Annotated in this window: 48 protein-coding genes, 1 pseudogene and 1 riboswitch (2 of these 50 cut by a window edge); of the genes and pseudogenes, 26 read left to right on the plus strand and 23 right to left on the minus strand. The window is 39.6% G+C overall.

The annotated features are described in order from the left end of the window. Positions 1–1,936 carry the beginning of an ATP-binding cassette domain-containing protein gene (locus tag RM541_RS06120; RefSeq protein ID WP_311499340.1) on the minus strand. It extends 2,555 nt beyond the left edge of the window, so the window shows 1,936 of its 4,491 coding nt (coding positions 1–1,936); the start codon lies at positions 1,934–1,936; its stop codon lies off the left edge, out of view. A 294-nt stretch (positions 1,937–2,230) separates the two neighbouring features. Between RM541_RS06120 and RM541_RS06125 the strand changes: the two are divergent. Continuing rightward, positions 2,231–3,117: pseudogene (locus tag RM541_RS06125) on the plus strand (dienelactone hydrolase family protein). 78 nt (positions 3,118–3,195) lie between these two features. Here RM541_RS06125 and RM541_RS06130 read toward each other — a convergent pair. Then, positions 3,196–3,708, minus strand: a complete 513-nt coding sequence (locus RM541_RS06130; RefSeq protein ID WP_311499341.1) for a fasciclin domain-containing protein — start codon at positions 3,706–3,708, stop codon at positions 3,196–3,198. A 351-nt stretch (positions 3,709–4,059) separates the two neighbouring features. Here RM541_RS06130 and RM541_RS06135 point away from each other — a divergent pair, with 351 nt between their 5' ends. Together RM541_RS06135 and RM541_RS06140 are read left to right on the plus strand one after the other, a co-directional pair. Continuing rightward, positions 4,060–4,383 (plus strand): hypothetical protein, encoded by a 324-nt coding sequence (locus RM541_RS06135; RefSeq protein ID WP_311499342.1) that lies wholly within the window; start codon positions 4,060–4,062, stop codon positions 4,381–4,383. 146 nt (positions 4,384–4,529) lie between these two features. Then, the gene (locus RM541_RS06140) at positions 4,530–5,063 is read left to right on the plus strand and encodes a hypothetical protein (protein ID WP_311499343.1); all 534 of its coding nucleotides are present in this window, start codon (positions 4,530–4,532) and stop codon (positions 5,061–5,063) included. 950 nt (positions 5,064–6,013) lie between these two features. Here the strand turns inward: RM541_RS06140 and RM541_RS06145 are convergent. Continuing rightward, on the minus strand, positions 6,014–6,544 hold the full coding sequence (locus RM541_RS06145) for a DUF4494 domain-containing protein (protein WP_311499344.1): 531 nt from the start codon (positions 6,542–6,544) through the stop codon (positions 6,014–6,016). Between the two features lie 448 nt (positions 6,545–6,992). On the opposite strand from RM541_RS06145, the gene RM541_RS06150 reads away from it, so the two are divergent. The 4 genes from RM541_RS06150 (at position 6,993) to RM541_RS06165 (ending at position 13,662) form a co-directional block, all read left to right on the plus strand. After that, positions 6,993–8,462, plus strand: coding sequence for a glycosyltransferase family 2 protein (locus tag RM541_RS06150; RefSeq protein ID WP_311499345.1), 1,470 nt, complete (start codon positions 6,993–6,995; stop codon positions 8,460–8,462). A gap of 710 nt (positions 8,463–9,172) precedes the next feature. Continuing rightward, positions 9,173–11,434: a catalase/peroxidase HPI gene (gene katG, locus RM541_RS06155; protein WP_311499346.1), complete on the plus strand. Its 2,262-nt coding sequence runs from the start codon at positions 9,173–9,175 to the stop codon at positions 11,432–11,434. Between the two features lie 402 nt (positions 11,435–11,836). Further along, positions 11,837–13,333 carry a GFO_1087 family putative carboxy terminal peptidase gene (locus RM541_RS06160; RefSeq protein WP_311499347.1) on the plus strand — a complete coding sequence of 499 codons (1,497 nt, stop codon included), beginning with the start codon at positions 11,837–11,839 and terminating at the stop codon, positions 13,331–13,333. A gap of 164 nt (positions 13,334–13,497) precedes the next feature. Beyond that, entirely contained in the window at positions 13,498–13,662 is a 165-nt protein-coding gene (locus RM541_RS06165) for a hypothetical protein (protein WP_311499348.1), read from the plus strand. Positions 13,663–13,687: 25 nt separating this feature from the next. Here the strand turns inward: RM541_RS06165 and RM541_RS06170 are convergent, their stop codons facing one another. The 9 genes from RM541_RS06170 to RM541_RS06210 all read right to left on the minus strand — a co-directional run bounded on the left by RM541_RS06170 (position 13,688) and on the right by RM541_RS06210 (position 22,519). Then, positions 13,688–14,776 carry a HesA/MoeB/ThiF family protein gene (locus RM541_RS06170; RefSeq protein WP_311499349.1) on the minus strand — a complete coding sequence of 363 codons (1,089 nt, stop codon included), beginning with the start codon at positions 14,774–14,776 and terminating at the stop codon, positions 13,688–13,690. Between the two features lies 1 nt (position 14,777). Beyond that, positions 14,778–15,887, minus strand: coding sequence for a 2-iminoacetate synthase ThiH (gene thiH / locus RM541_RS06175; protein ID WP_311499350.1), 1,110 nt, complete (start codon positions 15,885–15,887; stop codon positions 14,778–14,780). Next, on the minus strand, positions 15,880–16,659 hold the full coding sequence (locus tag RM541_RS06180) for a thiazole synthase (protein ID WP_311499351.1): 780 nt from the start codon (positions 16,657–16,659) through the stop codon (positions 15,880–15,882). Before RM541_RS06180 ends, thiH begins: the two co-directional genes overlap by 8 nt. After that, entirely contained in the window at positions 16,656–17,291 is a 636-nt protein-coding gene (gene thiE / locus RM541_RS06185) for a thiamine phosphate synthase (RefSeq protein ID WP_311499352.1), read from the minus strand. Before thiE ends, RM541_RS06180 begins: the two co-directional genes overlap by 4 nt. Next, positions 17,288–18,061 carry a hydroxymethylpyrimidine/phosphomethylpyrimidine kinase gene (locus RM541_RS06190; protein ID WP_311499353.1) on the minus strand — a complete coding sequence of 258 codons (774 nt, stop codon included), beginning with the start codon at positions 18,059–18,061 and terminating at the stop codon, positions 17,288–17,290. The genes thiE and RM541_RS06190 overlap by 4 nt, the downstream gene beginning before the upstream one ends. Further along, the gene (locus RM541_RS06195; protein WP_311499354.1) at positions 18,036–18,632 is read right to left on the minus strand and encodes a thiamine phosphate synthase; all 597 of its coding nucleotides are present in this window, start codon (positions 18,630–18,632) and stop codon (positions 18,036–18,038) included. Before RM541_RS06195 ends, RM541_RS06190 begins: the two co-directional genes overlap by 26 nt. A gap of 11 nt (positions 18,633–18,643) precedes the next feature. Continuing rightward, positions 18,644–20,500 (minus strand): phosphomethylpyrimidine synthase ThiC, encoded by a 1,857-nt coding sequence (thiC, locus tag RM541_RS06200; protein WP_311499355.1) that lies wholly within the window; start codon positions 20,498–20,500, stop codon positions 18,644–18,646. A 58-nt stretch (positions 20,501–20,558) separates the two neighbouring features. Beyond that, positions 20,559–20,762, minus strand: coding sequence for a sulfur carrier protein ThiS (gene thiS, locus RM541_RS06205; protein WP_311499356.1), 204 nt, complete (start codon positions 20,760–20,762; stop codon positions 20,559–20,561). A 98-nt stretch (positions 20,763–20,860) separates the two neighbouring features. Continuing rightward, a riboswitch (TPP riboswitch) is annotated at positions 20,861–20,960 on the minus strand. Positions 20,961–21,118: 158 nt separating this feature from the next. After that, on the minus strand, positions 21,119–22,519 hold the full coding sequence (locus RM541_RS06210; RefSeq protein WP_311499357.1) for an exonuclease domain-containing protein: 1,401 nt from the start codon (positions 22,517–22,519) through the stop codon (positions 21,119–21,121). 556 nt (positions 22,520–23,075) lie between these two features. Here RM541_RS06210 and RM541_RS06215 point away from each other — a divergent pair. The 8 genes from RM541_RS06215 (at position 23,076) to RM541_RS06250 (ending at position 31,423) form a co-directional block, all read left to right on the plus strand. Next, on the plus strand, positions 23,076–23,864 hold the full coding sequence (locus tag RM541_RS06215) for a PhzF family phenazine biosynthesis protein (RefSeq protein WP_311499358.1): 789 nt from the start codon (positions 23,076–23,078) through the stop codon (positions 23,862–23,864). 288 nt (positions 23,865–24,152) lie between these two features. After that, positions 24,153–25,154, plus strand: a complete 1,002-nt coding sequence (locus tag RM541_RS06220; protein ID WP_311499359.1) for a c-type cytochrome — start codon at positions 24,153–24,155, stop codon at positions 25,152–25,154. Between the two features lie 158 nt (positions 25,155–25,312). Continuing rightward, a complete protein-coding gene (locus RM541_RS06225) occupies positions 25,313–27,052 on the plus strand; it encodes a mechanosensitive ion channel family protein (RefSeq protein ID WP_311499360.1) in 1,740 nt (579 codons plus the stop codon). Positions 27,053–27,523: 471 nt separating this feature from the next. Beyond that, positions 27,524–28,603, plus strand: a complete 1,080-nt coding sequence (locus RM541_RS06230; RefSeq protein WP_311499361.1) for an endonuclease/exonuclease/phosphatase family protein — start codon at positions 27,524–27,526, stop codon at positions 28,601–28,603. Between the two features lie 97 nt (positions 28,604–28,700). Continuing rightward, positions 28,701–30,029 (plus strand): exodeoxyribonuclease VII large subunit, encoded by a 1,329-nt coding sequence (xseA, locus tag RM541_RS06235; RefSeq protein WP_311499362.1) that lies wholly within the window; start codon positions 28,701–28,703, stop codon positions 30,027–30,029. Then, a complete protein-coding gene (gene xseB / locus RM541_RS06240; protein ID WP_311495894.1) occupies positions 30,022–30,240 on the plus strand; it encodes an exodeoxyribonuclease VII small subunit in 219 nt (72 codons plus the stop codon). Before xseA ends, xseB begins: the two co-directional genes overlap by 8 nt. Positions 30,241–30,273: 33 nt before the next feature. Further along, positions 30,274–31,050, plus strand: a complete 777-nt coding sequence (locus tag RM541_RS06245; RefSeq protein ID WP_311499363.1) for a HipA family kinase — start codon at positions 30,274–30,276, stop codon at positions 31,048–31,050. Further along, positions 31,040–31,423, plus strand: a complete 384-nt coding sequence (locus RM541_RS06250; protein ID WP_311495896.1) for a DUF3037 domain-containing protein — start codon at positions 31,040–31,042, stop codon at positions 31,421–31,423. The genes RM541_RS06245 and RM541_RS06250 overlap by 11 nt, the downstream gene beginning before the upstream one ends. A gap of 319 nt (positions 31,424–31,742) precedes the next feature. On the opposite strand, the gene RM541_RS06255 is transcribed toward RM541_RS06250, so the two are convergent. Next, on the minus strand, positions 31,743–32,429 hold the full coding sequence (locus RM541_RS06255; RefSeq protein ID WP_311499364.1) for an arylesterase: 687 nt from the start codon (positions 32,427–32,429) through the stop codon (positions 31,743–31,745). 63 nt (positions 32,430–32,492) lie between these two features. Between RM541_RS06255 and RM541_RS06260 the strand changes: the two genes are divergently transcribed. Together RM541_RS06260 and RM541_RS06265 are read left to right on the plus strand one after the other, a co-directional pair. After that, positions 32,493–33,179, plus strand: coding sequence for an ABC transporter ATP-binding protein (locus RM541_RS06260; protein WP_311499365.1), 687 nt, complete (start codon positions 32,493–32,495; stop codon positions 33,177–33,179). Further along, a complete protein-coding gene (locus tag RM541_RS06265) occupies positions 33,176–35,734 on the plus strand; it encodes an ABC transporter permease (RefSeq protein WP_311499366.1) in 2,559 nt (852 codons plus the stop codon). The genes RM541_RS06260 and RM541_RS06265 overlap by 4 nt, the downstream gene beginning before the upstream one ends. Before the next feature lie 281 nt (positions 35,735–36,015). On the opposite strand, the gene wrbA is transcribed toward RM541_RS06265, so the two are convergent. After that, positions 36,016–36,627, minus strand: a complete 612-nt coding sequence (gene wrbA, locus RM541_RS06270; RefSeq protein WP_311499367.1) for an NAD(P)H:quinone oxidoreductase — start codon at positions 36,625–36,627, stop codon at positions 36,016–36,018. A 327-nt stretch (positions 36,628–36,954) separates the two neighbouring features. Here wrbA and RM541_RS06275 point away from each other — a divergent pair, with 327 nt between their 5' ends. After that, positions 36,955–37,521 (plus strand): hypothetical protein, encoded by a 567-nt coding sequence (locus tag RM541_RS06275; RefSeq protein WP_311499368.1) that lies wholly within the window; start codon positions 36,955–36,957, stop codon positions 37,519–37,521. Further along, positions 37,509–37,937 carry a hypothetical protein gene (locus tag RM541_RS06280; RefSeq protein ID WP_311499369.1) on the plus strand — a complete coding sequence of 143 codons (429 nt, stop codon included), beginning with the start codon at positions 37,509–37,511 and terminating at the stop codon, positions 37,935–37,937. Before RM541_RS06275 ends, RM541_RS06280 begins: the two co-directional genes overlap by 13 nt. Here RM541_RS06280 and RM541_RS06285 read toward each other — a convergent pair. From RM541_RS06285 to RM541_RS06300, 4 genes are all read right to left on the minus strand, one after another. Then, positions 37,934–39,019, minus strand: coding sequence for an acyl-CoA dehydrogenase family protein (locus RM541_RS06285; protein ID WP_311499370.1), 1,086 nt, complete (start codon positions 39,017–39,019; stop codon positions 37,934–37,936). The two genes, RM541_RS06280 and RM541_RS06285, sit on opposite strands and share 4 nt — an antisense overlap. 173 nt (positions 39,020–39,192) lie before the next feature. Beyond that, positions 39,193–40,926: a 2-succinyl-5-enolpyruvyl-6-hydroxy-3-cyclohexene-1-carboxylic-acid synthase gene (gene menD, locus RM541_RS06290; RefSeq protein WP_311499371.1), complete on the minus strand. Its 1,734-nt coding sequence runs from the start codon at positions 40,924–40,926 to the stop codon at positions 39,193–39,195. 133 nt (positions 40,927–41,059) lie between these two features. Further along, entirely contained in the window at positions 41,060–42,223 is a 1,164-nt protein-coding gene (locus tag RM541_RS06295) for a chorismate-binding protein (RefSeq protein WP_311499372.1), read from the minus strand. Continuing rightward, the gene (locus RM541_RS06300) at positions 42,224–42,643 is read right to left on the minus strand and encodes a PaaI family thioesterase (RefSeq protein WP_311499373.1); all 420 of its coding nucleotides are present in this window, start codon (positions 42,641–42,643) and stop codon (positions 42,224–42,226) included. A 48-nt stretch (positions 42,644–42,691) separates the two neighbouring features. On the opposite strand from RM541_RS06300, the gene RM541_RS06305 reads away from it, so the two are divergent. The 3 genes from RM541_RS06305 (at position 42,692) to RM541_RS06315 (ending at position 46,134) form a co-directional block, all read left to right on the plus strand. After that, complete coding sequence (locus RM541_RS06305; RefSeq protein WP_311499374.1) at positions 42,692–43,327, plus strand: alpha/beta hydrolase; 636 nt, start codon at positions 42,692–42,694, stop codon at positions 43,325–43,327. Between the two features lie 58 nt (positions 43,328–43,385). Continuing rightward, a complete protein-coding gene (locus RM541_RS06310) occupies positions 43,386–44,666 on the plus strand; it encodes an Nramp family divalent metal transporter (RefSeq protein ID WP_311499375.1) in 1,281 nt (426 codons plus the stop codon). A 265-nt stretch (positions 44,667–44,931) separates the two neighbouring features. Next, positions 44,932–46,134, plus strand: coding sequence for a porin (locus RM541_RS06315; RefSeq protein ID WP_311499376.1), 1,203 nt, complete (start codon positions 44,932–44,934; stop codon positions 46,132–46,134). Positions 46,135–46,237: 103 nt separating this feature from the next. Here RM541_RS06315 and RM541_RS06320 read toward each other — a convergent pair whose 3' ends face one another. From RM541_RS06320 to dnaK, 5 genes are all read right to left on the minus strand, one after another. Then, positions 46,238–48,103 carry a cytochrome-c peroxidase gene (locus tag RM541_RS06320; protein ID WP_311499377.1) on the minus strand — a complete coding sequence of 622 codons (1,866 nt, stop codon included), beginning with the start codon at positions 48,101–48,103 and terminating at the stop codon, positions 46,238–46,240. An 85-nt stretch (positions 48,104–48,188) separates the two neighbouring features. Then, positions 48,189–49,751 (minus strand): PhoX family protein, encoded by a 1,563-nt coding sequence (locus RM541_RS06325; RefSeq protein WP_311499378.1) that lies wholly within the window; start codon positions 49,749–49,751, stop codon positions 48,189–48,191. Between the two features lie 235 nt (positions 49,752–49,986). Continuing rightward, entirely contained in the window at positions 49,987–50,379 is a 393-nt protein-coding gene (locus tag RM541_RS06330; RefSeq protein WP_311499379.1) for a hypothetical protein, read from the minus strand. Between the two features lie 116 nt (positions 50,380–50,495). Beyond that, positions 50,496–51,095, minus strand: a complete 600-nt coding sequence (locus tag RM541_RS06335; RefSeq protein ID WP_311499380.1) for a hypothetical protein — start codon at positions 51,093–51,095, stop codon at positions 50,496–50,498. Between the two features lie 132 nt (positions 51,096–51,227). Continuing rightward, on the minus strand, positions 51,228–53,162 hold the full coding sequence (gene dnaK / locus RM541_RS06340; protein ID WP_311499381.1) for a molecular chaperone DnaK: 1,935 nt from the start codon (positions 53,160–53,162) through the stop codon (positions 51,228–51,230). Between the two features lie 706 nt (positions 53,163–53,868). Here dnaK and RM541_RS06345 point away from each other — a divergent pair. The 4 genes from RM541_RS06345 to panB form a co-directional block, all read left to right on the plus strand. After that, positions 53,869–55,302 carry an L-serine ammonia-lyase gene (locus RM541_RS06345; RefSeq protein ID WP_311499382.1) on the plus strand — a complete coding sequence of 478 codons (1,434 nt, stop codon included), beginning with the start codon at positions 53,869–53,871 and terminating at the stop codon, positions 55,300–55,302. 137 nt (positions 55,303–55,439) lie between these two features. Next, the gene (locus tag RM541_RS06350) at positions 55,440–56,120 is read left to right on the plus strand and encodes a CPBP family glutamic-type intramembrane protease (protein WP_311499383.1); all 681 of its coding nucleotides are present in this window, start codon (positions 55,440–55,442) and stop codon (positions 56,118–56,120) included. 146 nt (positions 56,121–56,266) lie between these two features. Beyond that, on the plus strand, positions 56,267–57,268 hold the full coding sequence (locus RM541_RS06355) for an alcohol dehydrogenase (protein ID WP_311499384.1): 1,002 nt from the start codon (positions 56,267–56,269) through the stop codon (positions 57,266–57,268). A 341-nt stretch (positions 57,269–57,609) separates the two neighbouring features. Next, positions 57,610–57,671: the 5' portion of a 3-methyl-2-oxobutanoate hydroxymethyltransferase gene (gene panB, locus RM541_RS06360; RefSeq protein ID WP_311495474.1), read on the plus strand. It continues 757 nt past the right edge of the window; 62 of the gene's 819 nt are visible here — the first part of the coding sequence; its start codon is at positions 57,610–57,612; its stop codon lies off the right edge, out of view.

Genomic DNA, 57,671 nt, shown 5'->3' on the forward strand with positions numbered 1-57,671 from the left:
GTTGTCCCAGTTTTATATATCCCAGCCCCAGCTTCAGCATCAAAGACAGAATTTCAGTAATCTTCTTCTCTTCGCTAAAGAAAACATAAGCTTCGGAAATACTAAGGTTATAGATCCCGGCAATATTTTTTGTGTTCCAATGCACTTGCAATACCTCAGGTTTAAAACGTTTGCCATTACACCTGGGACATACCTGATTAATTGTCCCCATCACATTCATAGAAAGGGTGATCACCCCTGCCCCTTCGCAAGTTTCACACCTTCCGCTCTTGTTATTAAAAGAGAAGGCTCCTTTGGCTAAATTCAGGGATTTTGCTTCCGGGGATTTGGCCAACAGGTCACGTATTTTATCAGCCAAACCGGTATAGGTGGCAGGGTTGCTCCTCGGAGTTTTGCCAATGGGTTGATCTGATACCGTAAGCAGTTTTAGATCTTCTTTTTCTATATATTCTGAAAGCTTTTTCAGGATTTGAGACGTTTTCCTGCTCACTACCGTCAGGGCTTCTTTTTGAAGCTGAAATGATGCTGCTGTCTTCCGTTCAGGTTCCTTAGCAGACCGAAAATTGCCATTTTGCAGCTCGTTTAAGGTGGGAGTAGATAGCTCTTCATTATTCAGAAATTCACTGATGGGTCCGTTAAAAACAACCTCCCCTCCGTGCGCTCCCGCTGCGGGGCCTAATTCAATGATCCAATCTGCAGATCTTATAAAGTTTAAATCGTGCTCTACTACCATCACTGTATTTCCACGGCTTATCAGGCGATTGAGAATATGATGTAAATAGTGCTGGTAATCTTCAGATAAGCCGATGGATGGTTCATCAAAGACATAAAGAATCCCTTGCAGGTTACTGTTCACCTGTCTGATCAGTTTTATACGCTGTGCATTCCCGGAAGAGATTTCAATACTTGGTGTACTTAGCCTGTAATCCTCCATTCCCAGCCGAATTAGGTCGAATAATTGCACAGAAATTTTATCTACCAACGCCTGCTCACCGGCTGTAAGAGCCTGATTATTCAGCCTTTCATATAATTCGTTTAAGGACAGATCCATCCACTCCTGAAAGTTTAATTCTTTCCATTTAAATTTCAGGTGTTCCGGTTTGATTCGTGCGCCTTTGCAACTTGGGCAAATACTGGAACTTGCAAACTTTAAAATGTTTGGATTACGATCTCTTCTAAGAATGTCATTCATTATAGGCATTATGCCTTTATAAAAACCTTCTTCCCGGGGCTTGGCTTTAAAACCTTTCCATCTCAGCCGGGACTCTATAGTATGCTTTCCGTAAAAAACCTTAATGCGGTCACTTCCGTTTAAAACTACCTCCTTTTGTTCTTCAGATAATTCCTTCCAGGGGACGTCCACATTAAAACCATGTTCCCCACATACTTTGTTTAATTCATCCACCGTGATCTGGGAATAGACAATATAACCATTCGGCAAAGTAGTGGTGATCGCACCTTCTCTTAGTGTTTTATTTTCATCACCAATTAATTTTTCAAGATCGATGTATTCCGCCTCCCCCATTCCACGACAGCGCTCACAGGCTCCTCTTGGATGATTAAAAGAAAATAGTGATTTGCTCATAGTTTCTGCGCCGGCATAGCGGGCAAACAACACCCTGAAGACCGCAGTAAGTTCAGAGAGTGTTCCAAAAGTAGCATTTATTGACTGGAAGCGTTTTGACTGCTCTACTTTGATCACCGGCGGTAGCCCTTCGATATCATCCACTTCAGCCGTGGGAATTAATTGTGCATTTTGCTGGTTATATGCAGGAAGGCTCTCTAAAAAATAGCGGTAACCTTCATTTGCAATCACATCCATGGCCAGGGACGATTTTCCGGAACCCGATAATCCGGTAACGACGATCAATTGATTTTCAGGTAATTTTAAGTCTATATTTTTGAGGTTATTCTGGTGGGCATTAGTGATGCGCATAAAGGCTTTATTTTTTCTCTTTCAGAAAAATAAATATAAGTAGATATTAAGGCTTACAATAGGTTTTTCAGGAAAACAAAGCATAATATTCATCTCTCCTGAAATTAGATCATTTCATTGATTTTTAACAGAGTATAATGTGCTTCTAATGAACTTATATCTTGCTATAACACTTTTAAAATTTGAACATTTATAAAGAACCCCTTATTCACACAATTATTAATAATTCAAAAATAAAGTAATTAGTTAGGTACTAAATATTCATATCTTGTTGATCGCTAAATAATTACCCTCATGAAGAAACTTAAGAAAGAAAATATCAGTCAGGAAGTATTTGAACTGTATGATGATTACGCCCACAATGAGCTCAACAGACGCCAGTTTGTTGAGAAACTTTCATTGTATGCCGTTGGCGGACTGACGGTAGGATCTCTGCTAAGTTTTATGTCTCCAGATTATATAACCACACTCCGGTTAGCAAAGACGATCCGCGTCTGGACTCAGGATATATTCAGTATGATTCTCCCAGGGGTGGCGGAAGTATTAAGTCGCTGTTATCCGCTCCAAAAGACAAGTCAGGAAAATTGCCTGGAGTAATTGTCGTGCATGAGAACCGTGGATTAAACCCCTATATTGAAGATGTTGGCAGGCAGACGGCTTTGGATGGGTTTATTAGCATTGCACCTGATGCGCTATCGCCGCTTGGCGGCTATCCGGGAAACGATGATGCCGGCCGGGAATTGCAAAAACAACGCGATCGCAACGACATGCTTGAAGATTTTACAGCTGCCTTTGATTATCTTAAAAATCACAAGGATTGCAACGGCAAAATTGGCGTGGTTGGATTCTGTTTTGGTGGATGGATATCAAACATGATGGCGGCGCGGGTGCCGGAATTAAAAGCAGCAGTGCCATTTTATGGCGGACAGCCAACTTCCGAAGAAACCGCGCAGATTAATGCTCCTCTGTTGATTCATTATGCCGAACTTGATACACGGGTTAACGAGGGCTGGCCCGATTATGAAAAGGCTCTAAAAGCGAATAATGTAGACTATACTGTTCATTTTTATGAAGGCGTAAACCATGGTTTTCATAACACAACAACCCCCCGATATGATAAAGCTGCTGCTGAGCTCGCCTGGCAACGTACTGTGGCATTTTTTAAGGAGCAACTGGTTTAACGATTAATAATTGCAAAAAATAAGGCGCAAAAAAGCCCAGAATAAACCGGGCTCTGTTACTACATCAAAAGACATAATTTATTCTGGCATTACTACTGTGTCTATCACGTGAATAACACCATTGCTTGCCATTACATCTGTAGCAACAATTTCGCTGTAATTTCCTTTTCCGTCCATTAGCCAAATTTTTTCATTTTTTTGCATTACAGTCAATACTTGACCATTTAATGCTTCTAATTCAACCTTTCCGTTACCGTCTTTTAAAGCGCCAACAACATCTTTAGCTGATAATTTCCCCGATACCACGTGATACTTCAGAATATTAGCTAATGCTTCCTGATTGTTCGGTTCTAATAATGATGCTAAGGTGTTAGAATCAATTTTATTAAAAGCGCTGTTGGTTGGTGCAAACACAGTAAATGGTCCATCACCTTGTAAAGCACTCACCAAATCGGCGGCTTTTAAAGCGGATACTAAAGTTGAAAAATCTTCATTGCCAACAGCTACATCTACAATTGTTTCCTGTGCAGTAGCACGTTGAGAGAAAGCCACAGTCATTGCTATGGTCAAAATAAGAATTAACTTTTTCATAATTTTTGAATTTTAAATAATTGTTTATCAAATATATACTAGAATACTTTTTGTTTAACCTATTTAACTTATTATTAAACAAAGTTTAAGTTAGGATTGTCAATTCTGTTATCGTTTGATTTCATTACGGCTGTAGACTTCGTTCCTGGCTTCGAAATTTTGTGATCGATAATCGTCAATTTTGAAGAACGATCGTAAAGCTATTATCTGTTTACTCTGAACGTCCTACCACGAACGCCAGGACTTATTTGTTATGAATAATTGCCATTATAAAGACCTCACTTTTTCTGAAACCTGAAACCTTTTGATTTAAACTGGAATAGGACACCTTTTTTATTAACCTTTTCAACTATGAAGGAAGTCAGAATAAGAAGGACTTTTAGTCAAAAAAAAGAGCATGGCCAAATAGATATTAGTGATGTTCGTGTGCTGGTAAACGAAGGTGAATTCAGGAACACAAAAATTTTGAAAGAAGAGACCGTAAAAATAATGGCCACTAATCAGCTGGACGAAGATGTAAAGAAGCGTATGTGGCTACCCATCAAAGGTCAGGTGGGCTTCGGAATCGCTTATTGTCGTATGTACATTTTAAGCCCATTACCCGTTTCAGTTACTCGGCGGCGCAAGACTACTGTTCGTAACAATTCATTGCAGATTTTACAACAAATATTGTAATTCCAATCTTCAGAATTTACCCACACCAATTTATTCATAATTACTTGTAGATCAAATAATTAATACAAACAAATAGGGGAAAACCCCTATATTTTTCTGAAGAATTAAGAGTTATATTTAAGGACAACTAACCAAACATATTACAAATGAAAAAGATAGTAATTTTTAAGACGATCTGTCTTCTTATGCTGCTACCTTTAAGTAGTTGTAGTGAGGACGATAGTCCCCGTATTCAGGAGGAATTCCTGAGTGCACGGGTCAATGGGGAGAATTTCAATGTTGATAAGGAAAATGGGGTTCTGAGCGCTAAAAAGCAATTATCCTCTTATGGAACTATTAATTTGCTTGTACGGTGTGAAACTCACGAAGGCAAGAACATAGAATTCCTCGTTCTTTATTATTATGGTGAAGACAATTATGCTATAGGAAACAGGTCTTCTCTAACATCAGGGGATTTTATGAACAGTAACTGGTGTAAATACTCCGAAGCCAGCACCGGTCAATTTTGGAGTACCGCAAATGATTCGTTTTTTACGGGTAGCTTATTAAATTATGTGGAAATCACAGAGGATGACGGATCCTATATTGCAGGAAATTTTTCTTTTGAAGGTCATGATTCTTCTGGGAGCAGCTTCAGAGAAATTTCTGAAGGTAATTTCAGACTAAAAATTACACCTTAACTTATGGTAGTGGAACTGCTCCAAAATGTCAATTTTTGACCTTTTATGGTTTTTAATCTCATTTCTTTTATTCAAAAGGCATTCAGAAGAACTAAAAGTATAAAGGATCTGTTGTTATGCTGAATTTATCTCAGGATTCCACATACTAATTTAGAATATGGCACTCTAAAATGACAATTTTCGGCTTCGAGTATTTGTTCAGACTAAGAAAGACTGATCTGGGTTTATTACAAAATAGAGAACTCCTGAAAATGTCAATTTTCGACCTTACAATTCAAGTTTTCGTATTAAAAGAAGATTCTACTCCTGAGAAGAAGTTGTGGAAAGTTAAAGCCTTTTGTGAAGAATATGGACAACTTTAAAATCTTAAACATCTCCTGATATTTCCTGTTAATGATAAAAATTCGTACGAAGAAGAGGGCTCGCTGCATCTCCTGTCAATCCTTAAAATAAAAAATTTAAACCAATTATAATCAGATCTTTAAAAATATATAATTCATACTGCACCTTTGAAATTCTTCCACGAAATTCAATCTTATTTTCCACTTTTGTAGGAAAATTGTAAGCATCTTTGGTGTCAAATTTGTTTCCCTTACTTTGGATTTAAAACCCGGTAATCATGGAAGCAAAAAGAAAGAAATTCAAAAAGAATGAATTTTACCAAACTTATGTGGCCCAGATAAACTGGGACTGGCTCCTTTCAAAAGCTCAGTTGATCTTTGGAATTATTTTTATGGCTGGCTTAATTTGTTTTGTACTGTGGTTCACAAGTTGACGGTTAAAATTTAAATAACAATACCAAGCCTGGCACTGTAAAACCTGTACCCCATATATCATCATCCTTTTCAGTGCCCTGCTTCTGCCTTAAACAACTTCTAAATAAAATACACCTCTCTTATTGAAAGGTGTATTTTAAAAATGCCTATTACTTCAATAAAAAGGTAACAATGCTATTTGCCGTGGTCTTCCTCCTCTACCACTTCAGCATTGGGCGATTCTGTGGTTTCAGAAGTTTCCAGGACGTTAAATTTCTCAAGTTGCTCTTCTTCACCTGTAAAATATGGAAATACATCCAAAATAGGAGATTCTGTAATAGAAGGAATTGTATAATCACCCATAGTAGTTTCCATAGCAACGACAGTATTTTCAAAAGCCTCTTTTACATCATTGGCCTGCACAAGAAGATATATATTTGTTTTTCTTTCCTTCCCACTTTCCTCATCCAGAGCTATCAGAGAAACTTTTGATTTAAACCAACGATCAGAATTTTCAAAGGGATGAACCTCTGCAAAGTTTGCAACTTTTATGTTCATAATCCTGAATTCCTCGCTCGTATAAGCCATCATCTCTTCAGTAATCCGGGATTCTGCTTCCGTATAAGATACCGCGTCCAACAGGTAAGTATCTGTCGCCATTTTTTGTTCTCCGGAATCATGTGTTTTTCTGTATTTCACCTTACATTCATACCAGGTTGCGCTCATGTTATATTTTTTTGGGAGGCAAAAGTATGATTTATAACATGCTTGGTTTTACAATTCGACTATTAGATATTCACAACTTTTATTCTTCAGTTCTAACCTTCTGAACAGAAATTGTTTAGTTTGAAAAAAATTATCTCCTGATAACTTCTCTGCTGAGAGAGGAACTTTCCTAATCTTCCTGATTTATATATCTATTATTGATATTACTTCTGAAACTCTCCTGATGAAACTGACTGGACTGGTTTTACTGTGGATTAAATCCACAATTATTTCAGTTTTACCATATTATTTTCCACATCATTTTGCATCAAAGCCCTGATTTGCAAAGGTATTTGTACACGGTATAGAAATTGGTTCTGCTCTTACGGAAAAAATGATGAACTACTTATGGCTGCTAAATAAAAGCGGAACACATAAGTAGCTATGAAACAGATAAGAAAATAAAAAAATGATAACACGAGACCTTAGATTAACACCTTCAGCTTCGGCTAAAAAATTAGAAATTAACCATCATACACAACAAAAGTCCAGTACTTCATCTGAAACTAACAGCAAGGAAGAAGTTTCAGATAATTACCGCAAAGCGATCTTTACCAAGCGACATCTTTTCACTCTGGCAGGTACGTTTTTACTCTTAATTGGAGGAGCTTTTTCAGTTTATATGTTGCAGCCGCAATTTGAGGAAATGAACTTAAGCAGAATGAATACGATTGGCGGAATGATCCTGCTAATCGTTGGAAGCTTCCTGTTAATATTCAGGATGAGTTTTTTAGCATACATTGCTAAATTGTTTTTTCAGTATAAGCCTGTAAATTCTGTTACAGATGAAGAATTACCAACCTGTACGGTTATTGTTCCTGCTTATAATGAAGGTAAGCAAGTATATGCAACTTTACTGAGCCTGACTAACAGTGACTTCCCGGCAGAAAAATTACAATTAATTGCTATAGATGATGGTAGCAAGGATGATACCTGGGAATGGATGAAAAAGGCAAAAGAGCAATTGGGAGACCGTGTATCAATTTATCAGCAGCCTCACAACCAGGGAAAAAGACACGCCTTATACCGTGGATTTAATTTAGCCACCGGTAATGTTTTCGTTACTGTGGATAGTGATTCTATTGTAGAAAAAGATACTCTGCGTAACCTGGTATCTCCTTTTGTTACCAATAAAGATTGTGGTGCTGTTGCAGGAAACGTTCGCGTTCTAAACAACGAAAAAGCAATTATACCACGAATGCTGAACGTGAGTTTTGTTTTTAGCTTTGAATTTATAAGATCTGCACAAAGCGTCCTGGGATCTGTATTATGTACTCCCGGTGCGTTGGCGGCCTATCGCAATACGGCGGTGATGAATTGCCTGCCGGAATGGATTAATCAAACTTTTATGGGACAACCTACAGATATTGGTGAAGATCGTGCCATGACTAATATGATCCTGAAACAAGGATATCATGTGTTGTTTCAACGTAACGCTTATGTTCTTACCAACATTCCTGAAAAATTTAGCAGCTTACACAAAATGTTTACCCGCTGGGAGAGAAGTAATGTTCGTGAAAACCTGATGATGTCCAAATTTGCATTTAAACCATTTAGAAACGGATCAAAATCTGGTACCCGCCTTTTACTTGTGAATCAATGGATGCATATGTTAACAGCCTATCCACTGTTCCTGATTATGATCGTTTTATTGGTATCGCATCCCATTTTGTTTATTAGCTCTACACTTTTAAGTATTTTAATATTTTCAAGTCTTCCGGTTTTCTTTTATGCTAAAAAATATAATATTTCGGAAGCTTTCTGGGCATATTCATATAGTATTTTCTATACCTTCGGGTTGTTCTGGATAACTCCTTACGCTATGGCCACTGCGAATAGACGAGGTTGGTTAACCCGTGAATTACCGCAAAAAAAATAAATTGAATTAATTCACTGTAAGCTTATGAAGCATTAAGAAGAAATCATTTTTTTTCCAGAGAAACCTCGGAATTCAAATATCGATTTTTGAATAAAAAAAGTTACCGATACATTTTCGGTAACTTTTTTTATTTGGCAGAATGCCGGCTTGTTTATTCTGAAGCATCAAAAAACTGGAAGTCGAATTGAACTTTTGAAGAAGTTGTAGTTCCTGAATATATGTAGAAAAGGTTGGTTTTAAAATTTGGCAATTATCGACCTTCATTGCTCGGTTTGGTTAATAAAAACGGTTATTAAAAAAAAGTGAAGTTTAAAACGATCTGAATGTTCAGTTTTCGTAGTTCCCCTTCCGCATTTGAAAAAATTCTTCTGATCTATAACAACTAGCTAAAAGACAGCTATAAAATTTGGCAATTATCGACCTGATCTGATATTCGACAGAAATTGTGTTCTGAAAGGAATAAACATTATAGATCAGTAAAAATTCTAATTCCTTAGCTTTAGCTCTTCTTCAGCATTACATAAAATTTTCAGTGAAAAATACCGGGGAAAAGAACATCCTGGTATTTCTCTATATTCTTTCCAACTTATTTTTTATATTACTACAATAGTTTTTCACTTATTTTTCATAGATTATTTATATCGATTTATGAAATCGATAGCTAAATTTTATAGTAATTTTATTCTGTTAATATTTTAAAACCATCCAACATGGAAAACAACGAACATCGAAATTCTCCAGGCACTCACAAAGCCTGGGAAGTAAACGACTCCAGCAGATGTCCCTTTTTGGGCGGAGCACTTGATAAAACCGCCGGTAGTGGTACCACAAACCGCGACTGGTGGCCAAATATGTTAAATCTACGCATCCTGAGACAGCATTCGAATCTATCTGACCCTATGGAAGAAGATTTTAATTATGCTGAAGAATTTAAAAGTCTTGATCTTGCCGCAGTTAAAAAAGACCTTCATGATCTTATGACAGACTCCCAGGACTGGTGGCCGGCAGATTACGGCCATTACGGCGGATTATTTATCCGTATGGCCTGGCATAGTGCCGGTACTTACCGTATTGGTGACGGTCGTGGTGGCGCAGGAACAGCAGGGCAGCGATTTGCTCCTTTAAATAGTTGGCCAGATAATGCCAATCTCGATAAAGCCCGATTACTCCTTTGGCCTATAAAAAGAAAATATGGTAAAAAAATCTCTTGGGCAGATCTACTTATCCTTACCGGAAATGTTGCCCTTGAATCTATGGGTCTCAAACCTTTTGGATTTGCAGGTGGCCGGGAAGACATCTGGGAAGCTGAAGAAGATGTTTATTGGGGATCTGAGGGAGAATGGCTTGGAAATGAAGAGCGTTATGCCGATGATAACAACCTGGAACAACCTCTGGGAGCCTCACACATGGGGTTAATTTATGTAAACCCTGAAGGACCTAACGGAAATCCCGATCCTCTGGGATCTGCAAAGGACATCCGTGAAACTTTTGGTCGTATGGCCATGAACGACTATGAAACAGTAGCGCTTATCGCCGGTGGCCATACCTTCGGAAAAACACACGGAGCCGCCGATGCTAATGAGTATGTAGGAGCAGAACCGGCCGGTGCGCCTATTGAAGAAATGGGGCTGGGCTGGAAGAATTCATTTGGTACAGGAAACGCAGGTAGCACGATTACCAGTGGAATCGAAGGAGCCTGGACAAATACACCTACAAAATGGAGCAACGGTTTCTTTGACAACTTATTTGGTTATGAATGGGAATCTCACAAAGGTCCCGGCGGTGCATTTCAATGGAAGCCTAAAAACGGAGGTGGTGAAGGTACTGTTCCGGACGCTCATGATCCCGATAAGAAGCACGCACCTTTTATGCTAACATCAGATATTGCTTTAAAAGAAGACCCGGCCTACGGTAAAATTTCCAAGCACTTTCACGAAAATCCGGATGAATTTGCTGAAGCTTTTTCCAAAGCATGGTATAAGCTAACACATCGTGATATGGGGCCAAAATCCAGATACCTTGGACCTGAAGTACCCTCAGAAGATATGTTGTGGCAGGATCCAATTCCAAAAGTGGACCATAAACTAATAGATAAGAGTGACGTTAAAAAACTAAAGAAAAAGATTCTTGAATCAGGATTGTCTGTTTCAGAACTTGTCACGACCGCATGGGCATCTGCTTCAACTTACCGTAGCTCCGATAAAAGGGGTGGTGCCAACGGTGCACGAATCCGTTTAGAGCCGCAAAGGCACTGGGAAGCAAATAATCCTGCTCAATTACAGAAAGTAATAAACAAACTTGAAGAGATTCAGCAAGATTTTAACAATTCTCAGTCAGGTAATAAAAAAGTTTCCCTTGCAGATCTTATTGTGCTTGGAGGCTGTGTAGCAATAAAGAAAGCAGCTAAGGATGCAGGATTTGATATAGGAGTTCCTTTTGCGCCGGGACGTATGGATGCTTCGGAAGAGCAAACAGATGCTGAATTATTTGATCCTCTGGAGCCAATCGGGGATGGATTCAGAAATTATATGAAAAAGAGAAATAGTCTTTCTGCTTCAGCTGAAGAATTATTGGTAGACAGAGCGCAGCTGTTGTCGCTTACTGCACCAGAAATGACTGTTTTAGTTGGCGGTATGCGTGCATTAAATGCTAATTTTGATGGTTCAAAACACGGAGTGTTTACAGAACGCCCCGGGCAGCTTACCAACGATTTTTTCGTTAACCTGCTGGATATGAATACGACCTGGAAAGCAACATCAGATGCTCAGGACATTTTTGAAGGCCGGGACCGCGCTACAGGCGAAGTAAAATGGACCGGAACCAGGGTTGACCTTATTTTTGGCTCAAATTCTGAACTACGTGCACTTTCTGAAGTTTACGCTTACGACGATGCACAGGAGAAGTTCATTCAGGAATTTGTAAAAGCCTGGGATAAAGTGATGAACCTGGATCGCTTTGATCTTCGTGATTAGAAGTATATCTGAAGCTATATAGGATTTTTATAAAAAGGTGGTTTTACAAAAAGCCACCTTTTTTACTTTAGTAAAGTCAAATTTTTAGCATAAAAGCTATACTTCCTAATGGGAAAAGAAACGGCAGTACGAAAACTGGCATTTTAGGAGGTACACCAAAAATGGCAAATATCGTGCATCAGTATACTTCCCTCCTGCTGTCACCTTTTCAAACCTAAACTTGTACCGAAGTGATACCTAAAAATTGATCAGATCTAAAAATAAAAGAAAACAGTAATCAGGAGAACCTGTATTATAAAAATTCCGTTACATTTTGGCACAATTGCTGCTCAATAATTGACAAATCAACTTAGCAAAAGCAAAATTGGCATTTTATTGCTCTCGTTATTCTGAAATATACCTATGAAAATCAATAACTTAAATATTTTTATCGCTCTTTTTGTAATACTACTCACCTCCTGTTCTAAAGATGATGAAGTATTAGAGGAAGGTTTAACAGATATTGATCCTAAAGCTGAAGGGATAACCGAACCTGGTGAAATCGAGGTCGAGGAGTTCGTTTGGAAGGGCTTAAATGACATTTACTTATATAAAGAAGATATTTCTGAATTAAGTGATGATTATTTTTCTTCAAATATTGAAAAATCTGAATATCTCGAAACTTTTGGTTCTCCCGAAGAATTGTTTGGAGAATTAAAATCTTCCAGGGACAGGTTCAGTTTTATTACCTCTGATTATAATGAACTGGAAGACAGTTTTAACGGAATTACCAGCAGTACTGCCGGAATGAATTTTGGACTGGGACGTATAAGTGGATCAAACAATATCTTTGGTTTTCTACAATACGTCGTCCCCGGAACTTCTGCTGCAGACGCCGGCCTCACCCGTGGGATCGTATTCACTGAAATAAATGGAGAGAGAATGACGCTGGATAATTTTCAGGATTTGATGGACGTTGATTCCTTTGATATTAAAACTGCCAAAATTGAGAACGGATCCATTATACCAACTGGAGAAACCGTTACTCTTAGTAACTCCTCCTACACTTCCAATCCTGTACAGGTTGTAAAAACTCTGGATGTTGAAGGAAAAAAGGTGGGATACCTTATGTACAACAGCTTTATTGGAGATTTTGACGACGAACTTAATGATGCCTTTGCACAATTTAAAGGTTCAGGAATTACAGATCTCGTACTGGATCTTCGCTACAACGGGGGAGGTTCTGTAGAATCTGCAATAGATCTTGCCAGTATGATTACCGGCCAGTTCGAAGGAGAAATTTTTATGAAAGAGCAATGGAATAAGGACTATCAGGAACATTTTGAAAGAAACAATGCTGAAGGTCTTATAAATCGTTTTGACGGAAAAATTAGAACCGGGGAAGCCCTAAACAGCCTCAACCTTAACCGGGTGTACGTACTTACCACTAACAGTACTGCTTCAGCCAGCGAGCTGGTGATTAATGGGCTGAAGCCTTATATAAATGTGGTGCAAATTGGAGAGAGTACCACGGGAAAATTTCAGGCGTCGGTGACCCTTTATGATAGCCCGAATTTTCAAAAAGAAGGCGCCAGTGAAAATCATACCTATGCTTTGCAGCCATTAGTATTTAAGTCGGCTAATGCCGCAGGATATTCAGATTATGAAAATGGTTTAGTTCCGGAAATAGAATATACTGAAGAGGTTGATAATCTCGGTACTTTGGGAGATCCGTCTGAACCTATGCTTGAGGCAGCGTTAAATCACCTTCTTGGAAAAGCTCAGGTTGCCCATAAACAACAAAACGATAATATCGAAAAAGTAGGTGAAAGCGGGATGTTTAAAGCCGGATATCAAAAAATGTATCTGGACGCCGTGCCGGAAGTTCTACTGAAAAGAGCTGAAGAGAAAAATCAGTAATTACCGGTAAAAAAATTCCCCCGGCTGTAAGAACCAGGGAAAAGCTGTTTTACAATTGTGCGGGGCTTTCATTTTTTGTACTCAGATTTTTATGCTACTCATTAAAACTGTAATTTAAAAACAGGTCCGGAAGGACAAAAATTGCCAATTAAACACTAACAGCAATGTTTTATACTAATTTTGGATGGGGTGCTGGATTTGCAATAATTATGGGATTAGTCCTGCTTTTTGTAATTATCTATACCATCATAAAAGTTCGAAAGCAGGCTCATAAAGCCGAAGCTTCAGAAAAAAGGAAGAAAGAACGTTCTGCAAAAAATTTAGATTAGAATCCTCTGGTAGTCAAATTGCCGATCACTTTTCGGCACTTACGTTATTCCCGGTTGTTCTAAAAGCTTCTGCCATGCCCTTCTCTAAATTAAAAAAACTTTTATTCGGAAAGAAATCCTGCAATATAGAAATAGCTTTTATACTCCGCATTCCTGAAGCACAATAAACAAGTAAATTATCTTCTGAAGTTAATTCGCTGTATCTTTTTTGCAACTCCGGAAGAGGAATGTGCAAACCCCCAATATGAGATATGGCGCGTTCTTCAGGATTTCTTACATCGAGCAATACATAAGCTTCCGGAGCTTTTAAATATTCCTGAAAAGAAAGAGATTTGACAGCTGTAGTTTCGCAGGAAAAGTTAATTTCTTCCAGGTTACTGATTTTAACGTCAGGATTTTTTGAGAACGACAGGATCTGAAACTGCATTTCAAGAGCATCAAAAAGGAGTAACTTCCCTGATAATACATTTCCAATCCCTAAGATCATTTTTAGCACTTCATTCGCCTGCAGGTTTCCGATGATTCCGGGTAAAATTCCCAGCACGCCGACTTCGCTGCAGGAGGGCATTTCTTCAGCAGCACCGGACTCCGGAAAAAGGCATCTGTAAGTAGGGCCATCGTGATAATTAAAAACCGAAACCTGTCCGTCAAACTTAAAAATAGAGCCAAATATCAAAGGCCTGCCTGCAAGTACGGCGGCATCATTCGCCAGGTATTTGGTGGTAAAATTATCACTTCCTTCTACAATAATATCGTAGCCGGAAAATAAATCGAGTGCATTTTTTGCCGATAATCTTTTCTTATAAGTTACTATTTCTATTGAAGAATTCATCTCCTGAAGCCGGTTTTTGGCAACGATAACTTTTGGCTCTCCTACATTTTTTTCTGAGAAAAGAATCTGCCTCTGTAGATTCGAAACATCTACAACATCATCATCTATAATTCCGATTTTCCCGACTCCGGCGGCAGTAAGATATTGCAAAGCCGGACAGCCAAGTCCGCCGGCGCCTATCACCAAAACCTTTGCCTGCTTTAGTTTTAGTTGTCCTGCTTCGCCAATCTCTTCCAGAAGTATGTGCCGCAGGTAACGCTGCTTTTCTTTTTCTGTCACCATGTTACCAGCTTTTCTCCCAGTCTTTCCAGATAGGTTCTATCCCGGTTTCCTGAAGCATTTTTGCGATAATCTCTGTACTTCTTTCATCGGAAATCTCAAATTGCTCCAAAGATTGTGGATCTACGACATAGCCGCCGGGATTTGTTTTTGATTCCGCACTCATCGAGGTAATTCCCAGGTGAACGATATTATTTCTGAAAATCACATTTTCGCGGGTAGAAATAGACAATTCCACCTCTTCATCCAGTAATCTGTATGCACAAATAACCTGAAGCAAATCTGGATCTGTCATTTCCACTTTAGGTTCTAGCCCGCCGCTAAAAGGCCGCAATCGCGGAAAAGAAATGGAATATCTTGTTTTCCAGTAGGTCTTTTGCAGGTATTTAAGATGTAAAGCAGTGAAAAAGCTATCCGCTCTCCAGTCTTCAAGCCCGAACAGCGCACCAATTCCAATCTTATGGATTCCTGCTCTTCCCAGCCGGTCTGCGGTTTCCAGCCGATAATCAAAATTCGATTTCTTCCCTTTTGGGTGATGGATTTTATATGTTTCGCGGTGATACGTTTCCTGGTAAACGAGTGTGGCATAAAGTCCGTTTTCAATCAATTTTTCATACTCATCCTGATCCAGTGGCTGAATTTCAATGGAAATATTGGAGAAATAAGGTCTCAATAGTTTAACCGCATTACACATATAATCTACGCCCACGGTTTTATTGGCCTCACCTGTTACCAGTAGAATATGATCGTATCCTTTTGACTTTAAAAATTCGGCTTCCTTTATTATTTCAGCATCGCTTAAGGTTTTCCTCGGAATTTTATTCGTCATACTAAACCCGCAATAGGTACAAATATTCTGGCATTCATTGCTGAGGTACATGGGAGCGTACATTTGCATTGTATTACCAAAACGCTTTTTAGTAATCGTCTTGCTCTGTTGCGCCATTTCTTCCAGGAAAGGACGTGCGGCAGGAGATATGAGGGCTTTGAAGTCTTCAAGGTTTCTATTGCTGGTCTGCAGCGCGGCACGTACATCGGCTTCAGTCTTGGAAAAAATGCTTTGCAGCACCTCATCCCAGGAATAGTTGCTTAAAGTATCTTTGAAACTAATCATAAAGGAATTGTGTTAAGGGACTACTAGCTTCGGCTTGTTGTCTTTGTGGTGCAAGTTTCGCATTGTAGGCCATTCTTCCGGCCTGTACAGCGAGTTTAAAGGCTTTTGCTATTTCCACCGGATTAGGGGAAACGGCAATTGCCGTATTTACCAGCACGGCATCGGCGCCTATTTCCATCGCCTGGGCAGCGTGGGATGGGCTTCCGATTCCCGCATCTACGATAACCGGCACATTGCTCTGTTCAATAATGATCTCCAGGAAATCCTGTGTTTTTAAGCCTTTATTGCTACCAATTGGTGCTCCCAACGGCATCACGCACTGCGCTCCCACCTCTTCAAGTCTTTTGCACAAAACCGGATCGGCATGGATGTATGGCATTACCACAAAACCCAGCTTTACCAGTTCTTCACAGGCTTTTAAAGTCTCTACAGGGTCTGGAAGTAAATATTTTGGATCTGGATGAATTTCCACTTTCACCCAGTTTGTTTCCAGGGCTTCCCTTGCCATTTGAGCAGCAAATACAGCTTCTTTGGCATTCCGAACACCCGAGGTGTTAGGGAGAAGGTTAATGTTGGGATCATTTAAGGCGGCGATCATTTGATTGTCATCATTCCCCGGTTCTACTCTTTTTAATGCCACGGTAACAAGTTCACTTTCTGAAGCCAAAACCGCCTGCTGCATAACTTCTGAAGAACTGAATTTTCCTGTTCCCGTAAACAAGCGGGAAGAAAAAGTTTTGTCTGCTATTTTTAATGGATCTGTTTTGCTCATAATTGTTTTTCTGAAAATTGATAGTGTATTTCTCGAAAGATCATTTCAGGCTGCGGATGGGTGGTGAGCCATCCGGAAATAGCCACGCCGTGTACTCCGCTTTCTGCCAAAGCGGGAAGATCTTCCGGAGTGATCCCGCCAATGGCAATTACGGGTATAAATTTTCCGTTAGCACGAAGACTGCTTAGCAGCTTCCGGTAACCTTGTGCTCCCAAAATTGGGCTGAGTTTTGCCTTGGTTGTAGTAAAGCGGAAGGGACCAAGGCCAATATAATCTACCTCTTTTTCGCAAAGACCTTCGCAGTCTTCCAGTGTGTTTGCTGTTCCGCCAATAATTTTTTTTGGTCCTAATAGCTTTCTTGTTTCCAGCGGACAACTGTCCTCCTTTCCCAGATGAACACCGTCGGCATTAACTGATTTTGCCACTTCAGGAAAGTCGTTAATTATCAATTTAACCTGAAATTCATTGCAGATTTTCTTTGCTGCTTTTGCTGTTTCCTGGACCGTCTCAAAAGGTTCGTTTTTAAGGCGCAACTGAACCCAATCTACTCCTGCGGCACATACATTCTGTATGTTCTCCAGGTGTTCTTCAGGAGTTTCTCCCTGTGATATATAATGTAAGTGTGAAATCATGTGTTGTGGTATCCTAATAATGATTGATTTGATGCTAATAATTTTTCGACGTAATCTTTTGCTTTTCGTGCAGCTTTTGGTAGGGAATTGCCCAGCGCTAAATGTGCTGCAAGAGCTGAGGATAAAACGCATCCGCTGCCGTGCTTTTCCGAACAATCGGTTCTGCCGGGGTTAAAGCTGATACACGTTCCATCTATGGTAAACAATTCATCCAGGCCGATATTTGCCATTCTGTGGCCTCCTTTTAAATATAGGTTTGTTTTACTGCTTATTTTCCTAATCGTCTCTTCCATAGTTAATTCGGAATAAAAAATCTGCATTTCATCATAGTTCGGAGTGACAAGGAATATTTTGTCCAGAATTGAGTCGAGATCCTGCTGAAATTCCTGAGGATCCTGAAATGAAAATCCGCTACTGGATTTTAAAACCGGATCCCAAATAATCCTGATGCTACTGTTCTTCTCAAACAGTCTGTCAATCAGATTATTTAAAACCTGAAGGTTCTCTATAATTCCGATTTTCACCACCTCTACCGGAAAGCTTTCCAGTAAAAGTTCCAGTTGCTGAAGGATAATGGCTTCAGCAGTCCAGTGGCAGGATTCGAATTTTTCATCATTCTGAATGGTATTCGCAGTGTTCACCGCCAGTCCGTAGCCCCCCAAATTTTCAAAGGTTTTAATATCAGCCAGTAAACCTGCCCCACCTGAAGGATCAAATCCCGCAATGCTTAAAACAAAAGCTCTGTTATTGGTAGACATTTTTGTATTCATTATAGATTTCAGTAAATGCCTGATTCTTGTTTTCCGCGAGCCATACAGCTCCCAGTACTGCTACTCCGGCATATCCCATTTCTTTTGCCTTCGAAATTTTATCTGCTTCAACTCCGCCCAAAGCGATCACTTTAAATGGCAAATTTCCCACATTAAAAGCCTTCCCGCTATATCCTTTTTTTGATACAGAAGTAAAAACCGGACTTAAAAAAACATAATCAAATAATGAAGCTTCAGATTTCAAATTTTCCGCCTCATGAAAAGAGGAACTCACCGTAAAACCCTTCATTTGAAATTGCTCAACATATTCCGGTAAATACTCTTTTTTGCTTCGGAAGCTTTCCTTTAGATGAATTCCTTTTACCGGAAAAACTTCAGCTAAATGAAGATGCTGATGCAGCACCATTTTTTGAAGTTGTTTTTCTTCAAAATCTGACAACCATAGCTTCAGTTCTTCTTCGGTCATTTTTGGTTTACGAACATGTAAAAGGGGCAGCCCATTCTTAAAAAAATGAATGAGCTGTTCTCTTTCAGCAGCCATATTTTCTTCCGAAGTGAAAAGAATCAGCATCTCATTTCGGATTACAGGTAAACTTCGCTTCCTTTTGCTTTAAATTCTTCCGATTTTTTCTTCATCCCTTCCTCGATCGCCTCGTGCGTGTCCATTCCGTTTTCTTCAGCAAAATTCCGTACGTCCTGGGTAATTTTCATAGAACAGAAATTGGGTCCGCACATCGAACAGAAGTGGGCTACTTTGGCATTTTCAGAAGGTAAAGTCTCATCGTGGTAAGACCTCGCAGTATCGGGATCAAGCGCCAGGTTAAATTGATCTTCCCACCGGAATTCGAATCGGGCTTTACTCAGAGCATCATCCCTGTGTTGTGCGCCGGGATGACCTTTCGCTAAATCTGCAGCGTGGGCAGCGATCTTATAGGTGATCACGCCTTCTTTTACGTCGTCCCTGTTTGGTAATCCCAAATGCTCTTTTGGCGTCACATAACATAACATTGCGCAACCAAACCAACCAATCATTGCCGCGCCAATCCCACTGGTGATGTGGTCGTAACCGGGAGCGATATCTGTGGTCAACGGTCCAAGCGTGTAAAAAGGCGCTTCTCCACAAACCTCTAGTTGCTTATCCATATTTTCCTTGATCATGTGCATTGGGATGTGCCCGGGACCTTCGATGATACACTGTACGTCGTGCTTCCAGGCGATTTTGGTAAGCTCGCCTAAAGTTTCGAGTTCTGCGAACTGGGCGTAGTCATTGGCATCTGCAATACTTCCGGGACGCAGACCATCTCCAAGGGAGAAAGAAACATCATAAGCTTTCATGATCTCGCAGATTTCCTCAAAGTGCGTGTACAGGAAGCTTTCTTTGTGATGCGCCAGACACCATTTTGCCATAATCGAACCTCCACGGGAAACCAGTCCTGTTACCCTTTTCGCGGTGTGCGGAACATACGCTAACCGTACTCCGGCGTGAATGGTGAAATAATCCACTCCCTGCTCTGCCTGCTCTATAAGCGTATCGCGGAAAATTTCCCAGGTAAGATCTTCGGCTTTTCCGTTTACTTTTTCCAGCGCCTGGTAAATAGGCACGGTCCCTATGGGTACCGGAGAATTTCTAAGGATCCATTCCCGGGTTTCGTGAATATTTTTTCCGGTGGAAAGGTCCATGATCGTATCTGCTCCCCAACGGCACGCCCAGACAGCTTTTTCCACTTCTTCTTCAATTGAAGAGGTTACTGCGGAATTCCCAATATTGGCATTGATCTTCACCAGGAAGTTTCGGCCAATGATCATAGGCTCATTTTCGGGATGGTTAATGTTGGAAGGAATAATGGCTCTTCCGCGGGCGACCTCATCCCTTACAAATTCCGGAGTAATTACTTTGGGAATACTGGCTCCAAAGCCGTTTCCGGGATGTTGTTCAGAGATTTGTTTGATCTCTTCCAGTTTCTGATTTTCACGAATTGCAATGTATTCCATTTCTGGTGTGATAATGCCTTTCCGGGCGTAGTGCATTTGGGTTACATTCTGCCCCGGCTTTGCCTTAAGCGGCTTCCGGTTTCTTTTAAACCGCAGTTCATCCAGTTTCTCATTTTCCTCCCTTTCGCGCCCGTAAGCTGAAGAAAGCCCGGAGAGTTGCTCTACATCTTCGCGGGCGGCAATCCAGCTGTTACGGATAGGCTGTAAACCCTTGCGCACATCTATTTCTACCGATGGATCTGTGTACGGTCCGCTGGTATCGTAGACCAAAACAGGGTCGTTCTTCTCTACTTTTCCGTTGAATTTATCGACCGTGTCATCGAGGGATATTTTTCGCATCGGGACTTTAATATCCGGATGAATTTTTCCGCTAACATAAATCTTTTCGGAGTTGGGAAAAGGTGCGCGGCTAATGGTTTGCTGCTTTGGAGTCTGGTCCTGTTTCATAATTACTTCTCTTTTGTGTTGGTTAATCTGCTTCTGGAAATTCTTCAGAAGTAAAATTTCAACCGCCCTGTGTAGCTCTGATAATGAGTACATTTTCACCTTCGGCTAATTCACGTTTGGTCCAGTCGCTTTTAGAAATAATCTGATTGTTGACAGCCACAGCAATTCCTTTTTCAGAAATAGCAAGTTGCGTCAGGAGATCCTGAAGACTGGAAGATGAATTAAAGGTATGGGCGGTGTTGTTTACGTTTACAGTTATCATTTTGTTGATATTTAATAGCTGTAAACTGCAGGGGAAATCCCTAAAGAAAAAGTAAATACAAGCCGAAATTCCTCCAAAACGGAATTATGGCATAAAAATATGTAAATAACACTTTTCCCTTCGCGGGTATTAACCGGATCAGGTTCAAAGGGTTTTATCTCAGCCAATTGCTACCAATCAGCACCCCTAAAGTTTACGTTTTCAAATGTAACGGAATTTTTTATTGGTAAGCAAATGTCTTTCAATTTCTTTTTTTAAAATCTGTATAAAAAATACTTTTTAAAAGAAGAAAAATAGTTGGGCTGGCAGGAAAAAAGCGCCCGGAAGAGCAGAAAATCTATGCATAAACCAGACTTCTACTCTGCCAAAAGCAGGTTATCAAAACGCAACAAATTCTCTGTTCCTTTTTTCCGTAGGTAGCTGCTTATAATCTGGTGGGTATGAAATGTGGATTCCTGAAGTTTAAGAAAGGGCTCGTAATCTTCAAAATTCTGAATTTGAACGTCTGCGTCCACAAATCCGTAGCCGTGATAGCGGCCTTCTTTAACAAGAACAAAAGCCTGCTCATCTTTATGTCTCCCCTCTTCCTTAATTACATATGTTTCCTTTTCATTTTTAAGAGAAGTAATGGCAGTTTCAACTTTTGCATTATAGTCTTCAACAAATTCAGATCCATCACAAACGCCCTCACAATTCTTTATACGGTAGTGAGAACATTGGCTTACATTGGATTGAAGCGTGCAATATTTGGGACATAGATTAAAAGTCTCACAAAGCTTTTCCAGCATTTCCTGGGCCAGGGCACGATTATAAAAAGTGGCTGCAGAATCCTGAATTTGCTTCGTTCTTCCTATCGCAAGCTGAATAATTCCCCGCTGATTTCTATAATTAATGATTTGGTAAGTATATGTGGGACGCTTTTGTGCACGGTTAAACTTCGGATATTTTTTCCTGATATAATCAGATTCCAGAAGCAGCGCCAGCAGTTCGTTTCCGGTAGTTTCAAAATCTATATAAGAGGTTTCCTGCCCAAGCTGATATTCTTTTGTTTTCTTGTCATAAAAATGTGACCAAACCCGTTTTTTAATATTTTTTGCTTTTCCGGCGTAGATAATCGCATGATTTTTATCCTTAAACAGGTAAATACCAGGAGTCTCCGGCAGCTCATCAATTTGCTCTGCAGAAATGTGCGGAGGTAAAGTGGCGTGCTTGGAATGCGGATGTAAAAAAGAAGACAACACCTCTCCGCCTTCATCCAGATCAAGTAACCTTTGAAACAAAATCACAGTGGCGTCAGTATCCCCTTCAGCTCTGTGCCTGTTAGTAAGCGGAATATTAATCGAACTGCACAATTTGCCCAGGCTGTAGGAAAAAAGTCCGGGGATGAGTTTTCGGGATAAGCGCACGGTACATAGTTTCTTTCTGGAATAGTTTCTGCCGAGCGCCTTAAATTCATTCCGAAGAACATTATAATCAAAATTCACATTATGAGCCACAAAAACAGCATCGCGCGTAAATTCTTCAATTTCATCTGCTACTTCATGGAACTTTGGCGCATCCTCCAGCAGTTCGTTATCAATACCCGTGAGCGAAGTAATATAATTTGGAATAAGCTTTTCAGGATTAATAAGTGTGGTGTATTTATCCAAAATTTCTGCGCCCTGCAACAACACAATACAAATTTCGGTTAACCGGTTATCGCTTATACCACCGCCAGTGGTCTCTACATCTATTACAGCAAATTTTTTATCTTTCATCAAAACAAATATACAAAATTTAGGAATATTTCCTACACTTGGAATATTTCCAATATTTTTAAAAAAAATAGTACTACTGAAATGCCAAATTTGAAGGTAAACCCGAAAAACATAAGCTGAAATTTGCCAATTATCGACTTCTTTCTGAAATCGGTTCGAAAACTTCAGGAAAACTGAAGTATTTTTATTTATAAATCTTTCAGAAAGTAGGATTTGTTGATTTTATGGACTTCTTTGACCATTTCTAAAGAAAATGTGGCTCACAGAAGCCAGAAAAGGTCGATAATTGCCATTTTAAGGCTTCAACTTTAAGAATTTTAGGGAAGAAAAAACCTGTTATTCTTCAGTTTAAAAGACTGGGTCCAAATTTGTCAATTATCGACCTGCAGTTTCAGCAATAATAACTAAAAAATCAGAAAAAACTGAAGTTTCTCTTGTAATGCATTGCTGAATAAGGACATTACTAAAAATAAACAATTGCGGGAGCAGCTTTAATTCAGAAGTGATTAAAAGCATATTTTTCAGAAAACATTTTTAACTTTACATAAAAAGCAAAATGCAATTACACCTTTACCAGATAGACGCTTTTACAGACGAACTTTTCTCCGGAAATCCCGCCTGTGTTGTACCTTTATCTGAATGGCTGGCTGATGATTTACTGCTGAAAATAGCAAAGGAAAATGCAGTTGCAGAAACCGCTTTTTTTGTAGACAATGGTTTAAGAATTCAATTGCGATGGTTTACTCCTGAAGCTGAAATTGATCTTTGCGGCCACGCCACCCTTGCCACCGCACATGCGCTTAAGGAAATTCGTGGCTATTCCAGAAAAACCATACTTTTTGAAACAAAAAGCGGAGAACTTGAAGTGGAAACAGCAAATTCTGAATATACATTGAATTTCCCTTCCCGTAAACCTTCCACTACTCCCTTACCTTCGCTGTTGCAGGAATCGATAAACATACAGCCACAGGAGGTGTTGAAAGCGAGAGATTTTGTTCTGGTTTACAATTCTGAAGAAGATATTAAAAACCTGGAAATTGACAGGTTAAAATTTGATAAACTAGAACTCGGCTCAGGCGGAGTTATTTTTACTGCACCGGGCAAAAATTGCGATTTTGTATCCAGGTTCTTTACACCGGGTGCTTCGGTTTTTGAAGATCCAGTTACAGGATCTGCTCATTGTTCCTTAATTCCCTACTGGAGTGAAAAACTTGATAAAATAGAAATGAATGCTCACCAAATTTCTGAACGGGGAGGTAAACTCTTCTGCAAATACAATGGAGATCGTGTGGCCATTAGCGGAAATGCACGAACTTATTCCATTGGGAAATTATATACTAAATGATGATTTTACAATAGCTGGGCATAATATCTTCTTCAAACACCTCTATCCTATTCATACTCCCCGGGTTTACCATTTTCACTCCACGAAAAATTCGATATGATATTTAATACAGCAAGCTTTCTTGAAGTAAGGCATTGTTCAGGAGAAACAACATCAATAAATTTAGCTTCATCCAGTTAATTTAAAAAAAACTATAAAAATTTAATTATTGTAACTATTTAATTATTAACTTGTTATATAGCAATAATTTACTGTCCACCCCACTTCAGTAACATAATCTTTTTAGTTATGAAGTTTAATTTTAAGAAAACCCTGGGTTATGGATTTGTCACAATCGCTCTGGTTCTTACCGGGTTGTTTGCTTACATGGCTTATTTTCTTCCTAACGTGGATGCCGCTCCTTACGTAGAAATTGATAAAACTCCGGAACGTGTCCAGCGTGGAAAGTATTTAGCAAATAACGTGGCAGTATGTATGGACTGTCATTCTTCAAGAGACTGGAGCCGCTTCTCAGCTCCCCTTGCAGCTGGCACTTTAGGAAAGGGAGGTGAATATTTTGGCCCTGAAATGGGCTTTCCAGGAAAATTTTATTCAAGAAACTTAACTCCTACTAACCTCGGAGATTGGACAGATGGTGAGATCTTTAGGGCCATTACTACGGGAGTGGACAGGCACGGCAAAGCATTATTTCCCGTAATGCCGTACCGGAATTATGCAAAATTGGACAAAGAGGATGTTTATGACATCATTGCCTATTTGCGTTCCCTCCCTCCTATAGAAAATGAAATACCAAATTCCAAAGCAGATTTCCCTATGAGCCTGTTGATCAATACCATCCCTAAAAACCCGCAATCTTCACAACGACCTAATTCTTTCAACAAGATTGCATATGGTGAATATCTGGTAAATGCTGCAAGTTGTATTGAATGTCACACCCAGGTCAAGAATGGGGAACTTATATCTGAGTTGGCTTTTTCAGGAGGACGTGAGTTTAGTATGCCAAATGGAATTTTACGTTCTGCAAATATTACCCCGGACAAAAAGACCGGAATTGGAAATTGGGACGAAAATTTTTTTGTAAAACGTTTCAAGGCCTACTCCCATTCCGATAAGCTCCCAAAGGTAGGCAAAGATGAATTTAATACGCTTATGCCCTGGTCGATGTACGCTGGGATGGAGACTAAAGATTTAGAAGCCATGTATGCATTTCTTCGCACGTTAGATCCTATAGAAAGCCAAATCGTTTTATTTTCAGAAAGAAAAGCAGTTACAGGGGAATTTGTAAAATAGAATTCAGGATTCTTATTTGTACAAAGAATTTCTGAATATGTTTTTATTTTCATTTTTGGATTGAAAAGACATTAAGACTTATCTTAGTCGGCATGTTTTCTAGTCCCAATTTTCTGTACAAAAAAGTTTTTCTGGTGTGTTTAATCACCAGCCTGATTTTGATCATACCTTTTGAAGGAAAATCACAAATTTTTCCCGGTACCCAAACTGAAAATCAGGAAGCTGTCACGGCAGAATGGCCCACAGACCCTTTAGGCAGGCGAACTCCGCGGGGAACTGTGAGCGGATTTATAAACGCAGTTTCTGAAAGGGATTATTCCCTGGCCAGCGAATACCTTAACCTGGAGGAAATTCCCGGTGAACAGGAAGGTAAAAGACTTGCAGCCACTCTTCAAACATTGTTAGATCGTGGTGGAAATATTATGCCGTACTCATGGATTAGTGATGAAAATAGCGGTAAAGAAGATCAAAATTTACCATCTGAAGTAGACGAGGTGGGTACGGTTACAGTGGGGGGCGATGAAATAAAGCTGTATGTTGAAGCAACAGAAGGACCTAAAGGTGGCCCAATCTGGTTATTTGCTTCTGAAACAATGGAGACTATTGCTAAGGCTACTATTGAAGATCCACTGCTCCTGGAAAGAATTATGCCTGCTTTTCTACATGACAATCTTTGGGGAGGCGTCCCAATTGGTCAATGGATTGCAGCCCTACTCCTGGTTATCCTGTCTTATCTAATCTCCTGGAGTATTGTTTTTTCTATTAGGTTCATTATTCGATTATCCTGGAAAAAAGCACGAACAGAACCCACTTCTGATGTTATTAAAGCTTTGGCGCTACCTGTCCGGCTTTATCTTGCAGTCCTTCTTTTTGTGATTATCTCCCAGAATATAGGAATTTCAATTATTCTGAGGCAGAAGTTTAGTGGAATAACATTAATTATTGCAATACTTGCATTTTTAATTCTTCTGTGGAGTCTTGCAGAGATCATAGGCTCCTTTAGCAAACGACAGATGAGCCACCGGGGCAGTGTTTCTGGTGTTTCGGTTGTTCTTTTCCTGCAGCGGGTAGCCAAAGTAGCCATTGTCATCTTTGGGGTAATAGCCATTTTAGGATCTTTGGGGGTGGATGTCACCACAGGATTAGCTGCCCTTGGAATTGGAGGTATAGCTTTGGCCTTAGGTGCGCAAAAAACAATCGAAAATTTCGTAGGAAGCGTTACTGTTATTAGCGACCAGCCTGTGCGGGTTGGTGATTTTTGTAAAGTAGGCAATACTATAGGAACTGTGGAAAGAATAGGAATGCGCTCCACCCGAATTCGTACGCTTGCCAGAACGGTGGTGACTATCCCAAATGGACAATTTTCTTCAGAAAATATCGAAAACTATGCGCATCGTGACCAATTTTGGTTTCAAACCCTGTTGAGCTTAAGATATGAAACAACTCCGGACCAGATTAGGTATCTCCTGGTAGAATTACGTTCAGTACTTTATGCTCATCCTATGGTTTCTCCAGAACCAGCACGTGTGCGATTTGTAGAATTGGGAGCTGACTCTCTGAATATTGAAGTTTTTGCTTATATAACCGTAAAAGTTTATGATGACTTTCTCGAGGTAAGAGAAGATTTACTTTTGCAACTTATGGATGTTGTGGAACAAAGTGGTACCGGTTTTGCCTTTCCTTCTCAAACTATCTATTTTGCCAAAGATCAGGGATTATCTCAGGAAAAATCCAGAACGGCTGAAGAGAAAGTCAGGAAATGGAAAGAGAATGGCGAACTTCAAATTCCAAAATTTGATCCCGAGCATATTACCGAACTTAAAGACCAGAGTCCCTATCCTCCAGAAGGTTCTGCGACAAGAAAAAATCACGGAACAGGAAAAATTCCCGGACTTTAAGTGAATTACTGCCTAATATCTTATCGTTAATTCTTCGTTGAATATTTCTCCCCGGGTAGGGAATGAACCTTAAAAAATGTTTAATTACCTCCCTTTTCCCCGGGTCTTTCGTTAAATCTAAATCAATTAAGACTTCCTTTAAATCAATGGCTTTGCTACTTTCTATCTTGCGCAGCTAATTTTAAAATTTTTCCAGTATAAGATGAATGGTTTATAGGCCACAGATTCCCACAGGAACGAAGAAGAAAAAGAAATCGAGAATTTCCCAAGAATACCTTTGTGAAGTTTTTAATTTTATTCTAATTTCATAAAATATTAAATCTGTTTCTCATACTTCTCTAATATTTAATTTGAAAAATAAAAGTATGAAAACTGACATTCTTTTGTATGGCCTCAAATCATTCTGATTTTAGGTACTTCTGAATAAAAACAAACAGTATATTTGATGTTTTTTTATATGCTCAAAGTAATATGACTTTCTCTGAAATAGCAGCCATTTTCTTTGGTACCCTGGCGCTAGTACCAACAATTGCTTCCCTTACAACCTTTGATCAATGGTGGATTAGGGGTTTCGATTTTCCCCGGTTACAGATTAGCGTATTCATCCTGGCGGTTATTATTTACTCGCTGTTTATTTATTCCTTTGAAGATACCTGGCAGTTAATTATCACTGCCCTTTTGATACTAAGTTTCATTTATCAGGCTATTAAAATTTTTCCATACACTGTTTTTGCTAAAAAACAGGTCATGAAATCTTTACCGAATGATGAAAAAAACCTCATTTCGATCCTTGTAAGCAATGTACTTACAAGTAATAAAAAGTACAACTTATTAATTTCCCACGTTCATAATTTAGAACCGGATATTGTACTTACTCTGGAGACAGATAAAGTTTGGCAAAAAGAGCTGCAGATTTTAGAAAAGGATTACCCCCATACAGTTAAAATTCCGCAGGATAATCTCTACGGAATGCATCTCTATTCTAAACTGGAACTTGAAGATATTCAGGTGAAATATATAATTTCCAAAGAAATTCCTTCTATACATGCATGGGTAAAATTGAGGAGCGGAAAAAAAGTAAAAATTCATTGTTTACATCCTAAACCTCCGAGCCCTTCTGAAGATCCTGATTCTACAAATCGTGATGCCGAACTTTTGCTGGTTGGTAGAGAAGTGAAGGAAAACGATCAAACCACACTGGTTTTTGGTGATCTTAACGATGTAGCATGGTCAAGGACAACCCGTCTTTTCCAAAACCTTAGCGGATTATTGGATCCACGAATAGGAAGAGGTTTTTTCAATACTTTTCATACCGGTTATCCTATCTTTCGCTGGCCCCTGGACCACGTTTTTCACACTTCAGATTTTTCTTTAGTAGCTATCAAAAGACTCAAAAGCGTGGGCTCTGATCATTTCCCGATATTCATTCGGCTTAATTACGAATCCTTTGCTGAAAATATTCAGGAAAAACCTGAAAGAGCAGACGAGGAAGAACAGGAATGGGCAGATGAAAAAATTGAGAAAGCAAATCCCATGGTACGGAATCTATAATTCCTTCTAAAATTTAAGTAACATTTTTACAGTCGGTTATTTTCAGCAGAATTTTCTAAAAATTTGATACCTTTAAAAAGCTAACTTCAGCTTAAAAATGTCTGAAAAGAAAATATTTTCCTTATCCAGTCTTACTAGGTCCATTGAAAAAGTGATCAACACCCAGTGCAGTAAAGTGGTGTGGATAAAAGCAGAAATCGTTAAACTTAATCATTACCCCAAAAGTGGTCACTGCTACCCCACCCTGGTTGAAAAAAAGAACGGAAAAGTGATCGCCGAACTTCGTGGAAATATCTGGGCATCACATTTTGAAACAATTAATGCCAAGTTTAAATCTGTACTTAAGGAAGAACTTAAAAACGATATGACCGTTGTCATCCAGGGTTCTGTTACTTATCATCCAGTCCACGGAATCGCTTTAAACATCATCGATATTGATCCAGAATTTACCCTCGGCGAACTTGCCAGGGAAAAAGCGGAAACTATCGACAAACTCAAAGCAGAGAACATTTTTGCTGAAAACAAAAAAACAAGCCTTCCTGTACTGCCTAAAACTATTGCGGTAATCTCTATACAAACCAGTAAAGGTTATCAGGATTTCCTGAATGTTATTGAAAAGAATCCCTGGGGCTATCAGTTTCATCATCTTCTTTTTCCGGCCATTTTACAGGGAGAGCGGTCTATAAAGATGATTATCGATCAACTGGAAAATATAAAGAGCCATAACAAAGTGTTTGATGCCGTGGCAATTATTCGTGGCGGTGGCGGCGAAATTGGTTTAAGCTCGTTCGATAATTACCTGCTGGCAAGAAAAATAGCCACTTTTCCCCTGCCGGTTTTGACGGGAATAGGTCATGCTACCAATGAGACAGTGAGTGAACTGGTAAGCTACCAAAGCTTTATTACTCCAACTAAAATTGCAGAATTTCTGCTTCAGAAGTACCATGATTTTGCAATGCCGTTAAAGGATGCGGAACAAAAAATCAAGAATCACACTACCTGGCTATTTAAAGATCATAAGAACAACATAAAAGAAACTGCCCGGCTTTTCTCTTCCTTTGCTCAACGCGCACTTGATCATTCCAAAGCAGATTTGAAACAGTATGTATTTCAGCTTGAAAATCTTTCCCGACGCAATATCAGTGAAGAGCGAAGTGAGTTACTCCAGGCGAAAAAAGCGATAATTTCGCTAGCTCAAAAGCCAATTAAAGAAGAGCGAAAAAACCTCAATTTTGCTGAAGAAAAAATTAGAATGTTATCACCGGAGAATATTCTGAAAAGAGGCTTCAGCATCGCCCGCCAAAACGGAAAAATTATCCGTAAAGCTGAAGAACTCCAGCCAGAAATCTTGCTTGAGACGCAGTTGTATTCCGGAGAAATCCACAGCCGAATAGAAACACTAAATAAAGAACCTGATAATGACTGAAGATATAGATTATACCAGTGCCAATAGCGAGTTACAGGAAATTGTTTCAGAAATGGAAAATTCTGAAATTAGTATAGATGAACTGGACATTAAAATAAAACGAGCTTCAGAACTTCTGAAAATTTGTAAAGACAAGCTCTTCAAAACTGAAAAGAGCGTTCAGGAGGTTTTGGAAGAGATAAAAAATTATTCCATTGGTGAGGCTAAATAAGTTTCTAAATTTGTCCACCTTCAGAAATAACAAATGAAACCCGAATTAAGAACGGTTACCGTTACAAGATATATCACTCCTTTGCGCGAAGGCGGCTCATTACCTGCCCTTGCTGAAGCGGACGATGATTTTAAATATGTGCTGAAGTTTAAAGGTGCGGGCCACGGAGTAAAAGCTTTAATAGCCGAATTGCTGGGAGGGGAAATTGCCAGAGCACTTGGTTTTAAAGTTCCGGAGCTGGTATTTGCAAATTTACACGAAGCTTTTGGAAGAACTGAAGGAGACGAAGAAATTCAGGATCTTCTAAAGGCAAGTCAGGGACTAAATCTTGCACTTCATTTTCTTTCCGGAGCTATAAATTTTGATCCTGTTGTCACCAAAGTAGATCCATTGCTGGCTTCAAAGATTGTATGGATGGATGCGTTTATTACCAATGTGGATCGTAGCTACCGGAACACTAACATGCTAATCTGGCATAAAGAATTGTGGCTAATCGATCATGGTGCCTCCTTTTATTTCCATCATTCCTGGACGAATATGGAAAAAGGTGCAAAAACTCCTTTTAACCTCATCAAAGATCACGTTTTATTGCCGCAAGCCTCCAGATTGCAGGAAGTTGATAAAGAATGCAGGGCGATTTTTACTGAAGAAAAAATAAGGAGCATTGTGAACCTTATTCCGGCAGAATGGCTTGAGTGGGAAGGCGCAGAAGAAAGTCCGGAGGAGATAAAAGAAGTTTATTTTCAGTTCCTGAAGATTCGCCTCGAAAATTCCGAAATATTTATAAAAGAAGCACAAAATGCAAGATAGGCACTTATATGAATATGCGGTGATTCGGGTTTTGCCAAAAGTAGAAAGGGAGGAATTTCTGAATGTGGGCATTATCTTCTTTTGTAAAAGAGAGAAATTTCTGAAGGTGATCTACAAACTTGATGAAGCCCGTTTAAGATGTCTTGCAGCAGATATTGACCTGGATCAAATCGAAAAAAATCTGCAATCCCTGAAAAAAATAAGTGAGGGCGCAAAAGACGGCGGCCCTATAGCGCAACTTGATGTTCCATCACGCTTCCGATGGCTTACAGCAGTGCGGAGTTCTGTTATCCAAACTTCCCGACCTCATCCCGGGATGTGCGGTGAACTGGACACTACCATTGAACGAATTTTCAGGGAAATGGTGCTTTAAAATAAGACTTCACAGGTTTTAAAAACCTGTGAAGTCTGGTCGTTTAAAGGCTGAAGTTTCTGAAAACTTTTAATCTTGTTATAAAAACTAATAGTCGATAATTGACATTTTTGAGGTTTCGCTTAGTCGGGAGAATAAATAAGTTTCTTCATCTTAGATCTTCAGACCGTTGTCTGGTCGAGCGCAGTCGAGACCTATTTTTTACCTAAATTCTTCTTCCATAGAAACCCCTCGACTCCGCTCGGGGAGACACCAGTTAATTATTTGTAATTAAGCACAAAATAAGCAAAATTATAACTGTTATTTGAAGCCCTAATAATCACTCTGTAACTATCGGCTCCAGAACCTCCCAAACATTCTGTGCTAAAATCTTCTGACCTTCAGCCGTGGGGTGAATTCCGTCCTGCTGATTCAGTTCAGGATTACCAGCTACATTTTCGAGTAAAAAAGGAATGAGCTTTACATCATTTTCTTCTGCAAGTTCCGGGAAGATCGTCCGAAATCCGGCGCCATATTCCTGACCTAAATTGGGCGGAATCTGCATTCCGGCAAGGATAATTTCGGTATCCGGGTTTTCTTCTTTCACAGTATCTATTATCGCCTGCAGATTTTTTCGGGTTTCTTCCAGTGGCACTCCGCGCAAACCGTCATTGGCACCAAGTTCAAGGATAAAGACATCCACATTTTGATTTAATACCCAATCTATCCGGTTTCGCCCGGCGGCCGTTGTTTCTCCACTAAGTCCGGCATTTACCACCTCATAATCCAAACCTAAAGAGTCTATCTTCTCCTGAATTAACGCCGGAAATGCTTCATTGGGATCTAACCCCATTCCCGCTGTAAGACTGTTTCCAAAGAAAAGGATTGTTTTAGTTTCTTTTTCAGCATTGTTTTCAGAAGTCCTCTCCTCCCCTGCTTCATTCTCTTTTTCCTTTTGAGCGGAATCCCCGCAGGAAATAAAAAAAATAAAAAAGAACATAGGGCAAATCAGCATCAAGTTTCTCATAGCAGGTGTATTATTTCGAAATCATTTCCTTATTTTGTCTTTCTTCAAAAAAGAAAAATAAAGATGGCAAATATATTACAAGTTCACAACTTAGTTAAGAGCTATTCCAGCGGTTCTAAGAACCTCACGGTGCTGCACGAAATCAGTTTTAATATTAAAGAACGGGAAACTTTTGCCATTGTTGGTCCTTCCGGAAGCGGAAAAACTACTTTACTTGGCCTTTGTGCCGGGCTGGACAGAGCAGATTCTGGGAATATCACGCTTTGCGGTACCGAGCTCGATTCTCTTAATGAAGATGAGCGGGCGCTACTACGCAACAGGAATATTGGTTTTGTTTTTCAGGATTTTCAATTGCTCCCCACCCTTACGGCGCTCGAGAATGTTGCCGTACCATTAGAATTGCAGGGTGCAAAAAATGCTTCTGGAAAGGGAAAGGAGCTTCTGGAAAAGGTAGGTCTTGGAGATCGCGTTAGTCACTATCCCTCACAACTTTCTGGCGGGGAGCAACAACGGGTAGCGGTGGCAAGGGCTTTTTCAAATGAACCGAAAATTCTTTTTGCCGATGAGCCTACGGGAAACCTGGATGCAGAAACCGGAGAAAAGGTAGAACAATTGCTTTTTGAACTGAACCGTGAAGCAGGTACAACGCTTGTTATCGTTACCCACGACATGGAACTGGCGCAAAAAACAGAACGTATTCTAAAGCTGAAAGGCGGAAGAATTGTTGAAAACCAGAATTCTGCAGTATGAGTAGTCAGGAAAACAGCTATTCTAAAAAAGCAGATTTTAAATGGATCACGAAAATGGCATGGCGTGACGGCAAAGCCAGCGGAAAGAAGTTAAGTCTTTTTATGGCTTCTATTGTGCTGGGAATCGCTGCTGTGGTTTCCATACAATCCTTTGGAGAAACGTTGAAAGAAAATATCGCCCTTCAGTCTAAATCGTTAATGGGTGCAGATTTTATTATCGATAGTGATAATCCTTTGAACGAACGGGTGACCGGTATTATTGATTCTCTGGGTGGTGCAGATGGCCGGGAAATAAGTTTTGCTTCTATGGCTGCATTTCCCGGAAACCAGGGCACTAAACTGGTACAGGTAAGAGGAATTGAGGGTGGTTTTCCTTTCTACGGAATGGTGGAAACAGAACCTTCATCTGCAGCAAATGCATATCAGCAAGATAATGCTGCCTTGGTAGATGAAACTTTAATGCTTCAGTTGGGGATTCAGATTGGGGATAGTATAAAAGTCGGAGACGTTACGCTGCCTATTGTGGGTGCACTGCAATCTGTACCCGGAAGTACCTCCCTTTTTAGTTCTGTAGCACCTCCTGTACTTATTCCGTATAAGTATATAAGTGAAACCGGACTGGTACAAACGGGTAGCCGTATAGATTACAAATATTATTTCGTGGCCCCACAAGCCGACATGGAAAGACTGGATGATGAGCTGGATCCTATTCTTGATGATAATGATGCAGATCTCGACACCCATACCTCCACCAGTGAACGATTAGGGCGCCGCTATGAAAACTTCGGAAAATTTCTTAACCTCGTGGCATTTATTGCACTTTTACTGGGTTGTGTGGGTATTGCCAGCGCCATTAATATTTATATAAAAGGAAAATTACGCGCTGTTGCGGTACTAAAATGTCTTGGCGCCTCCCGTAGACAAACTTTCTTAATATACCTTGTACAAATAGCTGCAATGGGACTTTTAGGCGGAATTATTGGTACTGCAGCAGGACTGCTTCTTCAGCAGCTTTTTCCGCTATTCTTACAGGATCTTTTACCTGTAGACGTAGAAATGGCATTTTCGCCCCAGGTTATATTTATGGGAATTCTACTCGGAATATTTATGTCTGTTCTGTTCGCACTGTATCCCTTGATGAGTACTTTGTACGTATCGCCTTTACAAGCATTGAGGGTGCAGGCTGAAGGTGCATCAAAATCGGGAAAAGCAGGTATTCTTGTAGCTCTCGGGATTTTCCTTTTTGTTTTCCTGTTTTCATACTGGCTCTTGGAGGACTGGCGCTATTCCCTTGCTTTTGTAGCAGGTATAATTGTTACTTTTTCGATAATTGGAGGAATTGCGCATCTGTTTATGCAGGGAATCAGGAAATTTTTTCCTGCTTCCTGGGGATTTGTGTCAAGACAGAGCCTGCTTAACCTGTTTAGACCGCAAAATCAGACGCTAACGCTCATTTTAGCCATTGGTGTAGGCACTTTTCTTATCAGTACGCTCTATTTCAGTAAAGATCTCCTACTGGCACAGGCAACAATAGAATCGCAATCTGAAAGTCCTAATATAATTCTTCTTGATGTCCAGAGTGAACAAAGAGAGGCCGTAAAAAAGGCAATTATCAGCAATGAGCTTCCGGTTTTGAGCGATATTCCCATTGTGACGATGCGGGTGCAAAGCATAAAGGGAAAATCTGTAAATGAAATTAGGGAGGATACCACTTCCAGAGTAAATGGCTGGGTGCTGCATCACGAATTCCGGGTGACGTACCGTGATTCTCTTATTGCTTCAGAAATACTGGAACAGGGAGAATGGACCTCCGCAGTAACTTCTGAGCAAAAACCGGTACCAATTTCTATAAGTGATAATTTTGCTGAAGATGCCAGAGTTAGTGTTGGCGATGAACTCACTTTTAATGTTCAGGGTGTGCTCTTACCTGTGGTTGTTGGAAGCGTTCGGACCGTAGATTGGGCACGGATGCAGTTGAATTTTTCCATCGTTTTTCCTGAAGGTGTGCTGGAAGATGCTCCCCAGTTTCGGGTATTATCGACAAAAGCTTCCAGCCAGGAATCTTCGGCAGTACTTCAGCAGGAACTTGTGCAAAATTTTCCGAACGTTACTGTAATTGACGTAAGGCAGGTGCTTAGTGTTATTGAAAATATCCTCGACAAAATATCCTGGCTTATCAATTTTATGGCATTCTTTAGTATTCTTACCGGAATTATTGTTCTGCTGGGTGCAGTAAGAACAAGCAAGTACCAGCGAATACGGGAAAGTGTGCTGCTAAGGACTATTGGTGCTAAAAATACTCAAATCCTGAAGATTACTGCACTCGAGTATTTATACCTGGGCATTTTGGGAAGTTTATCGGGAATACTTTTATCCCTGCTGAGCAGTCAATTACTGGCTTATTTTCTTTTTGAATCACCTTTTTCACCTTCGTGGATCCCATTTTTAATCCTGTTCCCGGGAATCACTTTACTGGTGTTGATCATCGGATTGAGCAATAGTTTAGGTGTAATAAAAAGTCCGCCTTTGGAGGTGCTTCGGAAAGAAGTACGATAATTGGCAATTTTCGTCCCTGACCTTTTTCAGAAGGCGCTTTGTCCTGCGGAATGAGGTTCGAATTAAATGAAGTTGAAAAAATTCAAGCTGCTATAAGCTGAAGAAACCATTGGTGACAATCTGGGTTTGTGCAGGTATTTTTTAGTTTTCTTCCATCCTTTCAATTTAACTGTTTCAGCGGTAATTTCCGAAGATAAGAGAAGAACTGTTGGCCGAATAAAAAAATGCTGTAAAAACAGAAATTCCTGTTTTTACAGCATTTTTGATGTTTACAAAGACTTCTACTTGTTCAGTCCGTTCTTAATATATCCTGCTAATTCGAGCGTCCTTTTTGTTTGGTGTTTAATGGCTTTATGGATTTCCTGGTTCAGATTATCCTTGCCGGCATCTGCACTCACACCATATGGGTTACCTCCTGCCGCAAACATCACTTCATCTGTATAAGCCGGCGGTACTGCGATAGCGCCCCAGTGGAACATCGTTTTGTACAATGCTAAAAGTGTACTTTCCTGCCCACCATGCGGATTCTGAGCACTCGTCATTCCGCTCACTACCTTATTTACCAGTTTTCCCTGAAACCATAGCCCACCTGTCATGTCGAAGTAAGATTGCACCTGTGACGGCAGACTTCCATAACGGGTTGGCGCACTAAAAATAATGGCATCTGCCCATTCCAGATCGTCTACAGCAGCAGTCTGCACATCCTGGGTCGCTTCTACATGCTTTTTCCAATCCTCATTCTCATTTATTGCTTCCTGCGGTGCAGTTTCTTTTATTTTAAGAAACTTTACCTCTGCACCGGCTTCTTTCCCGGCTTCAGCCGCCCACTTGGCCATTTGATGATTTGTTCCTGTAGAGCTGTAATAGATCACAGCAAGTTTAACGTCGTTCATAACTGATATTTTTTGAATTTAGAATCTCCTTAAAATAAGATTATAAACAGCAAATATGTTTAATAAAAATATAAAATATTCCATATCAGCTTTTTATATACACATATAAAATTGTTACAGGTTCAATTAGTTCTGATTTTTTATTATGTATCGTATCTCATTCTCCGCATTTTGGTTATACCGGGTCTGAAAAATTTGTGTGGAAATTTATAAGTTTTTGAAGTATTAATTGCATTGCAGATAATATAGAATACTTTGAGCTTAGAAGCAGGAGAAGATTATTTCTTCCGTTTCTTATTTACTATTTTTGCGGAAAATTTATTAACTATGATTAAAATTGCCCGGAGAATAGCTTTTTTTCTGTTTATACTGCTGCACTTCTCTTTTTTACTGGTGATTTTTTATGAAAGCACAAATACTTTTCTATTAATAGGCCTGCTTTTAATAATTTCTTTTTCGATTAGTATTGCCTACTTTAAAGCCCCGCGGGAAGAAGAAGAACATTTTTTTGAAGATCTTTATAACATCGTATTTGTTGTTATAGGTTGTATAATTACATTTTTCCTGAATCAGAAGATTCAATTAGGACCGGTTCTTGCCGCTGGTCTAACAGGAACTGTCGCTTCTTTTATTCCCAATTTCTTTCGTCGGAAAAAGAACTTTATAAAAGAAATTCCTGCTGCAATTTATTGCGGCGCATTTTTGGGAATGACAGGTCCGGCAGTAACCGAAAACTGGAAATTCATTCTTCTTGCCGCATTTATAACCGGAGTTTTTTATATTTCTTCTAAAAACATCTTCCAGGGATATGGTGGTAAATTAGGCTCAGTTGCTTTTGGCGGAGTGGCAATAACATCAACATTTTTATTTCTTATCTCTGAATGGAATCTTTAACCTTAATTATTACAGGAGCAGCCGGGGCAACAGCCACATATGTTGCAAATCATCATTTAAGAATGGGTGCAGTAAGAGCCTCTGCAGTACTTTCCTTTTCTGTAGGTTTGATAATGTATTTATTTCCAGACTTGCTTCCTGCCTATTACACCAGGAATATTCCCCTGGTTTTTATGGGAGCAAGTTTTATAGGAATGGTTTCCCAAAAGGTAATGGGAAGTTTTGTTTTAGTGATTATTTCGGGAGTAATTTTCTCTTTAATCTATTTGAATTCCGGCAAGTTTTTCGCGGGTTTTGGAGGGGCATTAGGAACAACTGCGTGTATTTCTGTTTTAGTTGCGGTAGGTCTCGCTTCTATCCAAAGAAGCAGGCCTGTGCAAAAAGTCAAACAGTTCAGAAAAAGAAAACAAAATTAATATTCGTGAAAAGCCATATGCTGATATGCCGTCTGAAGGTTTTGCCATTTTATCTGAAGTGGCTGATCCTTTTCCAGAACCTTCATTCCTAACTTCGGGATTATTTCAGCGACAGAACGATAACAAAATCCCGAAAGTTCCAGGCCAATGCTACTAACTTCCTTTTCCAGAACATCCTTGCCGTTATTATGATTTTCCCAGCTCTGTTCCAGTTTTTGATAAAATTCTTCTAGTAGTGCTGAACTTTTTTCTGAAAAATTCAAACATTCCCTTTCTATAAAACTATAACGCTCCGGCTGAAATTCCTGCCAAAGCTCCTTTTTCTCCTGAAGCAATTTTAAAACCGAATTCCATATAGAACTACTAATACCGTAAACCACCGGCACAAAACAGGCTCTGGCAAATAGCATAAAAGGATAAGTCGCCAGCGGATAAGATGATTCTCGTGGTTTTTCTAAGAAATTAAAAAAATATGAAGAAGGAATTTCCGCCTCTTCCAGAATAATAGAATGGCTGCAGGTAAGCGGCAGACCTACTGCATTCCAGTCGGGGTCTATATTTGCCAATTTTCGGGGTATAACAAATGCCGAAATCTCGCCCTCCTTTCTTGTCACAGCGGTGTACATAGAAGCCTGTTCGCTGCCGCTGCAATAGCTCCACTTTCCGCTAACTTTATATTTCCCGTTGTTCAACTTGATAGCTTCCCCAAAAGGTTTTCCGCTTCCTGCAACAAGTGCTTCTTTCAGATTAAAATATTTTTCGGCAGTTTCAGAGTGCATATAATCTGCAAAGTAGGCTCCTCCTACTCCAATTGCCAGCAGCCATCCCCAGTTACCATCCAAAGCAGCAGCATTTTCTATCCATTTACTTCCTTGAGGTAATGGAATGGCGAGTCCGTTATAGGTTTTGCTTACAAACATTTTAAAAAGTCCAGCGTGGTAATGTGCAGCTAAAGCTTCTGAAGATAATTTACCCTGTGGCTTTTCATTTTCATTTCTGAAGAAAGCGGAAAAAGACTGTCGATTCTCTTTTATCCATTCTTTATCTGAAGCTTTTATTGCTTCAATTGTCTGCTCCCACATTCTTCTTAGCTTTTAGTTTTGAAATACAAATTTACTTCAATAAAAAGATATAGCAGAATTGTGGATTTTTGATTCTTAATGCGAATTTATGAAAAAAAAACAGGCTGAAAATTTCATTTTCAACCTGCCGTCTCATTATTTGTCATATCAATCGTAGCCGGGATGCCGCTTAATTAACCTCTCATAAAACTAAAATACTCCAGCAACACTTCATCATTTACTTTACGCGGAGTAAATATTTCAAGCAATTTCGGCTGTTCCGAAGCTTCAAAGAAATGCTTTATTGCTTCTTTGGTTTCTTCAGAAGAAAATGCTGCTTCATATTCAAATCTATACATCTCGCACAGTGATTTCGCTTTCAGATTATGCGTGGTTTCGAAGTAAGTTTCAAAATTTTCAGTATTCTTATTGCCCGGTAAAATCCGGAAGATTCCGCCGCCGCTATTGTTCAAAACGATAATTCTAAAATTTGAAGGAATATAATTATTCCAAAGGGCATTGCTGTCGTAGAAAAAACTCAAATCCCCAGCGATCATCAGCGTTGGTTCCTTACTCAAACTCGCCGCACCCACGGCAGTAGAAATGCTGCCGTCTATACCGCTGGTGCCACGGTTACAGAAAATTCGCAGACTCTCTTTCCACTTAAATAACTGCGCATACCTTATTGTAGAACTGTTTCCAAGGTGCAGAATATAATTTTCGGGAACCGCAGGAACAATAAACTGCATCGCTTTTAAATCTGAATATGGAATCTCATCCATATATTCCTCATGCCTCGCCTGTCGCTTCTTTTTGATACTTTTCCAGTATTCAGCATAATCGCTGTCGATTTTCTCCGTAAGCGGAAGAAAATGACTAAAAAACAAATTTACCGGAACTTCAAAATGTTTATTTAAACAGAAGAATGTGTTGTAGGCTTTTTTAGGGTCTACGTGCCAGTGCTGCTTTGGGTTGTGGTTCCGCAGAAACGCTTTTATCTTTTTGGAAACAATCATACCGCCAAAAGTGAGCAGGATATCCGGCTGCAGTCTTTTAAACAAATCTTCCCGGTTATCATCTTTCTCGAGAGGACCAATAATCGTGTCTATCCTGGTAAAAAATTCGGGATGATTTAAGTTTGAAGTAGTTTCAGTAAAAACAATAACTGATGGATCTTTTGCCAGGTGCTCCAGGAATTGCTGCTCCACTGCATTTGGTTGCGCAACGCCCACTATAATCATTTTCCGCTTAGCTTTACTCCATAATTCTGCGTAAGCCTTTAGCTGACTTTCAGTGTACGTCCTTTCTTTAATTTCCGGCAAAATCTGCAAAGGATTCACCTCCACATTTTCCACAAGGTCATATAGAGGCTCATAAAACGGAACATTTATATGAACCGGCCCCGCTCCTTCTATGGCTCTATTTAACGCAAGATTAATTTCCCGCTCATTGTGTTTCTGCGATTCAAATTGTTTTTGCTGAAGCTTTTTATCAGTAGCTTCAGATTCCAGAACAATCTCTGAATACAAATTAGCAGAATACAAAATATGGTTTTCGAAGACATTTTTCTGCCGGATAGTTTGTCCGTCGCCAATATCAATCCGTTCAATCGGGCGATCTGCGGAAATTACCACAAGCGGAATATCGCTGTAAAAAGCCTCGGCAATTGCCGGATAATAATTAAGCAAAGCAGATCCTGAAGTACAAACCAAAGCCACAGGTTTTTGCAGTTGCTGTGCCATTCCCAATGCGTAAAACGCAGCGCAGCGCTCATCTACGATACTGTAGGCTTTAATTTGGGGATGATGGGTAAAACCAATGGTTAAAGGTGCATTTCGAGAACCCGGGGAAATTACAACGTGCTTTATATTTTTTGCCACACAAAGTGCAACTATGGAACGTGCTACAGGAATTTTTGAATATTTCACAGATTATCTTTAAAACTAATAATTACAGTCTTCAAAGACCTCACAGGTTTTAAAAACCTTTAAGGTCTTTGAAGACTGTAAACTTATTATCAAAATTACAAATTCTAAGAAGGGAACTATATGATTTTAAATCTTATTTCACCAATACCGCCTTCATCGTATGGGATTTGTTTACCGTTTCTTCCCATTCCAGCGACGGATTGGAACCTTCAGTAATTCCACCTCCTACGAATAGATTTGCAATTCCAGCATCTAATTTTATACATCTCAGGTTTACATATAACGATGTTTGCCTGGAAATGCTCGCGTAAGCCTGGTTTTCCTGATTTCTTCGGTTTGAATTTCGTTTTTTCTCGGTTTTTAGGTTTAGTTCTCCTAAAAATCCGGTGTAAAACTCACGATCGTAATCTTCATTTTCCAGAATAAATTTCTTAGCTGAAGCTTTGGGAATGCCACAAACCGCCGGAGTGGGATGCAATGCCGAAATTAGCTTTTTCAGGTCTGCTGTGTCAGGATTTAAAGTTCCTTCGATATCGGTACGTAGATGCAACAAATTTCCCGCTTTAGAAGTATATGGTTTTGACGCAGTAATTTCCACGGAATCAGAAGTGAATTTCTGCAGGTTTTCCAGAATTGCATCGGTCACGATTTGCTGCTCATCTTTCTCTTTTTCACCCCATTCCACATGGGTTGTCTGCTGAAAAGACTGGGTGCCGGCAAGAGCCATGGTCCTAAATTTATTCCGTTCTACCTGCAATAAAGTTTCCGGAGTAGCACCAAGCCACGCCCCGGTTTCCGGATGAAACCACAGATAAACAAATGCGGAGTTGTATTTCTTCAGCATGTTTTTAAAAATCCCAATCACCTCTAACTGGTGCTGCACGCTTTCGGTTCTGGAAAGCACTACTTTTTTCAGCTTTCCCGCGTTTATCTCATCAATACCTTTTTGTACCAGATTTTCATGTTCCACCCGCGCCTGCTTCCTGAGTTGGTTTGGCGGAAAAGGAGGGTCCAGTTTTTTGACATTTTTATGATGTTCTTCAAAGAAATATTCAGTTTCAATTTCTTCTGAAAATTTAGAGGGCACGATAAAAGCATCATTTTCATCATTAAAAGGAGAAAAAACAAAGCCACTTTCAGAATAATCTACCACTTTGTGTGTTATGGAATCCGTTTGCAATAATGCCTTGGTAGACTGATGAAAATTGGCATTTTTCGGCTTGCGGTATGCCACAAAAGGAAATCCTTTTTCTATATGTTTATCTAATTTTATAAAAAATTCTTCGGAATCGATCATCTACTTATTTTTTGGTAATGCTATGGTCGTCAGTTTTACCAGGGAAATCAGGTTTTCATCTTCATCTGTAATCTTGATTTCCCAAAGCTGAGTGGTACGGCCTTTATGGATATAAGTGGCTTTTGCAAAAACGTAACCTTCAGAAATACTTTTTATATGATTGGCAGAAATTTCTATTCCGCGGACAAAAAATTCTTCAGTATTCAGAAAAACATAACTTGCCAAACTACCCACGCTTTCTGCAAGTGCAACACTCGCCCCGCCATGAAGAACTCCATCTGGCTGGTGAACCTTAGAAGTCACGGGCATTTTTGCCACCAGGTAATCCTCACCAACTTCAGTAAATTCAATATCAAGGGTTTCCATCAACGTATTTTTACACACTTTTTTGGACAACTCGAGAATTTCCTCTTTGGTCATAGCAATAAGATTGGTTTCTTTGTAAAAATACAAAACCGGACCCTAAAAATGAGTACCGAAAAGCAGCTTTCTTACCAGATCACCAATACGTACAGCGTGTTGAATGAGTTTACTCCTAAAACCAAAACAATTTGGGTTGTTTGCCACGGAATTGGCTATCTGAGTCGTTATTTCCTGCGATATTTTAGTGAATTGAATTCGGAAGAAAATTATATTATCGCCCCACAGGCACAATCTAAATATTACCTGAATAATGAGTACCAACACGTTGGCGCCTCGTGGCTTACCCGGGAAAATACTGAAGCCGAAATAGAAAATGTACTAAATTATCTTGATGAAGTATATAAAACTGAAAATTTAGGAGAGGCTCCAAATTTGGCAATTTTCGGCTATTCCCAGGGTGTTTCAGTCGCTGCACGCTGGGTTGCCCGAAGAAAAATCAAGTGTGAACGCTTAATTATGCACTCCGGAAAAGTCCCTTCAGAATTAAAACCTGAAGATTTTAATTTTCTGGAAAACACCAATTTTTCCTTTATCTATGGAACTAAAGATGAGTACCTGAAAAAGGCAATTATCGATATTGAAGAAGAACATCTGCGGAATCTGTTTCCAAAAAACCTGGAAATTCTAACATTTGATGGCGGACATGAAGTGAACCGGATATTAATTTCAAAATTTGCTTAATTTACCTGTTGTTTTTAAAAGCCATTTTAAGGTGCTAATGCATTAAGCAATATATTATATGAAAAAGAAATCTTCTTCAGCTAAAAAATCCAAAACCTCTTTGCTTAAAAGTATTGGCCCCGGATTTTTGCTAGCGGGAGCTGCCATTGGGGTTTCTCATCTTATCCAGGCCACGCGTGCCGGCGCTGATTATGGTTTTATCCTGATCTGGGCATTGATCATCGCCTGTCTCTCTAAATATCCATTTCTGGAATTTGGCCCCAGATATGCCGCGGCCACGGGAGAGCATCTCATCACGGGTTATAAAAAGATGGGGCGTTTTCCATATTGGATCTATATAATCATTACAGTAGGAAGTATGTTTATTATCCAGGCTGCGGTCACGATTGTTACCGCCGGTCTTGCCGAACGACTTTTCAATTTTGGCTGGTCTCCCTTTATCTGGAGTCTTGTAATCCTAGGGTCTTGTATTGCGCTGCTGCTTATTGGAAAATATCCCGGGCTGGATAAGAGTATGAAAATTATTGTTAGCTTCCTGACTATCGCCACATTGGCTGCTGTGGTCATGGCTTTTGGTGCAGGAACGGTGGGAGATGCTGTAAATACTGAAGCTCCTTCTTTATGGACAACCGCAAGCATAAGTTTTATTATAGCATTTATGGGGTGGATGCCCATACCGCTCGATGCTTCTGTCTGGCACAGCATCTGGACTAAGGAAAAAGCTGTGCAGGCAAAACAAAAACTTTCTGTACGCGGTGCCTTTGTAGACTTTAATGTGGGATATCTTTCTGCCGCTCTTATTGGACTACTATTCTTTCTACTTGGAGTGCTGGTGATGTTTGGCAGCGGAACTTCCTTTTCCAGTAACAGTGTAGAATTTTCTACTCAACTGGTAGATCTCTACGGAAGAACTTTAGGTGACTGGAGCAAACCGATTATTTCTGTGGCTGCTTTTGTTACGATGTTAAGTACGGTGCTTACTGTTACCGATGCGTATCCAAGGGTGATTTCAGAATTAAAGAATCCGGAAAAAAACCTGCCTCAGGACAAAAAAGAAAAGTGGAGGATTTACCAGGTATCGATATTTGCCATTCCCGTGCTGTCACTTTGTATCCTGTACTTTCTTTCCGGTTCTTTTACGATATTGGTAGATTTCGCGGCCGGATTGTCTTTTCTCTCTGCTCCTTTTCTGGCCTGGTTTAACTACAAGTTAGTGACTGGAAGTCAAATGCCGAAAAAACACCGTCCGAAAAAGAACTACATAATTTTCAGCCTGATTTGCTTCGGATTTTTAGTGTTCTTCAACCTTATTTATATTTATTATTCCTTCCTGGATTAAAAAACCGAATTTATCCTGGAACAGGTTTACCTGTAAGATAACCTTAATTTAAAATTAACTTCACATTTGTGTTTGAAGAAAAAACAATCTTTGTACCTGCTCTAATCAGAGCAATTTTCATTAATCATGGTTTTTGTCGACTTGATTTATGAAGAAAGCCGTCTTACCGGACGGCTTTTTCTATTATTTGATTTAATCATAATGTCTACGTAACATTTATTTAACATTCTTATAGGTTCTTTGCAGCGACAAAAACCAGGGAATAATGAAATACAAATGGCCACTGCTATTGGCATTTTTGCTAATAGGAATATTTGGCACAAAAGCACAGGAAACAGTTTCTAATAAATTCGGGAAAGGACTTGTTAACTTTACCGCTAAGGATAGCTCTTACAGTTTTAAGTTTGCTACCCGCATCCAGTCGCTCTATACCTCCCAATGGGATTATCCCGAAAACGGAAACCTGGAGAAGGGAAACTCTAACATGCTTATTAGAAGGGCCCGGTTAAAATTCTCTGGATTTGCCTATTCCCCAAAACTGAAATACAAGATTGAGCTGGGACTATCAAACAGCGATATTTCCGGAGCTTCAGAATTTACCAGTAATGCTCCAAGATATATTCTGGATGCGGTACTATTCTGGAACTTCTATGAGAACTTTGAATTATGGCTGGGTCAAACGAAATTGCCCGGAAACAGAGAGCGGGTAATTTCTTCTGCAAACATGCAAACAGTAGATCGTTCCCTGGTAAACAGCCGCTTTAATGTAGACAGAGAGACGGGAGTACAACTGCGACATTTCTTTTACGCGGGGGATAATGTGCTTTTTAGAGAAGCGATTTCGCTGTCCCAGGGAGAAGGACGTAACGTAACCACGGGGAATATTGGCGGACACCACTTTGTAGCAAGAGCAGAAGTTCTTCCTTTTGGCGATTTTAATGATTACACGGGAACCGATCTTGAGCGGGAACCTTCACCAAAACTAGCGGTAGGCGCAAGCTATAGCTTTAATGACAATGCCGTAAGAACAAGTTCTGTTTCCGGAACTTATATGTTAACTAACGATGGTCTGCACCAGACAGATATTACGACTTATTTTGTTGATCTTATGTTCAAATATCGTGGATTTAATGTTCTTGCAGAAGCCGCAAAACGTACGGCAGATGACCCAATAGCTGTACACGACGATGGCAGTGCTACGGGAAATGTGGTTCAGGTTGGTGACGGATTAAATGTACAGGCAGGATATCTTTTTAAAAATAACTATGAAATCGTTGGCCGCTATACAGGTATTGATCTTGAAAACCAGTATATCAATCAAGGCATTCAAAAACAGTACACCTTAGGTCTTTCCAAATATATTGTTGGCCATAAACTAAAGGTACAAACGGATCTTAGTTATAATGATTTTGACAATAGCGAAGATGATGGGTTGATGTACCGTTTGCAGGTAGATATTCATTTTTAATTATTTATTGGCTCTCAAAAGATGTAAAAGAGGACAGTCTGCTCCTAAAAAAAGCGCGATAACCTAAAAACAGACAGGAAATCGCGCATTACTTTTTTAAGTATTAATTATTCACCAGTAAGTTTTCCTTTTTAGTTTCTGAAACATCTGTATCTGTAAGCGTTTTCAAGTAAGCAACTAAAGCGTTCTTTTCTTCTTCACTAAGATTAAGTTCATCAAAAGGCAGCGTTTGGTGCGTCAAATCGAAGCCTAATCCTGCTCCTCCACCTAAGTTATAAAAGTCGACCACTTCTTCCAGCGTTTTGTAAACTCCGTTATGCATATAAGGTGCTGTTACAGCAGAGTTTCTTACTGTGGGCGTCTTAAACATTCCCTTGTGAATTTCTACTCCATACATCCAATAAAACCCAAAATCATCATCTAAGTTGAGATTCTGAGCCGTTTCGGGAACACCAATAACTTCTTTTTCTGTTTCATTAAAAAAAGGAGGCACCGTACCATTGGTAAGTGGTATAAAATGGCAGGTGGCGCAAAGCGCTTTTCCCATAAACAGGTTGAAACCATGCTTTTCTTCTGCAGTAAAGGAATTTTCCTCTCCCCTGATGTTACGATCAAACTTGGAGTCAAAACCATTAAGGCTGGCGATGTATGCAGATAGAGCTTTAATAACATCTGTATTTCTTCCAGAAATTTGTCCGAAAGCTTCGCGTATCATTTCCTTGTAAGCCGGATCTTCCAGAATGTCTTCTGAAAATTGATGTACACCTGTATTGAATTCTTTGTCATTCGTGAAAACTGCAGAGATCTGATCCATCAAATTTTCTGAACGGCCGTCCCAAAAGAAGCTTTGTTGAAAAGCAACATTTATTAATGTGGGAGTATTGCGCTGAAGGACATTTCCCTGGTTATCGAGATTAGCCACCATACCATCTGAGTAAGCCTTGTCCGGAGCGTGGCAGGTAGCACAGGACATTTTTTTATCTTCAGAAAGGTTTTTATCAAAGAAAAGCTTTTCACCCAGAGCAATTTGCTTATCTGAAGAGTTCCTGTTCATGGCGGGCATAAAAAAATCTGGGTTAAAAGAATCTTCTTCAAAAAAACCAGGTGCATCAAAGTTAAAAGGGGAGCTTATTTTCCCATCCCAAAGTCCGCTTTCCTTTCTTATTTCCACCCAATTAGCAGTAATTGGATTCATATAATCCCGAATAAAAGTAAACCTGTCAAAGCTTTCAAAATCTTTGTCTTTCTCAATAAATACAATCGCTTCTGATATCTTTTTCTGAAAATCCAGATCTAACTTTTTATTTCTCTCTTTTATTATTCCTGAAATACTTCGGTTATAGACTTCAAGTAAACTTCGAAGGGAAGTAATTGTCTCATCAAATCCTAACTGACTCACAGGAGTATCAAAACCCGCAATGGATAAACTAATAATCCTTAACAACTGCTGATGTGTAGCGACAAAAAAGCGCTGCGGATTTAGTTCCCTCTTGATGATATTTTCTTTAAGATTAATCATTAATCCTTTGGTAACCTCAACTTCAGCCAAAAATTCCTTCTCGGAAACACCTCCTTCATAGATACTTTCCTCTATCTTTTGCAAGCCAACAGGAGGCATTGTCCTGCTGTTATCTTCCAGAAAAACCGGTAAAGCAGGCCCGTTTACCCTGTGACCAACCGGCGGATTCAGATAAGAAGCGTAAGGCTCTGCTTTTTTAAATTCTGACCGGGCCATGGCAAAAACCTCCTTCGATTTTGTATTATCATGGCCAATCTTTTCCAGTTCCTCCAGGTGAGCAATGGATTTCTCAATACTTTCCAAATAGAATTTCGTGGTGTTTTCCCAATTAACGATCTCCGTCGCTTGTTCTTGATTTATTGCAAGGTCTACATATTCTTCTTTGTTTTTACAGGAAGAAAATATTAGAACTGACAGGAGTAGCAAAAAAGCTTTTTGGTGATTTATCATACAAATAGAGATAAAAATAGATATAGATTTAACAGGAAAAACCTCCGCACAAACGACGGAGGTTATAAATAGCATTAAGTGAGGTTTATCTTGGCAGACCTTGTAATACTACGATTTGAGAAGCCTGATTGTCTTCTCTGACTTCAGAGAAATCGTGCCCGTCAAGACTTTGGAATTCGTCACTTCTCCAGTAATGAGGTTGTACAGCAAGAATAAAAGTTCCTGGCACTCCAACTTTATCAGATACGTCTATAAGTGCCCCAAACTCTCCACTAAGGCCGGTGCTATTGTTTGGTGCAAGATCCTGTCTTACCACTAATTCCAGCACAGTGTGAATATTATTACCATTAAGATCACTCTGATATATTTGTGCAGCATGCCCCCTGCTAAAAGAGTTAGGATCTTCCTGAATATAAACAAAATTCTCAGTCACACAGATATTATCAGGACTCTGCAATGCCGCCAAATTTCCGTCCATGTTGTTAGTGTCGGTATTTCCGCTAACGATCTGCGTTAATTTCCCAGTCAATGGAGATTCGTCGTCCAATTCCAATTTATAGATAGTACCCCAATCATTATAAGTTCCTGCACCCGGGCCACGGCCGGTAACAGCAAAAAATACATTCCTGCTGTTTGCATCAGATCCTTTTTGATAATCTACATCTTCTACTCTCATGAAATGAGTAGCCAAAACATCATTACTTGCAGCTTCCACTTCATCTTTGGTCATATCCTTCGCATTTTCTATCTCTACGAATTCCACTTCATAAGAAACGCTTCTGTCAAAATGTGCTTCAGAATAAATCTCATCCTCATTAACAGCTTGCACCCCACCTTCACCATCAGAAACTTCTTTTGTTCTTAGTACATAAACTTTTCCGTTTTCAAGATCATCATCTCCGTTTTCTGAATAATAAAGAACAACCTGACCTTCAGAATTACTGGAATCATCATCTCCTCCAACAATTACAGTTTTCCCTGCGTAAGCATTCTGCGGAAGCGGCACTGCATTCTCCCAGGAGAATTCGCCAAGAGCATCCAGTCCAAAATCTGCAGTAGGAGTAGGAGTTTCTACCCATGGATCTATGGCTTTTACATCATAATGTAAACTTTCAGAAGCAGATAAAAAGATGTCTTTACTTCCACCATGAATAGCAGATTCCCACATTGTTGCAGAACATTGCCGTGCATAATCTGAAACACCTGAATTCAATAAATAATCACCGGAAACAGGATTAAAATGCTCATCAAGACGAATTCTTGCTACCGCATAACTGTCTTCGCAGTTCACCACATACATATAACCGTCTCCATCTTTAAGAAAACCTGCACCATCTGCAGAACCGGCTAACTGAAAACCGTCTCCTACTACATCTGGTGTACTTAGTAAGGAATAGGCTTTTACAAAATTAAACTGAGGTGATAGTGCAACTAAAGGATCTACGCTGGATTTGTTCTCAAAAATACTGGCTTGTCTAACAAGATCCTCCCCATCTTCTCCGTCTACTCCGTCTCTTCCATCAACACCGTCTACTCCGTCTTTCCCATCTATACCATCTATCCCGTCTTCTACTTCACAGGAATAAAAAAAGGTCATTACAACCGAAAGAATAAAAATTTTAAAAATCAGATTTTGCATGTTTTTCATGGCTTTGAATTTATTGTTATTTGTTTTAACAAAACTAGCCGCAAGCATGCTATTATGGGTTAACTCATTTTAGTGCTTAGATTAACAAAGGTTCACCTTAAAGTCACGAAGGTTAAGCCTGTGTTAGTTGGAAATTATAACTGCTTCAAAATCAGTAACTATAAATTGTTTCTTATTATCTAGGGAGAGAAATCAGGTTAAGGGAAAGTAAAAACCAGGAGTAATAGCTTTTATTTTATACATTACAACTGAAAACTTCTTCAGCTTCCCGTTCCAAACTATTTACAAACTCTCTGCTTTCTTCAAGAGTAAATTCCTTTACCTTCTCACCGTTACAACTATATAAATCAATTTTTTCGAATCCAAAGCACAAAGGATCTACCATCTGAATGTACAAAACTGTTTCCCCTGCATATTGACTTTTCAAAATAGCAACTTTGCAGGCATAATTGCCACAATGCAATTTATCAATCAACTCCTGCATCCATTCCAGTTCCAAAGGATTCTCTACTGTACAAGCATTCTGAAGTTCAGCTTGCACATTGATATCATCCATTGCCTCATCTTCATAATCACAGGAAGTCACAATTCCTAAGACAAATAATAAACATGCCAGTACAATTTTCATAGTAATCCTGATTTAAGTTTATATAAAACTATTTGATTCGTTTTCATCCGATGCCAGATTTTAAGCGGTTCCTCGTGTTACTGCAATAATCAGTTACATAAGTGTCTTTTAATTATTTAATCAACCGTGGCATCAGAGTCGGAATAATTTTCCAGACAAAAACTAAAGTCAACAGTTACCTCTTTTTCCACTGCTATTTCCTCCTCGCACACTCCTACTACGTCTTCCATAATGCATTCAGGATCATCTGACTTTATATATTTGCTCATTTCAGTTATTTTACCAGTAAGTGTACCGCTAATAACACCTTCTTCGTAATCAGCAATTGTAAGTGTGAAATCTTCCTGTCCGGGATTATCCAGTGCGGTAAGTGTATTACTATAACCAAAAGAAGTAGTAGCCGTTTTTTGTTCAGGAAATGGTAAAGCAAAAATTAAATATTCGAAATTATTCTGTAAAACTTCCAGTGAAAGATTATCCTGGATTTCTGAACTGAAATACATAGTGAATTCCAGTTGCGGACTTACATATTGATAATCAATCAGATTTAAAAATTCTTCTCCGCATACATCACTCATTGCACAAAGTGTTTCTGTTTCTGCACAATTTTCAACGGTGCCAACATTCAGGTTAACCGGATCTTCTGTAAAACTGTCGTTTTCCGCTTCAGGACTGCATCCCAATACAATAAAAACTAGGAAAATAAATCTTTTCATATTGACGATTTTTAACTAGATGCTGAAACTCCTAAATGGTTGCGTACAAAAACAAAAAAGCGCAATCAAATTAATGATTGCGCTTTTGCTTTTTAAGATCCTCGCCCTTCGGGAAGGATTATTATGAGGTCCCTACTTCACTTCTTCGAAGTCTACGTCTTCTACATCGTCTCCACCTTTGGCTTCACCGCCTCCGGCTTGTCCTCCCTGAGCTCCGGCTCCCGGTCCACCTTGTGGTCCTCCGGCCTGTCCGCCCTGGGCTTCAGCTTGTGCTTTGTACATTTCTTCAGAAGCTGTTTTCCATGCTTCATTCAATTTATCCAAAGCAGGAGAGATTTGCTCGATTTCTTTAGTTTCGTAAGCTGTTTTAAGCTCTGCTAGTGCATCTTCAACCGGCTTTTTCTTATCTTCAGAAATCTTATCACCAAATTCTTTCAGTTGCTTTTCAGTCTGGAAGATCATAGCATCAGCTTCATTCAGCTTATCTACTTTCTCTTTGGCTTTTTTATCGGTTTCAGCATTCGCTTCAGCCTCTTTCTTCATTTTCTCGATTTCCTCTTCGGTTAATCCTGAAGAAGCCTCGATACGAATGTCCTGAGATTTTCCAGTTGCTTTATCTGTAGCGCTTACTTTAATGATACCGTTGGCATCAATATCGAAAGTCACTTCAATTTGAGGTGTTCCTCTTGGCGCTGGTGGAATTCCGTCTAAGTGGAATCTACCAATTGTTTTGTTATCTGTCGCCATTGGACGCTCACCCTGTAACACATGGATTTCTACAGAAGGCTGATTATCTGCCGCGGTAGAGAATGTCTGTGATTTTTTAGTAGGGATTGTCGTGTTTGATTCAATAAGCTTAGTGTTAACTCCTCCCATAGTTTCAATACCTAGAGAAAGCGGAGTAACATCAAGAAGCAATACATCTTTTACATCTCCTGTTAATACACCACCCTGGATAGCAGCACCAATTGCCACAACCTCATCTGGGTTTACCCCTTTAGAAGGTTTTTTTCCGAAGAAAGCCTCTACTTCTTCCTGAATTTTAGGAATACGTGTAGAACCACCAACTAAAATCACCTCATCGATGTCGCTCTTAGAAAGACCGGCATCTTTTAAAGCTTTTTGTACAGGATCCATAGAACGTTTTACCAAAGTATCTGCAAGTTGTTCGAACTTAGATCTTGTAAGAGTCTCTACAAGGTGCTTAGGTCCGCTTGAAGTTGCAGTTACATAAGGAAGGTTGATTTCTGTCTGGCTTGAGGAAGACAACTCGATTTTTGCCTTTTCAGCAGCTTCTTTTAAACGCTGAAGTGCCATCGGGTCTTTTCTTAAGTCAATATCTTCCGCTTTTTGAAAAGTATCAGCCAACCAATCGATAATTACCTCATCAAAGTCATCACCACCAAGGTGCGTATCACCATTAGTAGAAAGTACTTCAAAAACTCCGTCACCTAATTCAAGGATAGAAATATCAAATGTACCACCACCAAGGTCATAAACTGCAATTTTTTGATCCTGAGATTTTTTATCCAATCCGTAAGCAAGTGCAGCTGCAGTTGGCTCGTTAATTATTCGGCTAACTTTAAGACCAGCGATCTCACCAGCTTCTTTTGTCGCCTGGCGCTGAGAATCATTAAAGTAAGCTGGCACGGTAATTACCGCTTCAGTTACGTCCTGTCCAAGATAATCCTCTGCGGTTTTCTTCATTTTCTGAAGCACCATTGCAGAAAGTTCCTGCGGAGTATATTTTCTTCCGTCTATCTCTACACGCGGAGTGTCATTATCTCCTTTTACTACTTTATATGGAACTCTTCCTGCTTCCTTAGAAGATTCAGAATATTTATTCCCCATAAAACGTTTAATAGACGAAATAGTTTTTTGTGGGTTAGTTACAGCCTGGCGTTTTGCAGGATCACCAACTTTTATTTCGCCACCCTCTACAAATGCAATTACAGAAGGTGTAGTTCTTTTTCCTTCGGCATTAGGTATAACCGTTGGTTCGTTACCTTCCATTACGGCAACGCAAGAGTTGGTCGTACCTAAGTCAATTCCAATTATTTTACTCATAACTTTATACGTTGATTTTTATTATTGTTTCAATTTCTCGGGGTGTTAAAGTCAATCTTTATGCCAGCGGAAAAGTTATGACAGGATGTCAGAATAGTGTTTTTATAATGGCATTCCCTCCATTTCATTACGGGCCGGGCTATCCGCTGTATCCGCGAAGAAAATTTCGCGGGATGCCGCTCCTATCCCTAATGCGTTTTGGTAGTGAGTAAAATTTCGGTGATTCGTTTTAGACTCACAACCTGAAACAAAAAAATTGTTCAGTTATCTACAACAAAATCTTTTTTCTTTTTAAAACATCTTGATTCCTTTCTCCTGTTTCCTGAGTCAAACACTTTTTACATTCGATCTTAAAATTATTCACTCTTCACTTTTCACTATATCATTTTCAAATCAGCACATTTTCGAATTATTTTCACCTCCCAAAGCCAAGCTCCAAAAATGCCAATTTTCGACCCCTGAGAAAAATCTTCCGCAGATTTAGAGAGACGTGCATTTTTCTTTCGACTTCTAACCTCATACTTCGAAAAAACTTACCACTTTCCACGCTCCAACTATCCTCTTTTTAATTTTAAGTTTTTAACCTCTTACTCTTTTACTCAAATTTCACATTCTTCAGTAAAACCTCCTTTCTTATCCAATATTCTAATAAAACAACCCCATATACTACTCCAAATTCCTATTTTTGCAAAAATATTCTGTTAGAATGCGTGAAAGAGAAATTGTTAGCGTTTTTGATATGCTAAAGGTTGGCGTTGGTCCTTCCAGTTCCCATACATTAGGGCCATGGCGGGCTGCGCAGAGATGGATTTCTGAACTTAAACAGCAAGGAGTTTTCGACAATGTAGAAACCATCCATATCGACTTGTACGGCTCATTATCCCTCACCGGAAAAGGACACGCAACAGATATTGCGACCGTTCTGGGATTGTGTGGTCACGATCCTGTAACTATGGACATTAGTATCATAAATACTGAAATTGAAAAAATAAAGGAACAGCAACGTCTTTGGTTAAATGGAGAAAAGGAAATTAATTTCAGCTGGGAAACAGATGTAAAATTTAATCGTAAATTCCTTGAGTTTCATCCTAACGGAATGACTTTTCGTACACAGCTCGATAATGGTAAAAAAATAGCCTCCTCCTTCTACTCTATCGGCGGCGGATTTGTAGTGAAAAAGGAACGGAAGAATGCTAAAAAACAAATGCAGAATTTCAAAAGCTTTCCTTTTCCCATAGAAAAAGCCACCGAACTCCTTGAATATTGCAAAGCGGAAAACAAAAAAATCTCGGAAATTGTCCTGGAAAATGAAAAATCCCTTCGTAATGAAGAAGAGATCGATTCCGGCTTGAGAAAAATCTGGGACGTAATGCTGGAATCCATGTATATTGGGTGCCATACCGAGGGTACCCTTCCCGGAGGACTCAACGTTAAACGCCGTGCCTTCGAAATGCACCAGCGCCTTATTCGCGAAGGAGATTACCATTCTCCCGAAGAATGGATCTCCGTCATTCGAAATAACGAAGTTAAATTTCGTGAAATTTTAAAATGGGTGAGCTGCTTTGCGCTGAGCGTAAATGAAGTCAACGCATCCCTGGGACGGGTAGTGACCGCACCAACCAACGGTAGTGCCGGTACGGTACCTGCTGTAATGATGTATTATATAGTCATAGAAAATCACCAAGCTACTTTTGAAAATTTAAAACGTTTTATGCTCGTAGCCGGGGAAATTGGTAGCTTATTTAAAAAAGGTGCAACAATTTCTGCGGCAATGGGTGGTTGTCAGGCAGAAATTGGCGTTTCTTCAGCCATGGCAGCCGGAGGGCTAACCGAATTGCTCGGCGGCAGCCCCGAGCAGGTTCTTATGGCCAGCGAAATTGCCATGGAACATCACCTCGGCCTCACCTGTGATCCTATTGGTGGCCTTGTACAGGTACCCTGCATAGAAAGGAACGCAATGGGTGCCATAAAAGCGATCAACGCCGCCGAAATGGCTTTGGAAAGCGATGCCAGCAAGGCAAAAGTACCCTTAGACAAGGTCATAGAAACGATGTGGGAAACCGCAAAAGACATGAATTCCAAGTACAAAGAAACTTCAGAAGGAGGACTGGCAGTAAAAGTAAATTTGAGCGACTGTTAAACCTTCTGCACTTCGGCAAGAAAGTTTTTGTTTTCGCAGTATTTAACTAATTCTGACAGTAAGAAAACTGCTTAGCGTATTCTGAGAATCAACAAAACACTAACTTCGCGGTCAGAACTACATCTAAGCCTTAAAAATTGCTCCAGCTAAACAGCATTTCTGAAAAGATCAAGAATCTAATTCGTAATTACGGATTCATGATTGGCTGCTACTTTGCCTTCTTTGCGATATTGGGCATTTTGACGTCTTCATTTCCGTGGATAGATCTGGATCAATATGAACAAACAGAACTTTTCCAAATGCTGGATGAAAGTCCGATGAGATTTGCCATTATGGCTTTAATTGTAGCACCGGTTTTAGAAGAGGGTATTTTTAGAAGTCTGGTAAAACCTTCTAAAAACGACATCCTCCTTTTTATAACCACATGCCTTGTTATTATTGGCATTCTTCTTATTCCGGCTAATGTTCACTGGCTTACCAGCTTCTTTTTATTGCTATTTGCAGCCGCATTATCCTTTCTGTTTCTACAGGCAGCAATCCCGGAAAAGCTTTTGTTCAAAGTTCAAAAGATGCTTAATTCTTATTATTTCTTTTTTTGGTATTTAAGTGCTTTCGTTTTTGGACTCGTTCACATCTACAATTACGTGCCCGCTTTTGAACTAAACCTGCCGCTGTTTCTTCTTATTTTCCCCAGGATTATCGCGGGATTCTTCTTCGGAAAAGTAAAAATTGAAAACAACGGACTTTTATGGCCAATCTTCATGCACACCATGAACAACAGCATCATCCTTTTCTTTTTTATTCCGAAGATGTTATAACTATTTAACAAACGCTTAAAGTCTAAGCATCAGTTTTTTTGTAACTTCTGGACTGCTAGAAAAATCTTTTTTTACTTATCAGTTTTCAGCTGATTTGCAAATGATTATGAAAAAAAACCTGATAAGTTCACCAATAAAAATTAGTTATGAAAGCTGTACAAGTACAAGAAAAAGGAGGCGATTTTGTCGTCGTAGATATTGACAAACCTTCTCCCAAAGAGAATGAAATTCTTATAAAAATAGAAGCCTGCGGAATTTGCCATAGTGACGCTATTGTAAAAGAAGGTATTTTTCCTATCGAATATCCGCGGGTGCCCGGTCACGAAGTTGTGGGTATTATTGAAGAAGTTGGCAACCGGGTCAATAAATGGAAAAAAGGGCAACGAGTTGGCGTGGGCTGGCATGGCGGACATTGTTTTGATTGCCAGCCCTGCCGGGAAGGTGATTTTATCAATTGCGAAAATGCCAAAATCAGCGGAATCTCTTATGATGGTGGTTATGCTGAATATATGACTGCCCCTCATGAGGCTGTTGCCGCTATTCCTGAAGAGTTGTCTTCAGCCGATGCAGCTCCTCTTCTATGTGCAGGAATTACCGTTTTTAATGCCTTGAGAAATTCCGGAATAAGAGCTGGAGACACCGTTGCGGTACAGGGAATTGGCGGTCTTGGTCATTTAGCCGTTCAGTATGCCGCAAAAATGGGAATGCGAACCGTGGCAATTTCTACGAGTGACGATAAAAAAGATCTTGCAAAGCAATTAGGAGCTCATCATTTTATCAATACCGGAAATACCGATGCAGCAAAAGAACTCCAAAAACTTGGCGGCGCCGATTTGATTCTGGCAACGGCACCTAACAGTAAAGCAATAAGTTCGGTTATTGACGGATTAGCTAAAAACGGAAAAATCCTGATGGTAGCCGCAACGGGAGAACCCGTGGAAGTTTCCCCTATGCAATTACTCTCCGGAAGAAAATCTGCGGCTGGTTGGGCAAGTGGTACGGCCATGGATTCTGAAGACACCTTAAATTTCAGCGCATTAACCGGCACCACTCCAATGATTGAAGAATATGCACTGGACGATGTAAATGAGGCTTATGACAAAATGATCAATAATAAAGCCCGCTTTAGAGTGGTTTTAAAACCTTAAGCTCAAGAAAATTCAGAAGAAGAGTAATACTTTATCTTTAAAATCGAAACAGGCTGTGAGAATTTTTTGCACAGCCTTTCTTTTTACTAAAGGGCGAAAATTGTCATTTTTGAGGTATCTCTTCTTAAAGTCCGACAGTCCGAAAATTGGCTATTTAAAGTCCATTATCAAAACTCTTGCCTCTTGGTTCTTACAGCTTAGCGGTCTTTACTCATTTTTCAGGGTCCAAAATTATCGCTTTTGTGGTGAGACTACAGGTTCGATAATTGACATTTTGAGGCTTTGGTCTTGGAAGGTGGTCAACTAATTTACTACTTTTACTCGAACTAAAAATCAGATCGATGTCAGTTGCAAAAAAGGAGTATAAGAGGATTACGGTGAAGTCTTTGGTAGACATGAAATC

It is taken from the genome of Autumnicola psychrophila, assembly GCF_031846645.1.
In the GTDB taxonomy this organism is placed as follows: Bacteria; Bacteroidota; Bacteroidia; order Flavobacteriales; family Flavobacteriaceae; genus Autumnicola; species Autumnicola psychrophila.

Coding starts and splice junctions, on each gene's coding strand:
- RM541_RS06130 (WP_311499341.1), bottom strand. CDS start 3,708: ATGAAAAAGTTAATTCTTATTTTGACCATAGCAATGACTGTGGCTTTC.
- RM541_RS06135 (WP_311499342.1), top strand. CDS start 4,060: ATGAAGGAAGTCAGAATAAGAAGGACTTTTAGTCAAAAAAAAGAGCAT.
- RM541_RS06140 (WP_311499343.1), top strand. CDS start 4,530: ATGAAAAAGATAGTAATTTTTAAGACGATCTGTCTTCTTATGCTGCTA.
- RM541_RS06145 (WP_311499344.1), bottom strand. CDS start 6,544: ATGAGCGCAACCTGGTATGAATGTAAGGTGAAATACAGAAAAACACAT.
- RM541_RS06150 (WP_311499345.1), top strand. CDS start 6,993: ATGATAACACGAGACCTTAGATTAACACCTTCAGCTTCGGCTAAAAAA.
- katG (WP_311499346.1), top strand. CDS start 9,173: ATGGAAAACAACGAACATCGAAATTCTCCAGGCACTCACAAAGCCTGG.
- RM541_RS06160 (WP_311499347.1), top strand. CDS start 11,837: ATGAAAATCAATAACTTAAATATTTTTATCGCTCTTTTTGTAATACTA.
- RM541_RS06165 (WP_311499348.1), top strand. CDS start 13,498: ATGTTTTATACTAATTTTGGATGGGGTGCTGGATTTGCAATAATTATG.
- RM541_RS06170 (WP_311499349.1), bottom strand. CDS start 14,776: ATGGTGACAGAAAAAGAAAAGCAGCGTTACCTGCGGCACATACTTCTG.
- thiH (WP_311499350.1), bottom strand. CDS start 15,887: ATGATTAGTTTCAAAGATACTTTAAGCAACTATTCCTGGGATGAGGTG.
- RM541_RS06180 (WP_311499351.1), bottom strand. CDS start 16,659: ATGAGCAAAACAGATCCATTAAAAATAGCAGACAAAACTTTTTCTTCC.
- thiE (WP_311499352.1), bottom strand. CDS start 17,291: ATGATTTCACACTTACATTATATATCACAGGGAGAAACTCCTGAAGAA.
- RM541_RS06190 (WP_311499353.1), bottom strand. CDS start 18,061: ATGAATACAAAAATGTCTACCAATAACAGAGCTTTTGTTTTAAGCATT.
- RM541_RS06195 (WP_311499354.1), bottom strand. CDS start 18,632: ATGCTGATTCTTTTCACTTCGGAAGAAAATATGGCTGCTGAAAGAGAA.
- thiC (WP_311499355.1), bottom strand. CDS start 20,500: ATGAAACAGGACCAGACTCCAAAGCAGCAAACCATTAGCCGCGCACCT.
- thiS (WP_311499356.1), bottom strand. CDS start 20,762: ATGATAACTGTAAACGTAAACAACACCGCCCATACCTTTAATTCATCT.
- RM541_RS06210 (WP_311499357.1), bottom strand. CDS start 22,519: ATGAAAGATAAAAAATTTGCTGTAATAGATGTAGAGACCACTGGCGGT.
- RM541_RS06215 (WP_311499358.1), top strand. CDS start 23,076: ATGCAATTACACCTTTACCAGATAGACGCTTTTACAGACGAACTTTTC.
- RM541_RS06220 (WP_311499359.1), top strand. CDS start 24,153: ATGAAGTTTAATTTTAAGAAAACCCTGGGTTATGGATTTGTCACAATC.
- RM541_RS06230 (WP_311499361.1), top strand. CDS start 27,524: ATGACTTTCTCTGAAATAGCAGCCATTTTCTTTGGTACCCTGGCGCTA.
- xseA (WP_311499362.1), top strand. CDS start 28,701: ATGTCTGAAAAGAAAATATTTTCCTTATCCAGTCTTACTAGGTCCATT.
- xseB (WP_311495894.1), top strand. CDS start 30,022: ATGACTGAAGATATAGATTATACCAGTGCCAATAGCGAGTTACAGGAA.
- RM541_RS06245 (WP_311499363.1), top strand. CDS start 30,274: ATGAAACCCGAATTAAGAACGGTTACCGTTACAAGATATATCACTCCT.
- RM541_RS06250 (WP_311495896.1), top strand. CDS start 31,040: ATGCAAGATAGGCACTTATATGAATATGCGGTGATTCGGGTTTTGCCA.
- RM541_RS06255 (WP_311499364.1), bottom strand. CDS start 32,429: ATGAGAAACTTGATGCTGATTTGCCCTATGTTCTTTTTTATTTTTTTT.
- RM541_RS06260 (WP_311499365.1), top strand. CDS start 32,493: ATGGCAAATATATTACAAGTTCACAACTTAGTTAAGAGCTATTCCAGC.
- RM541_RS06265 (WP_311499366.1), top strand. CDS start 33,176: ATGAGTAGTCAGGAAAACAGCTATTCTAAAAAAGCAGATTTTAAATGG.
- wrbA (WP_311499367.1), bottom strand. CDS start 36,627: ATGAACGACGTTAAACTTGCTGTGATCTATTACAGCTCTACAGGAACA.
- RM541_RS06275 (WP_311499368.1), top strand. CDS start 36,955: ATGATTAAAATTGCCCGGAGAATAGCTTTTTTTCTGTTTATACTGCTG.
- RM541_RS06280 (WP_311499369.1), top strand. CDS start 37,509: ATGGAATCTTTAACCTTAATTATTACAGGAGCAGCCGGGGCAACAGCC.
- RM541_RS06285 (WP_311499370.1), bottom strand. CDS start 39,019: ATGTGGGAGCAGACAATTGAAGCAATAAAAGCTTCAGATAAAGAATGG.
- RM541_RS06295 (WP_311499372.1), bottom strand. CDS start 42,223: ATGATCGATTCCGAAGAATTTTTTATAAAATTAGATAAACATATAGAA.
- RM541_RS06300 (WP_311499373.1), bottom strand. CDS start 42,643: ATGACCAAAGAGGAAATTCTCGAGTTGTCCAAAAAAGTGTGTAAAAAT.
- RM541_RS06305 (WP_311499374.1), top strand. CDS start 42,692: ATGAGTACCGAAAAGCAGCTTTCTTACCAGATCACCAATACGTACAGC.
- RM541_RS06310 (WP_311499375.1), top strand. CDS start 43,386: ATGAAAAAGAAATCTTCTTCAGCTAAAAAATCCAAAACCTCTTTGCTT.
- RM541_RS06315 (WP_311499376.1), top strand. CDS start 44,932: ATGAAATACAAATGGCCACTGCTATTGGCATTTTTGCTAATAGGAATA.
- RM541_RS06320 (WP_311499377.1), bottom strand. CDS start 48,103: ATGATAAATCACCAAAAAGCTTTTTTGCTACTCCTGTCAGTTCTAATA.
- RM541_RS06325 (WP_311499378.1), bottom strand. CDS start 49,751: ATGAAAAACATGCAAAATCTGATTTTTAAAATTTTTATTCTTTCGGTT.
- RM541_RS06330 (WP_311499379.1), bottom strand. CDS start 50,379: ATGAAAATTGTACTGGCATGTTTATTATTTGTCTTAGGAATTGTGACT.
- RM541_RS06335 (WP_311499380.1), bottom strand. CDS start 51,095: ATGAAAAGATTTATTTTCCTAGTTTTTATTGTATTGGGATGCAGTCCT.
- dnaK (WP_311499381.1), bottom strand. CDS start 53,162: ATGAGTAAAATAATTGGAATTGACTTAGGTACGACCAACTCTTGCGTT.
- RM541_RS06345 (WP_311499382.1), top strand. CDS start 53,869: ATGCGTGAAAGAGAAATTGTTAGCGTTTTTGATATGCTAAAGGTTGGC.
- RM541_RS06355 (WP_311499384.1), top strand. CDS start 56,267: ATGAAAGCTGTACAAGTACAAGAAAAAGGAGGCGATTTTGTCGTCGTA.